Source organism: Gemmobacter caeni, from assembly GCF_003054195.1.
Lineage (GTDB): Bacteria > Pseudomonadota > Alphaproteobacteria > Rhodobacterales > Rhodobacteraceae > Gemmobacter > Gemmobacter caeni.
Map to the genome: position 1 here is coordinate 111,787 of NZ_QBKP01000007.1, position 57,671 is coordinate 169,457.

At 64.5% G+C, this 57,671-nt stretch carries 50 protein-coding genes (2 of these 50 only partly in view); 22 read left to right on the forward strand and 28 right to left on the reverse strand.

What is annotated here, in order from left to right:
• The 5 genes in view from C8N34_RS12405 to C8N34_RS12425 are tightly spaced (at most 33 nt apart) and all read left to right on the forward strand, a layout consistent with a single transcriptional unit that may run on beyond the window.
• Positions 1-636: the end of a Na+/H+ antiporter NhaC family protein gene (locus C8N34_RS12405; protein ID WP_054302983.1), read on the forward strand. 822 nt of this gene lie to the left of the window's left edge; the window shows 636 of its 1,458 coding nt (coding positions 823-1,458); its start codon lies off the left edge, out of view; it ends in the stop codon at positions 634-636.
• 33 nt (positions 637-669) lie between these two features.
• Positions 670-1,599 (forward strand): dihydrodipicolinate synthase family protein, encoded by a 930-nt coding sequence (locus tag C8N34_RS12410; RefSeq protein WP_054302984.1) that lies wholly within the window; start codon positions 670-672, stop codon positions 1,597-1,599.
• Positions 1,599-2,774 (forward strand): NAD(P)/FAD-dependent oxidoreductase, encoded by a 1,176-nt coding sequence (locus C8N34_RS12415; RefSeq protein ID WP_108129111.1) that lies wholly within the window; start codon positions 1,599-1,601, stop codon positions 2,772-2,774. Before C8N34_RS12410 ends, C8N34_RS12415 begins: the two co-directional genes overlap by 1 nt.
• Before the next feature lie 21 nt (positions 2,775-2,795).
• Positions 2,796-3,062, forward strand: coding sequence for a (2Fe-2S)-binding protein (locus C8N34_RS12420; RefSeq protein WP_199750672.1), 267 nt, complete (start codon positions 2,796-2,798; stop codon positions 3,060-3,062).
• The gene (locus C8N34_RS12425; RefSeq protein WP_199750671.1) at positions 3,059-4,534 is read left to right on the forward strand and encodes an FAD/NAD(P)-dependent oxidoreductase; all 1,476 of its coding nucleotides are present in this window, start codon (positions 3,059-3,061) and stop codon (positions 4,532-4,534) included. Before C8N34_RS12420 ends, C8N34_RS12425 begins: the two co-directional genes overlap by 4 nt.
• Here the strand turns inward: C8N34_RS12425 and C8N34_RS12430 are convergent.
• The 6 genes from C8N34_RS12430 to C8N34_RS27300 are packed head-to-tail and all read right to left on the reverse strand — an operon-like array spanning position 4,513 to position 12,328.
• Complete coding sequence (locus C8N34_RS12430) at positions 4,513-5,193, reverse strand: winged helix-turn-helix domain-containing protein (RefSeq protein ID WP_108129114.1); 681 nt, start codon at positions 5,191-5,193, stop codon at positions 4,513-4,515. The genes C8N34_RS12425 and C8N34_RS12430 overlap by 22 nt on opposite strands.
• Entirely contained in the window at positions 5,190-7,868 is a 2,679-nt protein-coding gene (locus tag C8N34_RS12435; RefSeq protein ID WP_242013791.1) for a sensor histidine kinase, read from the reverse strand. Before C8N34_RS12435 ends, C8N34_RS12430 begins: the two co-directional genes overlap by 4 nt.
• 10 nt (positions 7,869-7,878) lie before the next feature.
• Positions 7,879-8,457, reverse strand: coding sequence for a potassium-transporting ATPase subunit KdpC (gene kdpC / locus C8N34_RS12440; RefSeq protein ID WP_108129116.1), 579 nt, complete (start codon positions 8,455-8,457; stop codon positions 7,879-7,881).
• A 13-nt stretch (positions 8,458-8,470) separates the two neighbouring features.
• Positions 8,471-10,492 carry a potassium-transporting ATPase subunit KdpB gene (gene kdpB / locus C8N34_RS12445; RefSeq protein ID WP_108129117.1) on the reverse strand — a complete coding sequence of 674 codons (2,022 nt, stop codon included), beginning with the start codon at positions 10,490-10,492 and terminating at the stop codon, positions 8,471-8,473.
• A 53-nt stretch (positions 10,493-10,545) separates the two neighbouring features.
• Positions 10,546-12,231: a potassium-transporting ATPase subunit KdpA gene (gene kdpA, locus C8N34_RS12450; RefSeq protein WP_108129118.1), complete on the reverse strand. Its 1,686-nt coding sequence runs from the start codon at positions 12,229-12,231 to the stop codon at positions 10,546-10,548.
• A 10-nt stretch (positions 12,232-12,241) separates the two neighbouring features.
• Positions 12,242-12,328, reverse strand: coding sequence for a potassium-transporting ATPase subunit F (locus C8N34_RS27300; protein ID WP_082400935.1), 87 nt, complete (start codon positions 12,326-12,328; stop codon positions 12,242-12,244).
• Between the two features lie 168 nt (positions 12,329-12,496).
• Here C8N34_RS27300 and C8N34_RS25915 point away from each other — a divergent pair, with 168 nt between their 5' ends.
• Positions 12,497-12,733 carry a hypothetical protein gene (locus C8N34_RS25915; RefSeq protein WP_145693595.1) on the forward strand — a complete coding sequence of 79 codons (237 nt, stop codon included), beginning with the start codon at positions 12,497-12,499 and terminating at the stop codon, positions 12,731-12,733.
• 70 nt (positions 12,734-12,803) lie between these two features.
• On the opposite strand, the gene C8N34_RS26360 is transcribed toward C8N34_RS25915, so the two are convergent.
• The 9 genes from C8N34_RS26360 to C8N34_RS12495 form a co-directional block, all read right to left on the reverse strand.
• The gene (locus C8N34_RS26360) at positions 12,804-12,947 is read right to left on the reverse strand and encodes a hypothetical protein (RefSeq protein ID WP_158640687.1); all 144 of its coding nucleotides are present in this window, start codon (positions 12,945-12,947) and stop codon (positions 12,804-12,806) included.
• Positions 12,948-12,977: 30 nt separating this feature from the next.
• Entirely contained in the window at positions 12,978-13,217 is a 240-nt protein-coding gene (locus tag C8N34_RS12460) for a PALP domain-containing protein (protein WP_108129119.1), read from the reverse strand.
• Positions 13,214-13,417: a hypothetical protein gene (locus C8N34_RS12465; protein WP_054302994.1), complete on the reverse strand. Its 204-nt coding sequence runs from the start codon at positions 13,415-13,417 to the stop codon at positions 13,214-13,216. The genes C8N34_RS12460 and C8N34_RS12465 overlap by 4 nt, the downstream gene beginning before the upstream one ends.
• A 117-nt stretch (positions 13,418-13,534) precedes the next feature.
• Positions 13,535-14,953 (reverse strand): aldehyde dehydrogenase family protein, encoded by a 1,419-nt coding sequence (locus tag C8N34_RS12470; protein WP_199750670.1) that lies wholly within the window; start codon positions 14,951-14,953, stop codon positions 13,535-13,537.
• Positions 14,950-16,020 (reverse strand): homoserine dehydrogenase, encoded by a 1,071-nt coding sequence (locus tag C8N34_RS12475; RefSeq protein WP_108129120.1) that lies wholly within the window; start codon positions 16,018-16,020, stop codon positions 14,950-14,952. Before C8N34_RS12475 ends, C8N34_RS12470 begins: the two co-directional genes overlap by 4 nt.
• A 309-nt stretch (positions 16,021-16,329) precedes the next feature.
• Positions 16,330-17,832 carry an NCS1 family transporter gene (locus C8N34_RS12480; protein ID WP_108129215.1) on the reverse strand — a complete coding sequence of 501 codons (1,503 nt, stop codon included), beginning with the start codon at positions 17,830-17,832 and terminating at the stop codon, positions 16,330-16,332.
• Between the two features lie 113 nt (positions 17,833-17,945).
• Positions 17,946-19,733, reverse strand: a complete 1,788-nt coding sequence (locus C8N34_RS12485; RefSeq protein WP_199750676.1) for a hydantoinase B/oxoprolinase family protein — start codon at positions 19,731-19,733, stop codon at positions 17,946-17,948.
• Between the two features lie 12 nt (positions 19,734-19,745).
• Positions 19,746-21,824: a hydantoinase/oxoprolinase family protein gene (locus tag C8N34_RS12490; RefSeq protein ID WP_108129121.1), complete on the reverse strand. Its 2,079-nt coding sequence runs from the start codon at positions 21,822-21,824 to the stop codon at positions 19,746-19,748.
• A gap of 74 nt (positions 21,825-21,898) precedes the next feature.
• Positions 21,899-22,621, reverse strand: a complete 723-nt coding sequence (locus C8N34_RS12495; RefSeq protein WP_108129122.1) for an isochorismatase family protein — start codon at positions 22,619-22,621, stop codon at positions 21,899-21,901.
• Positions 22,622-22,824: 203 nt separating this feature from the next.
• On the opposite strand from C8N34_RS12495, the gene C8N34_RS12500 reads away from it, so the two are divergent.
• Positions 22,825-23,733, forward strand: a complete 909-nt coding sequence (locus C8N34_RS12500) for a LysR family transcriptional regulator (RefSeq protein WP_108129123.1) — start codon at positions 22,825-22,827, stop codon at positions 23,731-23,733.
• Positions 23,734-23,864: 131 nt separating this feature from the next.
• Here the strand turns inward: C8N34_RS12500 and C8N34_RS12505 are convergent, their stop codons facing one another.
• Positions 23,865-25,028: a dihydrolipoamide acetyltransferase family protein gene (locus C8N34_RS12505; RefSeq protein WP_108129124.1), complete on the reverse strand. Its 1,164-nt coding sequence runs from the start codon at positions 25,026-25,028 to the stop codon at positions 23,865-23,867.
• Position 25,029: 1 nt separating this feature from the next.
• Positions 25,030-27,108, reverse strand: a complete 2,079-nt coding sequence (locus C8N34_RS12510) for an alpha-ketoacid dehydrogenase subunit alpha/beta (RefSeq protein ID WP_108129125.1) — start codon at positions 27,106-27,108, stop codon at positions 25,030-25,032.
• Between the two features lie 121 nt (positions 27,109-27,229).
• Between C8N34_RS12510 and C8N34_RS12515 the strand changes: the two genes are divergently transcribed.
• Positions 27,230-27,691 (forward strand): Lrp/AsnC family transcriptional regulator, encoded by a 462-nt coding sequence (locus tag C8N34_RS12515; protein WP_108129126.1) that lies wholly within the window; start codon positions 27,230-27,232, stop codon positions 27,689-27,691.
• A 34-nt stretch (positions 27,692-27,725) separates the two neighbouring features.
• On the opposite strand, the gene C8N34_RS12520 is transcribed toward C8N34_RS12515, so the two are convergent.
• Together C8N34_RS12520 and C8N34_RS12525 are read right to left on the reverse strand one after the other, a co-directional pair.
• A complete protein-coding gene (locus tag C8N34_RS12520; RefSeq protein ID WP_108129127.1) occupies positions 27,726-29,870 on the reverse strand; it encodes a TonB-dependent siderophore receptor in 2,145 nt (714 codons plus the stop codon).
• A 159-nt stretch (positions 29,871-30,029) separates the two neighbouring features.
• On the reverse strand, positions 30,030-31,031 hold the full coding sequence (locus C8N34_RS12525) for an ABC transporter substrate-binding protein (RefSeq protein WP_108129217.1): 1,002 nt from the start codon (positions 31,029-31,031) through the stop codon (positions 30,030-30,032).
• On the opposite strand from C8N34_RS12525, the gene C8N34_RS12530 reads away from it, so the two are divergent.
• Genes C8N34_RS12530 through C8N34_RS12540 form a run of 3 tightly spaced genes read left to right on the forward strand, consistent with a single transcriptional unit; the run spans position 31,030 to position 33,953 of the window.
• On the forward strand, positions 31,030-32,217 hold the full coding sequence (locus C8N34_RS12530; RefSeq protein ID WP_158640693.1) for a FecCD family ABC transporter permease: 1,188 nt from the start codon (positions 31,030-31,032) through the stop codon (positions 32,215-32,217). The genes C8N34_RS12525 and C8N34_RS12530 overlap by 2 nt on opposite strands.
• Positions 32,217-33,173 carry a FecCD family ABC transporter permease gene (locus C8N34_RS12535; RefSeq protein ID WP_108129129.1) on the forward strand — a complete coding sequence of 319 codons (957 nt, stop codon included), beginning with the start codon at positions 32,217-32,219 and terminating at the stop codon, positions 33,171-33,173. Before C8N34_RS12530 ends, C8N34_RS12535 begins: the two co-directional genes overlap by 1 nt.
• 9 nt (positions 33,174-33,182) lie before the next feature.
• Positions 33,183-33,953, forward strand: coding sequence for an ABC transporter ATP-binding protein (locus C8N34_RS12540; RefSeq protein WP_108129130.1), 771 nt, complete (start codon positions 33,183-33,185; stop codon positions 33,951-33,953).
• 2 nt (positions 33,954-33,955) lie between these two features.
• Here C8N34_RS12540 and C8N34_RS12545 read toward each other — a convergent pair whose 3' ends face one another.
• The 6 genes from C8N34_RS12545 to C8N34_RS12570 form a co-directional block, all read right to left on the reverse strand.
• Positions 33,956-34,498, reverse strand: coding sequence for a sigma-70 family RNA polymerase sigma factor (locus C8N34_RS12545; protein WP_145693602.1), 543 nt, complete (start codon positions 34,496-34,498; stop codon positions 33,956-33,958).
• A 126-nt stretch (positions 34,499-34,624) separates the two neighbouring features.
• Positions 34,625-35,893, reverse strand: a complete 1,269-nt coding sequence (locus C8N34_RS12550; RefSeq protein ID WP_108129132.1) for a lysine N(6)-hydroxylase/L-ornithine N(5)-oxygenase family protein — start codon at positions 35,891-35,893, stop codon at positions 34,625-34,627.
• A gap of 7 nt (positions 35,894-35,900) precedes the next feature.
• The gene (locus C8N34_RS12555; protein WP_108129133.1) at positions 35,901-36,926 is read right to left on the reverse strand and encodes a GNAT family N-acetyltransferase; all 1,026 of its coding nucleotides are present in this window, start codon (positions 36,924-36,926) and stop codon (positions 35,901-35,903) included.
• Positions 36,927-37,004: 78 nt separating this feature from the next.
• On the reverse strand, positions 37,005-37,874 hold the full coding sequence (locus tag C8N34_RS12560; RefSeq protein WP_054303010.1) for an alpha/beta hydrolase: 870 nt from the start codon (positions 37,872-37,874) through the stop codon (positions 37,005-37,007).
• A complete protein-coding gene (locus C8N34_RS12565) occupies positions 37,871-39,043 on the reverse strand; it encodes a PLP-dependent transferase (protein ID WP_108129134.1) in 1,173 nt (390 codons plus the stop codon). Before C8N34_RS12565 ends, C8N34_RS12560 begins: the two co-directional genes overlap by 4 nt.
• Positions 39,040-40,374, reverse strand: coding sequence for an MATE family efflux transporter (locus tag C8N34_RS12570; protein WP_108129135.1), 1,335 nt, complete (start codon positions 40,372-40,374; stop codon positions 39,040-39,042). Before C8N34_RS12570 ends, C8N34_RS12565 begins: the two co-directional genes overlap by 4 nt.
• A gap of 139 nt (positions 40,375-40,513) precedes the next feature.
• On the opposite strand from C8N34_RS12570, the gene C8N34_RS12575 reads away from it, so the two are divergent.
• Together C8N34_RS12575 and C8N34_RS12580 are read left to right on the forward strand one after the other, a co-directional pair.
• The gene (locus tag C8N34_RS12575) at positions 40,514-40,720 is read left to right on the forward strand and encodes an MbtH family protein (RefSeq protein WP_054303013.1); all 207 of its coding nucleotides are present in this window, start codon (positions 40,514-40,516) and stop codon (positions 40,718-40,720) included.
• Positions 40,717-44,592, forward strand: coding sequence for an amino acid adenylation domain-containing protein (locus C8N34_RS12580; RefSeq protein WP_145693601.1), 3,876 nt, complete (start codon positions 40,717-40,719; stop codon positions 44,590-44,592). The genes C8N34_RS12575 and C8N34_RS12580 overlap by 4 nt, the downstream gene beginning before the upstream one ends.
• Positions 44,593-44,616: 24 nt before the next feature.
• Here C8N34_RS12580 and C8N34_RS12585 read toward each other — a convergent pair whose 3' ends face one another.
• Genes C8N34_RS12585 through C8N34_RS12595 form a run of 3 tightly spaced genes read right to left on the reverse strand, consistent with a single transcriptional unit; the run spans position 44,617 to position 47,770 of the window.
• Complete coding sequence (locus C8N34_RS12585) at positions 44,617-45,822, reverse strand: ABC transporter permease (protein ID WP_108129136.1); 1,206 nt, start codon at positions 45,820-45,822, stop codon at positions 44,617-44,619.
• The gene (locus C8N34_RS12590; RefSeq protein ID WP_054303016.1) at positions 45,822-46,526 is read right to left on the reverse strand and encodes an ABC transporter ATP-binding protein; all 705 of its coding nucleotides are present in this window, start codon (positions 46,524-46,526) and stop codon (positions 45,822-45,824) included. Before C8N34_RS12590 ends, C8N34_RS12585 begins: the two co-directional genes overlap by 1 nt.
• Positions 46,523-47,770 carry an efflux RND transporter periplasmic adaptor subunit gene (locus C8N34_RS12595; RefSeq protein WP_108129137.1) on the reverse strand — a complete coding sequence of 416 codons (1,248 nt, stop codon included), beginning with the start codon at positions 47,768-47,770 and terminating at the stop codon, positions 46,523-46,525. The genes C8N34_RS12590 and C8N34_RS12595 overlap by 4 nt, the downstream gene beginning before the upstream one ends.
• A gap of 434 nt (positions 47,771-48,204) precedes the next feature.
• On the opposite strand from C8N34_RS12595, the gene repA reads away from it, so the two are divergent.
• The 9 genes from repA to C8N34_RS12640 all read left to right on the forward strand — a co-directional run.
• Entirely contained in the window at positions 48,205-49,404 is a 1,200-nt protein-coding gene (gene repA, locus C8N34_RS12600; RefSeq protein ID WP_054303018.1) for a plasmid partitioning protein RepA, read from the forward strand.
• Positions 49,404-50,375: a plasmid partitioning protein RepB gene (gene repB, locus C8N34_RS12605; RefSeq protein WP_108129138.1), complete on the forward strand. Its 972-nt coding sequence runs from the start codon at positions 49,404-49,406 to the stop codon at positions 50,373-50,375. Before repA ends, repB begins: the two co-directional genes overlap by 1 nt.
• Positions 50,376-50,605: 230 nt before the next feature.
• The gene (gene repC / locus C8N34_RS12610) at positions 50,606-51,688 is read left to right on the forward strand and encodes a plasmid replication protein RepC (protein WP_242013798.1); all 1,083 of its coding nucleotides are present in this window, start codon (positions 50,606-50,608) and stop codon (positions 51,686-51,688) included.
• Between the two features lie 324 nt (positions 51,689-52,012).
• Positions 52,013-53,617, forward strand: coding sequence for a glycerol-3-phosphate dehydrogenase (gene glpD, locus C8N34_RS12615; protein WP_108129139.1), 1,605 nt, complete (start codon positions 52,013-52,015; stop codon positions 53,615-53,617).
• 47 nt (positions 53,618-53,664) lie between these two features.
• Complete coding sequence (locus tag C8N34_RS12620) at positions 53,665-54,753, forward strand: ABC transporter ATP-binding protein (protein ID WP_108129140.1); 1,089 nt, start codon at positions 53,665-53,667, stop codon at positions 54,751-54,753.
• A gap of 3 nt (positions 54,754-54,756) precedes the next feature.
• Positions 54,757-55,839 (forward strand): ABC transporter ATP-binding protein, encoded by a 1,083-nt coding sequence (locus C8N34_RS12625; RefSeq protein ID WP_054303023.1) that lies wholly within the window; start codon positions 54,757-54,759, stop codon positions 55,837-55,839.
• A complete protein-coding gene (locus C8N34_RS12630) occupies positions 55,839-56,711 on the forward strand; it encodes a carbohydrate ABC transporter permease (protein WP_108129141.1) in 873 nt (290 codons plus the stop codon). Before C8N34_RS12625 ends, C8N34_RS12630 begins: the two co-directional genes overlap by 1 nt.
• Complete coding sequence (locus C8N34_RS12635; RefSeq protein WP_054303025.1) at positions 56,711-57,514, forward strand: carbohydrate ABC transporter permease; 804 nt, start codon at positions 56,711-56,713, stop codon at positions 57,512-57,514. Before C8N34_RS12630 ends, C8N34_RS12635 begins: the two co-directional genes overlap by 1 nt.
• A 149-nt stretch (positions 57,515-57,663) precedes the next feature.
• Positions 57,664-57,671, forward strand: the 5' portion of a protein-coding gene (locus C8N34_RS12640) for a DUF2160 family membrane protein (protein ID WP_054303050.1). Its footprint extends 274 nt past the window's final position; the window shows 8 of its 282 coding nt (coding positions 1-8); its start codon is at positions 57,664-57,666; its stop codon lies beyond the right edge, outside the window.

Sequence of the window (57,671 nt, forward strand, 5' to 3'; positions counted from 1 at the left end):
GGTTCGGCAACCGGACTTGCCACCGGACTCCTGACGCCCGCGATGATCGTAGGAGTCAAGGACGGTGCGCTGAGCGGCTTCCTGTACGATGGCGTGAACTCGATGCTGGGCACGGTGGCGCTGGTCCTTTCGGTCTTCGGCATCATGGGCGTGCTGCGCGGCGCGGGCGTCATGGAACTGATGGTGGACAAGATCACCTCGGGCAAACTGTCGTCGACGCCGCGTGGGGTTGAAACGGCCATTGGCCTTGGCGTCACGGCCACGACCCTGCTGTTCGGCGGCGTGAACTCGGCGGCCATGCTGACCTTCGGCCCGGTTGCCGACGAACTGGGCGCCCGTGTCGGCCTGCACCCCTATCGCCGGGCCAATGTGATGGATTGCTTCGCGCTGGGGCTGGCCTCCGTCGTGCCGGTGCTGAGCGCCTATCTGTTCATCGGCGCCCTGCTGACCTCGGGCTATGAAGCCGCCCCGGCGCTGTCCACCTTCGATCTGTTCCCGGTCACGCTCTACCCGCTGGTGCTGACCGCGATCATGATTCTGTCGGTGATCACCGGCTGGGGACGAACCTATGAGGCGAAGGACGGTTCCGCCGTCACCTCGCCGCAACCAGTCGCCGCTGGCAATCCGGCGAACTGAACCTACTCTGACTGCAAGTGAAAGGACGTCGCTATGGACCGGACAAGTGTGGACTGGACAGGATATATTCCCGCCATCACCACCCCGTTCACCCGCAAGGGCCAGCTGGACCTCGAGGCCTTTGCCGGCCAGATGGACTGGCTGAGCACGGAAAGGATGCACGGGGTGATCCTGGCCGGGACCAGCGGCGAATGGTTCAGCCTGTCGGCCGGGGAACGGGCACAGCTCTTCGAGGCCGGGGCGCCCTATCGCAAGGCCGGGCTGACGGTGATCGGCGCCTGCAATGCCTTCACGGCGCAAGAGGCAATCCTGCATGCAAGGGCGGCGGAAAAGGCGGGGCTGGATGGTATCCTGCTGACGCCGCCGCCCTATGTCGTGCCGAACCGGGCAGAGATCGTGCAATTCTACCGCTCCGTCTCGGATGCCACCGACATTCCGATGACGGTATACAACTGGCCGCGCGGGTGTATCGTGGATATGGACCCCGATCTTCTGGATGAGCTTGCGGACATTGAAAACGTGGTGGCCATCAAGAATTCCACCGGAAATTTCGCAGGCTTTCTTGCCGCGATGTACAGGGTCGAAGGGCGGGTGCGCTATTTCGGCCTGCCCACGAGCGAACTTGGCGTCGATCTGGCGCTTCTGGGGCATGGCGACGGGCTTATGGGGTCCGGCGGTGTGCTGGGTGCCGATCACCCCGATTTCTGGCGTGCGATTGCGGCGGGTGACCGCGACAGGGCAATCCGGCTTGGCGCTCGGGACCGGGTCGTCATGCAGGCCTGGTTCACACCGGATTACGGGGTGCGCTTCGGAAATCAGCAGGCGATCATGAAAACCGCCCTGCGTCTGCGCGGTGTGCGCGCCGGTTTCGTACGCGAACCGCTGCTGGAACTGACACCCCCTGAAGTGCTCCGCATCGAGCAGACGTTGCGCGCGCTCGGGATTGAGACCGTGGCAATCTGATGGATGCGCCGTTTGATGCTGTTGTGATCGGCGGGGGGCTTCTGGGCTGTGCAACAGCCTGGATGATCGCCCGCGAGGGCGGTCGCGTGCTGCTGGTCGAACGCGACCAGATCAACCAGCACGCGTCGGGCAGAAATGCGGGCAGCCTGCATTTTCAGCTGGAATACCGCATGATCGACCGTGGCATCGAAGCGGCGCGGCAGGCGGCTGAGGCCATGCCCCTTCATCTTGAGGCGGCGCGGCTTTGGGCCGCGCTGCCCCAGCTCTGCGGTGAGCCGGTCGAGGTCAGACAGACTGGCGGGCTGATGATCGCCGAGGATGCAGGGCAGGTCGCGCTGCTGGAGCAGAAGACAGAGATCGAACGCTCCTGGGGTCTGGACAACCAACTGATCGACCGCGCAGAGATCGACCGCATCGCGCCCTATCTATCGGACCGGGTGATTGCGGCAGCGCATTGCCCGCTGGAGGGCAAGGCCGATGCCCGCACCGCCGCGCCGGCACTGGCCCGTGCCGCCCTGCGGCTGGGGGCGGAAATCCGGACAGGCTGCGCGATTACCGGCCTGTCGCGGCAGGGCGGGGTCTGGCAGGTGCAGTTGCAGGGCGACACAGCCCGCACGGTGAGCGCCAGTGCAGTGGTGATCGCCGCCGGCGTCTGGACAACACAGCTGGGGCAGATGATGGGCGCGCATCTGCCGACGATCCCGCTGGCCCTGACCATGACGGTTACAATGCGCATCCCCAAACTGGTTCCCCATCTGGTGCAGCATGCCGGGGGGAAACTGTCTCTGAAACAGGCGCTTGACGGCAATATCCTGATTGGCGGCGGCTGGCCCGCGCGACTGCCGCTTTTGCCCGATGGCCAGCCCGATCTCGACACCAGGCCCGAGCTTCTCGCCTCGTCGCTTGCCGGGAATGCTGCCATGGCAATCCGGGTTCTGCCCGAACTGGGGAAGGTGCCGACGCTGCGCAGCTGGGTTGGCACCACGACGATCACACCCGACCAGTTGCCGCTGGTCGGCCCGGTGCCCGGATATCCCGGTGCCTTCGTCGCAACCGGCGGATCGGCCTTCACGCTTGGGCCCTGTTTCGCACAGGTCTTGGCCGATCTGATCGCGGGACGGCAGGCCAGCATGGATCTCACGAAATTCGACGCGGCCAGATATGGCAGGGGTTAGGACATGACAGAAGCAAGGCGCATGACGGCGACCAGAGGCCCGGCTGTTACCTTCCATTTCGAAGGGCAGCCGGTGACGGGCTACTGCGGCGAAACGCTGGCAACGGCCCTTCTGGCTGCGCAGGTATCCGCTTTTGGCCTGACGCGCGAAGGAACTCCACGCCTGCCCTTCTGCAACATGGGCACCTGCTTTGACTGTGTTGTCACCGTCGATGGACAGAGGCTGGTGCGGGCCTGCCTGACAGAGGCGCGCGACGGTCTTTGTGTCACCCGACACGAGGCGACATGATGATGGATCTCGCGGTCATAGGCGCAGGCCCCGCCGGCATGGCCGCCGCCATCGCGGTGGCGGATGCCGGTTTTTCGGTACTGGTGGTCGACGAACAGGCGCGGGCAGGCGGGCAGATCTTTCGTCGCCCACCGCAGGAATGGGGCCAGCGGCACGGCAATTACCGCCCCTATTCCTGGGCCAAAGACCTGATCGAACGTTTCGAAGACCATCCGGGTATCACGACCGCCTTTCGAAGCACCGCGTTTGGGGTCTTGCGCGACCCCGACGACCACGCGCCGCTGCGGCTTGCCCTGCACACACCCGAAGGCGGGCGCCTTGTTGCGGCCCGCCGTCTGCTGATCGCAACCGGAGCGCATGACATGCCGGTCGCCTTCCCCGGCTGGACACTTCCGGGCGTGATGACGGCAGGGGCGGTACAGTCGCTTTTGAAAAGTCAGAAACTGCTGATGGGGCGCCGCCTTGTTCTCGCAGGGTCGCATCCGATCCTCCTGATCCTCGCCGAACAGTTGCTGGAGGCCCGCGCCGATATCGTCGAAATCGCCCTTGCCCGCGGCCTGCCGAATTTTGCCGAGATGATCGGCGCGGTCCCTGCCCTTCCCGGCCATGTCACCTTGTTTGCCGATGCGTTCCGGGCGATGGGCAAGATCATTGCACGGGGGATACCCGTCACGCGCCGGACCATAATCGACGGGGTCGAAGGCACGACAGAGGTGACCGGGGTCCGGCTGGCGGAGGTCGATGAAGGCTGGATGCGCACGGGGAAGCCGCGACATGTCGCCGCCGACCTTTTGGTGCTGGGCTATGGCTTCAACCCCTCGACCGAACTTGCGCGTCAGGCGGGTTGCAGGATGCAATGGGCCTCGGATCTCGGTGGCTGGGTAGTGGCCCATGACCAGACGTTCCAGACTTCGGTCGAAGGCGTCTTTGTCGCCGGAGAGCCGACCGGGATCGCCGGGGCCGAACGGTCCTGGGCCGAGGGGCAGATGGCCGGTCTGGGCATCGCCGCATCGCTTGGGGTTGCGGCAGATCCGACGCAGCGCAGGCGGGCGGGCCGCATTCTGGCACGGGCGGGCCGGTTTTCCCGCGTGATCCAGACCATGTTCGAACCGAAACGCGAGGCACTGGCACGGCTGTCAGGGGCTGAGGACGTGATCGTTTGCCGCTGCGAGCTGATCCGCAGCGGTGCGCTGGATGCAGCGCTGCGCAAGAACCCCTTCCTGTCCACCGCAAGCGCGGTGAAACTTGAATGCCGCACGGGTATGGGACCCTGTCAGGGCCGATATTGCGAAGGGACGGTGGCTGCTCGACTGGCCACCACACGCGGCGCAACCATCCCGGAGTCCGGCTTCTTCAATGCGAACTTCCCTGTGAAACCCGTTCCTCTCCAATCCCTGTGCGATCTGGAAAGATCACAAGAGGAGCACATCACGGCCACCACTCCCGCGACCTACCCCGCCGCCAGTCGATAGCCTACGCCCGGCTCGGTGAAGATCCACCGCGGATCGGCGGCATCGTCGCCCAGCTTGGCGCGCAGCTGGCGGATGTAGACCCGCAGATACTGGCTGTCCCCGGCATGGGCAGGCCCCCAGATCGCCCGGAGGATCATGTCCTGCGTGACCAGCCGCCCGGCATGGCTGGCAAGAAGCCACAGGAGGTCGAATTCCTTGCGGGTCAGCCGCAGATCCTCGCCGGAAAGGCTGGCGCGATGGTCTGCGGCGTCAATTTCCAGCGGGCCAAGCGTCAGGCACGCGCTGCCGCCCTCGACCGCGCGGTCGCGCAGCAGGCCGCGCAGCCGCGCCAGCAATTCGCCTGTTGAAAATGGTTTGGTGACGTAATCCTGCGCGCCGGCATCCAGTGCGGCGATCTTGCCCGCCTCGTCGTTGCGCACCGACAGCACCAGAACCGGCATCTGCGTCCACTCCCGCACGCCGCGCAGCACGCTGATCCCGTCAGCATCCGGCAGACCGAGGTCAAGGATCATCGCGGCCGGAGCTTCTTTCGCGGCCAGGGCCAGCCCCTCGTGCGCCGTTGCCGCTTCGGACACCAGATGCCCCTCGGCCTCCAGCGCGATGCGCAGGAAACGGCGGATCGGAGCCTCGTCCTCGACGATCAGGATGCGGGCGGTCATGCGGATACCTCGGGATTCCAGAGCGGCAGATCAAGCGTGATCCGCGTGCCATGCCCGTCAGGATGAACGGCTTCGGCCCGGATACGCCCGCCATGGGCTTCGACGATCCCCTTGCAGATGGCAAGGCCCAGCCCGGTGCCGGACTGCCCTCCATCGCCCTGATCGGCGCGCCAGAACATGTCGAACACCTGTGTTTCGGCGCCCGGAGGCAGGCCGGGTCCGTCATCCTCGATCACCAGCACGGCGCGGCCACGCTCGGTCCGGGCCGACATGCGGATCGGGCTGCGGGGCCCGGCATATTTGCGCGCATTGTCGAGAATATTGACCAGAACCTGTTCGATCAGCACCGGGTCCACCTCGGCCGGGGCCATGTCAGCGGGGATCGCCACCTCAACAGGCTGATCACGCAGCGCACCTCGCAGTCGATGGCGGGCTGCACCGGCCAGTTCACGCAAATCGACCGTGGTGGTGCGCGGCTTCAGCGCGCCGTGACCCAGCCGGGTCATGTCCAGCAGGTTCTGGATATAGCGGTCCAGCCGTTCACCCTCTTCGCGAATGGTATCGACCAACTGGGCGCGGCCATCGGGCGCCAGCCCGGCCTGATCCAGCCCCTCAGCTGCGCCGAGGATTGACACCAGCGGCGTGCGCAGATCGTGGCTGACCGAGGAAAGCAGCGCGACGCGCAGGCGCTCTGTCTCGCTCAGCACCCGGCTTTGCGCCAGATCATCGGCCAGCCGCACCCGCTCCAGCGCCAGCGCGACCTGATCGGCCAGCGCCTCGACCAGATGCCGGTCGCCCGGGGCGGGTTCACGCCCGTCGGCATAAGTCAGCCCCAGCACACCGATACGTCGCTCTGCCGCCGAAAGCGGCAGGAACAGCCAGCGCGAGGCAGGCAAGGTGCCCGATCCCCGCCCCGCCGGTTCACCCTTGTCATATGCGTAACGCGCAGCCGAAGTTTCGCGCGGCTCCATCCGGTCTTCGGGCGGGAAGGCACCGACAACGGTCAGTTGCCCCGCATCATCGGGCAGCAGCAGGATGGTGTCGCATTCCAGCACGGCAGCGACATGGCTGACCGCTGCCCAGACCACATCATCGACCGAAGCCGCCGCCGCCGCGCGGCGTGAGAAATCATAAAGCTTGCGGGTGCGGTCAGAAATCGCCCGTTGCAGGATGGCCCGGTCCCGCAGCCGGGCCGCCAGATTGCCGGTCAGGATCGAGGCCGCCAGGAACAGCAGCAGCGTCAGGAACTGGCCCTGGCTCCAGATCCTCAATGAGAAGCGCGGCTCGGTGAAAAGGACATTGTAGACCAGAAAACTGAGCACGGCCGCCGCGACAGAGGGCCAGCGCCCAAGCCGGGCTGCGACAGCGACGACCATGGTCATATACAGCAGCGACAGGCTGAAAACCGGGATAAAGCGGTCGGCCAGAACCGCAAGCAGCGTGGTTGCCGCCACCGCCCCGGCCACCAGCGCGAAGTTGCGCCCGGCATCGGGCAAAGAAGGGCTCGCCGCGCGTGGGGTCCGGCGGCCGGGGCTATCCTCGTCGGTCACCAGCGTAAGCTCGAACCGGGTCGCACCGCGCAGAAGACCCGCCACCACCTGTTCCTGCGGACGGGGCATCAGGCGGCGGGCCAGAAACCCACGGATGGGCGGACGCGGAACCACAATCCGGCGAACATTGTGGCGGCGGGCAAAATCCAGCAACTCTGCCTCTGCCGCGCCGTCGGCCTGCAGAACAGTCACCTCGGCGCCCAGCCGTTCGGCAAGCCGCAGGGCGGGGCTGGTGCTGTCTTCGGCGCGGGCCTCGGCGCGCAGGCTGGTCAGGGCGACGGCCAGCCACTCCACCCGCGCCCGATCGGCCGAACGTTTGGCGATCCGAACCGCGTCGCGCCCGATCGAACCTTCCGGCAGCACGACGAGAATGCGCTCCTGCGTGGGCCACGGCCCCTCGATGGCATGGACGGCCATATGCTCCTGCAACTGGGCATCGACCCGGTCGGCTGCCGTCCGCATCGCCAGTTCGCGCAGCGCCGTCAGATTGCCCTTGGCGAAGAAATTCGCCACAGCCCGCGCGGCCTGATCCTGAACATAGACCTTCCCCGCGCGCAGGCGGGCAATCAGTTCGTCCGGCGAAAGATCGATCAGCGCGATTTCGTCGGCGGCTTCCAGCACCGAATCCGGCACTGTCTCGCGCACGCGTACCCCGGTGATCCGGGCCACGGTGTCATTGAGTGTCTCGACATGCTGCACGTTCAGGGTGGTATAGACGTCGATCCCCGCCGCCAGCACATCCTCGACATCCTGCCAGCGCTTGTCATGCTGCCCGCCGGACAGGTTGGAATGCGCCAGCTCGTCGATCAGCGCCAGATCAGGCCGCCTTGCGATCAGCGCCTCGGTGTCCATTTCCTGAAGGATGCGGCCATTGTGATAGACCGGACGGCGGGGCAGCACGTCCAGCCCGCGCAACATCGCCTCTGTCTCGGCGCGGCCATGGGTCTCGACCACGCCGACCAGCACTTTGGTGCCCTCGGCCGCACGGCTGCGCGCGGCCTGCAGCATGGCATAGGTCTTGCCGACCCCGGGCGCCGCACCCAGAAAGACTTTGAGATGCCCCCGGCCTTCGCGGCGGGCGGCGGGCAGAAGGGCCTCTGGCGTGGGGCGGGCGGGGTCGGGCAAGGCGCGCTCCTCAGTTCGTGCCAGCAGGCGGCAGCGGCAGGGCGGCGTCAAGGGCCAGATTGAGCCGCAGCACATGCACACGCGGCTGGCCGTAAAGCCCCAGCCAGGGCGCCTCGGTCGCGGCCGTGATCAGCGCCAGCACATCGGCCACCGGCACACCCCGCGCGGCGGCGATCCGGGCCGCCTGCCCCTGCGCATTTTCCGGCGACACATGCGGATCAAGCCCCGAGCCAGAGGCTGTCACCGCATCAACCGGCGGCGATACACCGTTTTCCGCCTGCCATGCCGCGCGCCGCGCGGCAATCGCGTCGCGCAAACCGGCCGAGGCAGGACCAAGGTTCGATGCACCCGAAGGCATGGCCCCGTAATCGCTGGCCGACGGACGGGGGTGCAGGTACTCAGGCCGCGCGAAGGCCTGCCCGACCAGATCAGACCCGACAGGCAGACCATCGCGGAACACGAGACTGCCGCTTGCGGCGCCGGGTGCGACAAGCCGCGCAATCCCGGTCATGGCCAGCGGATAGGCCAGCCCGGTCAGCAGGGTCATGGCCAGCAGCAGGACGAAAGCAGGGCGAAGTTGGGTCAGCATGGCAAATCTCCGTTCAGGCCAGACCGAGGGCGGACACGGCCATGTCGATGGCCTTGATCCCCAGAAAGGGCACGATCAGACCGCCGAGGCCGTAGATCGTCAGGTTCCGGCGCAACAGCGCCGCCGCACTGCCGGGCGCATATTTCACCCCGCGCAGCGCCAGGGGGATCATCGCCACGATGATCAGCGCATTAAAGATCACCGCCGCCAGAATGGCGCTTTGCGGGCTGGACAGACCCATAACGTTCAGCACACCCAGCCCCGGATAGGCGGCGACAAAGATCGCCGGCAGGATGGCGAAATATTTGGCGACATCATTGGCGATGCTGAAGGTGGTCAGCGCGCCCCGGCTGATCAGCAGTTGCTTGCCCACCAGCACCACCTCGATCAGTTTGGTCGGATCACTGTCAAGGTCGATCAGGTTCGCCGCCTCCTTCGCGGCTGGTGTGCCCGAGTTCATCGCAACACCCACATCGGCCTGCGCAAGCGCGGGCGCATCGTTCGAACCGTCGCCACACATTGCCACCAGCCGCCCGCCCGCCTGTTCCCGGCGGATATACTCCAGCTTCATCTCGGGCGTGGCCTCGGCCAGAAAATCATCTACCCCGGCCTCGGCGGCGATGGCAGCGGCAGTCAGGGGGTTGTCGCCGGTAATCATCACCGTGCGGATCCCCATGGCACGCAGTTCGGCGAACCGTTCGCGCACGCCGGGTTTCACCACGTCCTTCAGATGGATGGCACCCAGAAGCCGGTCGCCCTCGGCCACCAGCAAGGGTGTCCCGCCGGAGCGCGCGATTTCATCGACCCGCGCCCGCAGCGCCGCATCCAGCCGGTGCCCGACAAACCGCTCGACGGCATCCACGGCACCCTTGCGCAGTGTTCGGCCAGGCAGATCAACACCAGAAAGCCGTGTCTCGGCGCTGAACAGGACCGGCTGTCCCCCGGCCTCCGCAGCGGCCAGTTCCGGCTGCATCCGGCGCGCGAGGTCTACGATGCTTTTGCCCTCGGGCGTCTCATCCGCCAGAGATGCCAGACAGGCTGCGTGCACCAGATCCCGCTCCGCCACGCCCTGTGCGGGAAGGAAGGCATCAGCCATGCGGTTGCCGAAGGTGATCGTGCCTGTCTTGTCCAGCAACAGCGTATCCACATCGCCCGCCGCCTCGACCGCGCGCCCGGATTTCGCGATGACATTGGCGCGCACCAGACGGTCCATCCCCGCGATGCCGATAGCTGACAAAAGCCCGCCGATCGTCGTCGGGATCAGGGTCACGAAAAGAGCGGCCAGCGTAACCACCGGGATCACGATGCCCGAGTAGCGTGCGAAAGGGTCCAGCGTCACGGTGACGATGAGAAAGATCAGTGTCAGCCCGCACAGCAGGATGTTCAGGGCGATCTCGTTCGGCGTCTTCTGACGTTCCGCACCCTCGACCATCGCGATCATCCGGTCCAGAAAGCTTTTGCCCGGCTCTGCCACGATGCGCAGGATCAGGCTGTCAGACACGATCCTTGTGCCGCCGGTGACCGAGGAGCGGTCGCCCCCGCTCTCACGGATCACCGGGGCGCTTTCGCCGGTGATGGCGCTTTCATCGACCGAGGCGACGCCCCGGATCACCTCGGCATCGGTGGGGATCAGGTCGCCCGCATCGACGCGAACAAGCTGTCCCGCGCGCAAAGTGGCCGATGGCACAAGGCTTGGCTCAGGGCTATCCTCGCTGGCCAGCAGTTTCACCATGGTTTCGGCCTTGGTGGCCCGCAGGCTGTCGGCGCGTGCCTTGCCGCGCCCTTCGGCCAGGGCTTCGGCAAAATTGGCGAAGATCACGCAGACCCAGAGCCAGAAGGCGATTTGCAGCGTGACACCCCAACCGGGCGCGCCGGTCATCAGGTCACGCAGCGCAAGAATTGTGGTCAGCGCCGCAGTAACAGCGGTCACGCAGATCACCGCATTGCGGATCAGGGCGCGGGGGTGAAGCTTGACAAACGCGGTCTTCAGCGCCGCCGGATACAGCCCGGACCGGGTGGTGGACGGGATGGACATGGGATTGAATCCTGTCAGGGAAAAAGGCGGCCGCGTCCCGGCCGCCCGGAATGTCAATCGCTTTGGCCAGCAGTCAGCGCGGCCTGTTCGGCGATGGGACCAAGCGCCAGAACCGGAAAGAAAGTCAGGGCGCCCAGCACCAGCACAGTCAGCACCAGCAGCAGGACAAACAGCGGCCCATGCGTCGGGAAGGTGCCTGCCGTCACCGGAGCGCGGGATTTCACGACCAGCGATCCGGCGATGGCCAGCATCGGCAGGATGATCGCATAGCGCCCCAGCAGCATGAGAAGACCAAGCGCCGTCGTTTGCCAAGGCGTTGCCGCACCAAACCCGGCGAAGGCCGAACCGTTGTTCCCCACGGCCGAGGAATAGGCGTAGAGGATCTCGCTCAGTCCATGCGGACCGGCTTCTTGCAGCGAGACCAGCGCAGCGGGGACCGTGGCCGAAAGCGCCGCCCCGCCCAGGATGCCCAGCGGCATCGACAGAAAGGCGAGCATGGCCAGCGTGACCTCGCGCCCCTCGATCTTGCGACCCAGATATTCCGGCGTACGTCCCACCATCAGGCCCGCCAGAAACACAGCCAGCACGACGTAAAGCAATATACCGTAAAGCCCTGCCCCCACGCCGCCAAAAATCACCTCGCCCACCTGCATGTTGACCAGTTGCACCAGCCCCGACAGCGGCATGAAACTGTCATGCATTGCATTGACGGACCCGTTCGAGGCGGCGGTGGTCGCGGCCGCCCAGAGGGCCGAGAGGCCCGCACCAAAGCGCAGTTCCTTGCCTTCCATGTTCGGCCCAGCGTTCAGCACGGGATTTCCTGCCGTCTCGGCCCACCAGATGATCAGAAGCCCGGCAACGAACATGAGGCCCATAGCCGCGAAGATCGCCCGGCCCTGCCGCCGATCCGCCGCCATGCGCCCGAACAGGAAGCAGAAGGCGACCGGGATCAGCAGGATCGAAAAGCATTGCAGCATGTTCGACAAGATCGTGGGATTCTCGAACGGATGGGCGGAGTTCACACCGAAGAAACCGCCGCCATTCGTGCCCAGTTGCTTGATTGCAACCTGCGCCGCCACCGGCCCTCGCGGGAGTATCTGCCCGGCGCCCTCCAGTGTGGTGACATTGGCAGCCCCCTGTAAAGTCTGCGGCACGCCTTGCAGCATCAGCGCAAATCCGAGGATCGCGGCCAGCGGCAAAAGCACATAAAGCACCGACCGCGTCATGTCGGCCCAGAAATTGCCCAGCCCCGCACCTTTCGGCCCGGTAAAGCCCCGGATGACCGCCACACCCACCGCCATGCCAGTCGCCGCAGACACGAAGTTCTGCACCGTCAGCCCGGCCATCTGCGACAGATAGCTCAGCTGTGTCTCGCCGGAATAAGCCTGCCAGTTGGTGTTGGTGACGAAGCTGATCGCGGTATTGAAGGCCAGATCCGGGGGCATGCCGGAGATGGCGGCGGGGTTCAGCGGCAGCACGCCCTGCAAGCGCAGGATCGCGTAAAGCGCAAGAAACCCGAGGCCGTTGAACGCCAGAACCGCCAGCGCATAAGCCTTCCAGCCCTGCGCATTGTCGGGCCGGATGCCCGCCAGCCGGTAGAACCTCTGTTCCACCGGCGCCAGAACCGGCGACATCAGGTTGCGGCGCCCGGCAAAGACGCCGGACATATGCGCGGCCAGCGCCCAGCCCGCCGCAGTCAGAACCGCGCAAAACAGGGCATATCCAAGAAGATCCTGCATGATGCCCCCTTCAGAACCGGCCGGGGCGGATCAGCGCCAGCACCAGAAAGCCGAAGACCCCAACAGCGGCTGCGAGGCCAAGGATGATGTCAAACATGGATACCCCCTCAGATCCGCGCGATCAGAAAGGTGAGGCCGGAGAAGGCGGCAAACCCGCCAAGCCCCAGCGCAAGATAAATCAGGTCAGCCATTGCAGCTCTCCCCCAAGGGTTTACTGGCAGAGCTTCCTGCGCTGGCCCGCAAAGGGGCTATTCGGAAGTGTCGGGTGCAGCGTAAAGAACGCGTGAATCCGGCCAGCGCAGGCAGCTCATATACAACAGGTAAACACGCGGTCCCGTCCGGCATTGCTGCCGCCTTGCCGGCCGGAGTTCTTTTGCAATTCGGCGCGTTTGGCGGCACCAGCGTCGAACCAGCCCTGATCGGCAGCTATCTGATGATGATGGCGCTCGTCGGCTCGCATGCCTTCAACGTTGCGCCCGTTATCGCATCCGTCGTTCCGTGAGGCGCGCATCTTTTCCGTTCGCGGATGGCCAGCCGGATCGAAACCTGCTTCGTCGCTTCCTCAAGCGCCATCAAAGAATGGTCGCCTCCCCACCGCTGCGCTGCATCTCCTCCGAGATGAGTTCGGCCAGCGGCATCAGGGCATAATCCTTGAAGGCCAGCGTCGGGCCATGAAACAGCTCCAGCGCATGACAACGCTCGGTCAGCGCCGTCACCGGCGGCGCCCCGGCTGTGGAAAAGCGCGCTTAGGCACGGGCAATCGCTGCCCGTGTCGCGGACCCGGCTTCAGGCCGGTCGTCAAACAGTGCGATCAGCGCCGCCACCAGATCGGCAAAGGGCAGCGCCCCCAGGGCCAGCGCGCACTGAAGGTCCGGGGCGGGAAAGTTTTGCGGCATGTAAAGCCCGCCATCCGGTGCCGTGCCCCGCGTCAACAAGGCCCGCAGCGGGACGGGTGCCGCGTGGCCGCGCGTGCTTGTAAAGATCATAGCTTCTCCTTCCCGGCGACAAGGGTCATCCCCTGCCCGCGATCGCGTAAAAACAACAGAAAGTCCGGCGATGCTTCCCCTACAGGCACGGGCGAGTGCAGATCACAGGCGCGTGCCTGAAACGGACCAGCACCATCCAGCTCACGGGCAATCCGTTCGGCCTGACCCGCCTCTCCGATGATTTCAAGCAAGACCGGCATCGGGATATCCCTTCCTTTCCGGCAGAATACCGGCCCCACCCGCCGAAAATCTGCAATCTTTTAGCCAGTTCCGGGCTTTTCCCGCGCAGATGCGACAACCTGCGCGGCGATGCGGTGTCACCCCCGATTCAGGCAGATGGCGCGCGGCTGGGTCATCTCCTCATAGGCAAACCGCACTCCTTCGCGCCCCAGACTGCCATATTTGAACCCGCCAAACGGCATGGCATCAAAACGGTAATCCGAACTGTCGTTGATCATCACACCGCCAGCCTCGATCCGTTCGGCTGCCGCCAGTGCGGTTTCAAGGCTCGCAGTGAAAATCCCCGCATGCAGGCTGAACGGGATCGCATTGGCGCGGGCAATCGCCTCCTCGAAATTATCGAACGGCTCCAGCATCACGACCGGCGCAAAGGCCTCTTCCTGCCACAGCGCCGCCGCATGCGGCACACCTTCCAGCACGGTCGGGGCATGCAGCGCGCCCTGCCGCTGGTGCCCGCACAGGACTGTCGCCCCAAGTGCCACCGCTGCCTCTGTCCGCGCGGCGATCAGACCTGCCGCCGCCTCCGAGATCATCGGCCCCATATCGCTGTCCTCTGCCATCGGATCGCCTGTCACCAGCGCCCGTGTGGCCGTGACAAAGCGATCCCGGAAGGCCTCATAGACCGGGCGGGCGATCAGCCGCCGCTGCGCGCCGATGCAATTCTGCCCTGCCGCCCAGAACGCCCCCGACACACAACCCGCCACCGCCTTGTCCAGATCGGCATCGGCCATCACGATCACAGGGGCATTGCCCCCAAGGTCCATCGCCAACTTTTTCAGCCCCGCCGCCGCTGCAATCGCCCCGCCGGTGCGGAAGCCGCCGGTAAAGCTGACCATCCGCACATCGCGGGCCGACACCAGCGCCCTGCCCAGACCGGCCTCGCCGATCATCGGCGTCACCACCACCTCCGGCAAACCGGCTGCAACCAACGCATCCACCAGCGCCAGCGCCGAGAGCGGCGCGAGTTCCGACGGTTTCAACAGAACCGCGTTACCTCCGGCAATGGCCGGGCCAAGCTTATGCGCCACAAGGTTGAGCGGATCGTTGAAGGGCGTGATGGCCGCAATCATTCCCAGGGGCTCACGCGTGAACCAGCCCTGACGGCTTTCCGACCCCGGAAAGGCATCAAAGGGGAACACCTCGCCGCCCCCGCGACGCGCCTCATCCGCCGACAGGCGCAACGTGTTCACACAGCGCGCCACTTCCTTGCGAGCCTGCCGGATGGTCTTGCCCGCCTCCAGCACGATGCGCCGGGCAAAGATTTCGGTGTCAGCGGCGATCTGCGCCGCCGCCCTGTCCAGAATGGCGGCGCGGGCATGGCGGGGCAAGGCCCGCGCCACCCCGGCCCCGATCCGCGCCCGCGCCAGCAAGGCCGGCAGATCGGCGACCTGGGTTTCAGGAACATCCGCCAGCCAGGCTCCATCAAAGGGAGAGCGGACTGCAATGGTCGGGGTGAGAGTCATCTCGCGCGGGGTGAGCGGGGCTTGCAACGTCATTCTGCGGCCTCGCAGCATTTGGCGGCAACCCCGTCGCGATGCAGCGCGATGATATCCGAGAGGATCGCATAGGCGGTTTCCACCCGTCCGGCGCCCGGACCCGAGATCGTCACATCCCCCAGAAGATCGGTGGCAAAGGTCACCGCATTCACTGCGCCGCTGATCCCCGCCAGTGGATGCGACAGCGGCAGGCATTTCGCCTGCACCTGCGCCGTTACCTGACCATCCGCCTGCCGCATGGCAGAGCCGATAAGTTTCCAGCGCCGCCCCTGCGCCGCCGCCTCGGCCAGATGCGCAGGCGTAATGGCAGTGATCCCAGAACACTCTACCTGAGCAGGCAGAAGATCAGCCCCCAGCAGCTCATTTGCCAGGATCACGACCTTAAGCCGCACATCATGGCCCTCCACATCCGCCGTCGGGTCGGCCTCGGCATAGCCTGCGGCCTGTGCCTCGTGCAGCGCTGCCGCGAAATTCAGCCCCGCCTCCATCCGGCCCAGAATGAAATTGGAGGTGCCATTCAGCACGCCCTTGAATCCGGTGATCTGTGATCCCGCCAAAGCCTCACGCGCAAGGCGCAGCACCGGCGTGCCGCTCATCACGCTGCCTTCGCATTCGAACCGCAGGCCAAGACGATTGGCCTGTTCCGTCAGCGCGCGGGCTGCCAGCGCCACCGGCCCCTTGTTGTTGGTGACGACATGGCGCCCTGCCGCCACCGCCGCGCGGCAATGCGAGATGGCAGGCTCCCCCGTCTGCGCATCGGTGAAAGTGGCCTCGACCACGATATCGGCCGGGGCGTTGCGCACCACGATCAGACTGCGCGGATCGGCGCTGCCCCCCGAAAGAGCCGCAAAGCCACCCGGCTCGAACCGGCTCCGGGTCAGAACCCGCGGGTCAATGCCACCCGGCGCAATGATCGAGCCCAGTGTCAGATCGCTGACCCCGACGATCATCAGCCGAAAGCCAAGCTCGCGCTGCCAGACATCGTTCCGGGTGACGATCAGTTCGGCCAAAGCGCGGTTCACGCCGCCAAACCCGATCAGAGAAATGCTGTAGGTGGTGGCTGTCACGGTGTCGCTCCCTGCTGTGCATGCCTGAACCAAGGCTGGCCTGCTGCCACCGCTTCCACCACCTGGCAGTCACACCAAACTGCGGCGCATTTTGCGCAGCCGATGCGCAGAAAGCGCAGCGGTGACGGATCGCCCTGCCAATTCATCCACTTCCATAGCCTTTTCACGCCAGCTCTGTCCGGCCCTTCGCATGCCAGATGTCTCCGGGGTTTTCGACAGGACTGCCCTGAATTGTCTGCCAAAAAAACCGGCTCGCGCGCGGCGAGCCGGAGTTTGGGCGCCCTCCGGGGAGGGAGGCAGCGCCGATAATCAGAGATCTTCCCGCGCCGGCAGTTCATGCCCGGCATCGCAGTCCACACGGGCAAAGGCCCCAAAGCCGGTATGGACCCAGTCTTTACCCACAGATGCTGCAAGGAACTCATCGCCGTTGCCGCGACCCAATTCGGCCTGCGGATGATTCGGCAATACCAGCGCCTTCATCAGCAAGAGGTAGGCTATAAAGCCTGCCGGAAAGCCGATGACGAAGGCGTATTGTGACCACCAGGCCGCAAGGCCGCCAGCAATGAACCACGCCAGCAAGCCCGCAATGTTGAAGCCCCCCGTGTAACGGTACTGTCCGTTTGAGTTGAACAGATCCGGCACGTTCAGCTTGCGACCCCGAAGCGCGTAATAGTCCGCCACCATGATGCCGCCAATGGCCGACAGGAAGGCGCCATAGTAGCCGAGGAAGACAAAGAGATTGCCCAGAATTTCCCACGGAAAGCAAAGTGTACCGACAACACCTGCCAGCGCCACGCCAGTCTTGTAGGTGATGGCACGCGGCGCAAGGTTGATGAAGGTCAGCGCAGCGGGGATCAGGTTGGCAGAGTTGTTGGTAGACCACTGCGCCAGAACGACCAGAGCCAGCAGGATCACCAGCGCCATGCCCTGCGCATCGCCCTGAATCACCTCGACGGGGTTCCAGTTGCCGGTTGCGATGAACGACACCGCCCCGATCCCCGCAATCATCGCCTGCGTTACCGGCAGCGCCAGAAGCTGCGCCGCAAAGATGTTGCGGTTGCGGGCGAAGAAGCCGCGCTGGCGTGTCCCGGTTTTCACAAAGCGCGTCAGGTTGGGAATATCAATGGCCAGAGTAGACCAGAAGCCCATGTTCGCAATGAACAATACCAGCAGCGACATCTGCCCTTCGGCGCGGAAGGTCCAGATATTCAGCCCGTTGGTCCGGGCAAGCCCTTCCAGCGAGAAATACATCCACACCGAAATCGCGATGATCGCAGGCGCCGCCAGGGCGGCGAGGCGCTCCACCGACTTCATTCCCAGCATGGTGTTGCCGATCTGGACAAGGCCGAACACCAGATACCAGACGAACCAGTTGGAAAAGCCCAGGAAATATTCTCCGATCCCGTTCAGCGCCAGCGCCCCCAGATAGGTCTGGATACCGAACCACATCGCGGCAACCAGCCCGCGTGACACCGCCGGAAGATGTGTGCCATGGATACCGAAGGGCGCGCGCAGATACACGGCGAAGGACAGGCCGTGTTCGGTGCCGATATCCGCGGTCAGGATCATGAAAGCGCCTATGGCAAGGTTCGCGGCAAAGATAGTCAGGATCACCGTGGTCAGCGAAAATCCCCCGGCAACGCCGCTCGCGCCCAGCGAATAGGTGGCGATGATCACAGCGATGCCGACCCAGATCCACGCATAGCCCAGCATCCCGATGGGCCTCTGACAGGCCCTTGTGGGCAGGATACTTTCCTCGATAAGCGCGGTTCGGTCAGATGACTGCGCGCCCGTGTTGTCTGTCGTTGTCATAGTCACGTTTTCCCTGTTGTCGGGATGAGTGTTTTCTTCGTGCGCCACCTTCACGCGGGCCCGTGTCATCCCTGGATGAGAGAAGGGGCCGCATGCGGCGGCCCCTTTCGCTGTCAGCTGGCTTTCTGCATGGCGGCACGGCGCTTTTCAGTCGCGGCCATGTCCACCGTTTCGGCGCCAATGTCGAGGATGACCCCATATACCTCGCGTGCATCGGCGACGGTGCAGAACCCGTCCAGCACGTCTTCCAGCACCTTTACGGGCGGACGGTTCAGCGGATCGCCGTACCCGCCGCCGTTCGGGCTGTAGTAGGTCATCACATCATTGGCCTCGACAGCCAGACCCGAGAACTTCGACGGCATGTCGCGCAGGTCTCCGGGGCGGTTCGGGTTGGTGATGGTGCAGCGGCCCACCGTCCCGTCCCGCCCGCCAAAGATGCCCCAGGGCGCATCCGTGTGCCGTTCGGATTCGTGGGTGATGAAGGCGGTCGTCAGCACCCGCTGAGCCTTGACCACCCCGATACCGCCACGGAACTCGCCGGCGCCGGGCGGCTGGTCGTCGCGCAATTCATAGCGGTCGCAGATCATGGGAATATGCATCGCAAGATCTTCAAGCGGGTTGTTGCGCGTATTGGCCATCAGGTTGTCAATGCTGTCAGGACCATCCGAACGGGGACGCCCGCCATAGGCGCCTTCGTTGACCTCAAGAAACACCCAGTATTCACCGGACGGCCGCACGCCCGAATAGGCCGCGAAGCTGATCGAGGCCGAAGACCCTGCAATCACTTTTTCCGGCATCACAGGGGCCAGCGCGCGGATAATCAGGTCGATCATGCGGTTGCACTGGGTAAAGCGTGCCTCCGCGCTGGCGGGGGCACGGGGGTTGAAGATCGACCCCAGAGGCGCTGTCACCCTGATCGGGCGGAAAGACCCTTCATTCGACGGGACACGCACATCCGAGGTGGCGGCATCCAGCAGGAGCTTGCGAAACCCTGCATAAGCCGCGACCTTGGTCGACCCCTCGAAGGGCACGTTATAGGCGGTCGGCGTCTGATCGGCGGAACCCGTCAGATCCACCTCCACCTCATCCCCCCGCACGCGGACAGTGACCTTGACCTTCAGCTGCCTGTCGCGGTTGCGCCCGTCATCGTCCAGCCAGCCTTCGGCGGTATAGTCGCCATCGGGAATTTCGCTGATGCGCTGTCGCGTCATGCGTTCGGCATAATCCATCAACTGGTTCGCCGCACCGAAGACCGTTGCCTCACCATATTTGTCGAGCAGCTCGACAAACCGCTTCGCCCCCAGCCGGGCCGAAGCAATCTGCGCTTCGATATCCGCCACGAGCTGCTGTGCGGCGCGGCTGTTGCGGCGGATGTAGTTCCACATCGCGTTGTTGGGTTCACCCTTGCGGTAGAGCTTGGTCCCCGCGAAAAGCATACCTTCGGCATAGACGTCGGGCACATCGATGATCAGGCCCGGCGTCGCGGCGCCGATATCGACATGGTGCGCCGTGTTGCCCGCGAAGCCCACCAGCCGTCCCTGATAGAAAACAGGCACCACGATGGCGAGGTCGGGCGTATGACTGGACCCGAAATAGGGGTGGTTATGAACGACCACATCCCCCTCGTACCATGTGTCATCCTCCAGCGTTTCGGCGATGCCCCGCAGATAGCCGGGGATCGACCCGATATGCATGGGCGTCGATTCCGACTCGCACAGCGTGTTGAAGTTCACATCAAACAGACCCGCACCAAGATCCTGGCTTTCTCGGATGATCGAGGAAAAGGACATGCGATAGAGGACGTGCCCCATCTCTTCCGCAATGGTTTCAAAGCTGCCGCGGATCACCTGCAGCGTGATCGGATCGACGGTGATGGCATCAGGATTGGTCATGACATTCATGGGCGTGTCTCCTTACGCGCCGATCAGGCGGATGCGCGTGTTCCCGTAATCCAGCGTCTCGGCCACATAGCCGGGCGGGACGAGGGTCGTCGCGTTGTGCTGGTGCAAGAGCGCCGGCCCCGGAACGCGGTCCCCCGCCAGAAGCCTCGTGCGGTCATAACGCGGGGTTTCCAGCGTCCGGCCATCATCAAAGGTCGTCGGGCGCACGAACATCAGCGCACGGTCGATTCCGGAGCCGTCGGTCCGAGGGATTGCCGGGATCTCGATCCTGCGGACCGCAGCGGACCCGATGGCCCGAAGCGTGATCAGTTCCACTTCGGCCTTGCGGTAGCTGTAGCCGTAATCCTGCTGATGCTGGTCGTGGAAGCTGTCGGTGATGACATGCACATTCTGCCGGACAACCGGCCCTTCGGGCATCACCGCGCGCAATTCGAAACCCTGCCCATGATAGCGGCATTCCGCAATCACGGTGATGGTCTGCTGGTCGCGCGGAATGCCGTCATTGTCCAGTTCTGCCTGAACCCGGTCCCGCAGGGAGGCGACGGCGGCATTGATGCGCGCAAACTCCGCCTCTCCCGCCTTCAGCAATTCGACGATCACCGCTTCGGTGTGTTCATATTGCAGATCGGTCTTCAACAGCCCGACTGCGGCGGTGATGCCAGGCGCGACAGGCACGATCACGTCCTTGCAGGACATCGCCTCGGCCAGCGCGACACCATGCAGCGGACCCGCCCCGCCAAACGGCATGATCGAGAATTCACGCGGGTCGATGCCCCGGGCAACCGAGTTTGACCGGATCGCCAGCGCCATGTTGTTGTTGATGATACGGATGATTCCCAGCGCCGCGTCCTTGACCGTCATGCCCAGCGGAACGGCAATCTTTTCCTCTATCGCTTTGTGAGACAGGCTTGCATCCAGCTTCAGATCGCCCCCCAGCGCCATATCTGGGTCCAGCCGTCCCAGCACGATCTGCGCATCGGTTACAGTGGGTTCGGTGCCGCCACGGCCATAGCAGGCAGGCCCCGGTTCCGATCCGGCCGAACGCGGGCCGACATGGAAAGCCCCCGCCTCGTCGATATAGGCAACCGATCCGCCGCCCGCACCGATGGTGACAAGGTCAATCATCGGCGTCAGCACGGGATGGCCTGACACATAGGTGTCGCGCGGGTTCATGATCTTCACCGCGCCCGCAGGAATGGTGGAAATATCTGCCGAGGTTCCGCCGATATCGACGGTAATGATGTTGGCTTCACCCGCCATCGCGCCTTCGGAAGCGCCGCCGATAACCCCGCCCGCCGGGCCGGACATCAGGATGCGAATGGGCCGCCTCGCGCAGGATTCGACCGTGGAAACACCTCCATTCGACTGCATGATCCGAAGCTTGGATTTCACCCCCGCCTCGCGCAGCCGCGAGTCGAGGTCACGCAGGTAGAAGGCGGTCTTGGGTCCGACATAGGAATTCATCGCGGCGGTCGAGAAACGTTCATACTCCCGCATCACCTTGGCAACCTCGGACGACAGGGTGACATAGGCGTCGGGCATCTCTTCCAGCACGATTTCCTTGGCCCGTACCTCATGCGCGTCGTTCAGGAAGGCGAACATGAAGCCGATGACGACCGAATTGATCCCGCGCTTCCTGAACACCGCGCAGGCATCGCGCACGGCCCGTTCGTCAAGAGGGGTCGCGATCTCGCCCGTGGGGGGCAGGATACGCTCGGCCACCGGAATCCGGTTGCGCCGCTTGACCAGAGGCTGACTTTGCCACGGCACATCGAAATGGAGAGAGAAGTTATAGGGCCGTTTGTGCCGCCCGATGTGCAGGATGTCGCGAAACCCTTCGGTCGTGATCATCCCGCATTCGGCACCGTTATGTTCGATCGTGATATTCGTCGCAGTGGTGGTGCCATGGACGATGATTTCCACCTCGGCCGGATCAATACCCGCTTTGCGGCAGATGCCCTGCACGCCTTCGACCACGCCTATGGACTGGTTCTTCAGGGTCGTGGGAATCTTGTGGTAGAATACGCCCTTCGCGCATTCCAGCACGAGGTCGGTGTTCGTTCCGCCGACGTCGACGCCAATTCTGGCCATTTCAGCTCTCCTGTCGTTCGCTCGCCTCTTTCGGGCGAATGGCAAATGCCGGGCCTTCCGGCCCGGCATGACGATCACTCGGCAGCGACCTTCTGCGCAGCGAGGCTGTCGATATAGGCCACGCATTCATCGACGGTGTGGACGTCACCGAACTTGGCGTCGATATCGAACAGATTCCACGCCACCGCGCCCGGTACGCGGTCACCGATGGCTTCCTTGACCGCGATGGTGCGGAAGCCGTCCGCAATGCCGTCGCAGATGGTCTGACGCACACAGGCGCAGGCCGTCACGCCGGTCACGAGGATCGTATCCACATTGTTCGCCCGAAGGATACCCGCCAGTTCTGTGCCATGGAAGGACGAGGCGCGTTTCTTCAGCAGGGTATATTCGCCATCGACCGGCGCAATGCGGCTGTCGATCGCCCACAGATCCTTGTTCTTCAGATCCACCACATCGACAGGGATCTTGTTGTGCCACAGGCCCATGTCGGTGAAATCGGCTTTGCGGTCGGTGATTTCGTAGGCCGTGGTCACATGCACGACCGGCAGCTGCGCGGCGCGGAAGGCCTTGAGCAGTTTCTGCATGCCGGGGATGATCTCGTTATCCATCTTCTCCTGATCGCAGGTGAAGGGATTGCCGGGACGGGTCCAGGCGTTGGCGAGGTCGACGCTCACCAGTGCAGGACGCCTGCCAAAGCCCACGCGGCGCTGGAAGCCACGCTGCTGATACAGCTTGCTGGCCGTGTCGAAAGCCTGCTGCAACAGCCGGTCCAGTTCCTTCGCGTCAACATCGCTCATTCTAGTCTCCTGTCATCCTCTGATGCCGATCACGCACAAGCGCAATCGAATGTTCCGAGCTGCCGACGACCTTGGGGAGCTTGGGTTCGGCGGCCCTGAAACAGAATTTGGCAGGCAGATTGACGGCTGTGAAATGACGCTTCATCCTTTATTGATGCATCATTTGCATCACTCAAATCACCGCGACGAACGGGACCAATCGCATGAAGACACTGCCTGGCCTTGAAAACATCCAGACATTTCTTGCCCTTGCACAGGACCTGAATTTCCGGCGTACGGCAGAGCGGCTGAACCTTGACCAATCGGCCCTCAGCCGCCGCATTCAGAAGCTGGAACAAAGCCTCGGCTTCCGCCTGCTGGACCGGACGACACGGGAAGTCTCGCTGACGCAGGCGGGCCAGAGATTCTTCACCGACAACTCCGAATTGCTGCGCGGCTATGATGAAGCCATTCAGGCTGCCCGGCGCCTCGCAGAAGGCAAGTCCGGGCTTTTGCGTATCGCCTACATGGCATTCGCCGCGACCGAGTTGATGCCCTCGGCCGTCCTGCGCTTCAGGCGGGCGCATCCCTATATTGATGTCCGGCTGGAATATATCCGCACGCAGGGCCAGAAGATCGCCCTTGCAAACGGAGAGGTGGATGTCGGCTATATGATCGGTCCCTTCGATCACCCGGATTTCCACGCGCTTCAGCTGACCTCCGAACCGCTCTATGTCGTGACCCCCCGCAACCATCCGCTTCTGTTACGCCCCAAAATCGTCCCTTCAGATTTTGCAGACCAGCCGGTCATCCTGGGCAACATGCGAGAATGGGAGGAATATCGCTGGCGCCTGAACGATCTGTTTTCGGCCGAGGGCATTGCTTTGAACGTGGCGCTTGAAGCGTCAAATACCCTGGCTCTCAACGGCCTGGTGGCTGCCGGGCTTGGTATAACAATCTATCCCGAAAGCCTGATCGGGTTTCTCGGCCGCGCCGTAGAAGTCCGGCAAATCATGCATCCGTCGTTCCGCAGCCGGACGGTGCTGGTCTGGAAACGTGCAAACAAGTCGCCTCAGGTACAAACCTTCGTTCAGGTGGCAAGGCAGATCGGGATACAATCTGCTTCGCCGTAAAGCCGCAGTCACCCGACACAGATCGTCGGGCATCGCATCCCGCGATATGACGGGACTGTCATCCAGGGTACTTTGGCCGGGAAAATCGGCACCGCGCCTGTCGTCGACCCTCTTACGCACCGCTCTTCCGCTCAGCCGCGCCAGTTTTCCAGCGCGTCCACAAAACGTGTCAGCCAAGCATTCGTCTGATGCCCGTCGAGCACACGATGGTCGATGGTCAGCGAGACATAGGCCATCGGGCGGATCTGGATGGTGTCGATCCCACCAACTTCGCGTACGACAACACGCTTTTCCAGCTTGCCAATCCCAAGGATGGCGGACTGTTGCTGGTGAATGAGGATTGGCGCGGCGAGCAGCGAACCTGAGACCCCGTGGTTCGAGATGGTGAATGTTCCGCCCCGCATATCCTCGGGGGGCAGCCTGCCCTCACGCGCGCGGCCGGTCAGATCCTGAAGCTGTGCGGCCACCCCCTGAAGCGACAGATCCTGTACCCGGCGCAGCACCGGCACCACCAGTCCGCGGTCGCCCAGGGCTGTGCCGACACCGATATTGATGTCGCTGAACAGCTCCAGATGGCTGTCATGCCAGCGGCTGTTGACCTGAGGTGCGGATTGCATCGCCTGTGCCGCCGCCAGAACGATATAGGCAGTGTAAGACAGCGCGATACCCTGCGCCTCGAACGCTTTCCGGTGGGCGGTGCGATGGGCCATGATCGCGCTGAAATCCGCCTCGAACACCGCTGTCACCTGCGGCGCCTCGCTGACCGATTTCTGCATGTTGCGGGCAATGGCCAGCCGCATGGTATCATGCGGCACGCTTTGGCCATGCAATCCCGGCGCGCGTTTCGGCCGGGGTGCCGGTGAGGCGACAACGGGTGCGCTGGCTGCCGCCCGGTCCACATCGGCCCGCGTCAGCCTGCCGCCCCGGCCCGAGCCGGTGATCGCCGCCGGGTCCAGCCCGGTTTCGGCCAGCGCTTTGCGCACCGCAGGCGAATGCCAGCCCGACATATCCGGCTGATCCGGCGCCGCCTGCGGTTGCGGCGACGCCACTTCGACCCGAGCGTCAGCGGTATCTATCCGCGCCAGCACCATGCCCGGAGTCGCCTGACTGCCTGCCGCGACCAGAATTTCCGCCAGCCGCCCGGCCACGGGCGCAGGCACCTCGACCGAAACCTTGTCGGTTTCGAGCTCAACCAGCGGATCGTTCAGCGCGACCTGATCGCCCACCGCCTTCAGCCAGTTGGAAATCACCGCCTCAGTGCCTTCCTGCTCCAGCGGGACAAGAACATCGATCATGTCAGAACCCCATCAGATCTTCGAGCTTCGCCCGGATCGCCGCCACCGAGGGCACGGCCCAATTCAGGAAAGCCGGGTTATGCGGGCTGGGAATATCGGGCATGGTCAGACGCTCCACCGGCGCATCCAGCGCAGTGAAGGCTTCCGAGGCGACCACCGCCGCAATTTCTGCGCCAAAGCCGGCGGTTTGCAGGTCTTCATGCACGATCAGGCAGCGATGGGTCCGCGCAACCGAGGCCAGAACCGCCGCGCGGTCCCATGGCATCAGCGTGCGCAGGTCGATCACATCGACCGACAGGCCATTCGCGGCCTCAAGACAGCGATCCACCATGCCGCCCCATGTGACCAGCGTGGCCCCCCGCCCTTCCGCCACCAGCCGCGCTTTGCCGAAGGGCAGACCGTAATCGTCACCCGGCCAGGGGCGCCGCGCCCAAGGGTGATCCAGCATGGCGCGATGTTCCAGAAAGATCACCGGATCATTGCCACGCAAGGCGCTGCGCAACAGACCCACCGCATCCTCGGCATTCGAGGGCGCCGCCACTTTCCAGCCCGGGCTGTGGATGAAGGCGACCTCGTTGGTCTGGCTGTGCCAGGGGTCGCCACATTTGAAGAACCCGACCGGCATCCGTACCACCATGGGCGCAGCAAAGCGGTTGTTGGTGCGCCAGCGCATCGAGCCGCAGTCGTTCAGCTGTTCTGTGGCCGGTTCGGAATATTTGCGGAACTGGATTTCCGGCACCGGCAACAGACCCGCCAGCGCCATGCCGACCGCCCGACCGATGATACCTTCTTCGGACAGCGAGGTGTCGAACACCCGCTCGCCCCCGAACTTGTCCTGCAAGCCCAGCGTCACGGCATGAACTCCGCCCTTCGGCCCGACATCCTCGCCAAACACCACCATGCGGGGATTGGAGGCAAGCTCCTGCTCCAGTACGCGGCGGATGGCAGTGACCATGTTCAGCCGCTGGCCTTCGGGCCGGGGCGTGTCGGACATCGGCGGCGGCTCCCAGCCAGCGGGGCGCAAGCCGCCCATCTGCTGCATTTCGCCATCATCAAAAACATGCCGCAACACGGTGGTCGGCTCGGCCACCGGCCGCGCCTCGGCGGCAAATCGCGCGGCTTCGGCGGTTTCGGCGGCAGTCTGCACCATCTCGTCCCATTCTGCCGCAGTCATCCGCGAAGGGACGAGGAAGGCCTTCAGCTTGTCCCAGGGGTCGCGGGCGCGTTCCGCCTGCACCAGCTTTTCGGATTTGTAGGCCTGCGTATCCTGAAAGCTGTGGCCTTGCAGGCGCGGCACTGTGAGGCGAAGCATGGCGGGCGCACGTTCCTCGCGCACATAGGCCACCGCATCGGCAGTCAGTTGCACGGCTTCCGCCGGATCGGTGCCATCGCCCGCAAAGATCTTCAGCCCCCGCCATGACGCAAGATTGGCTGCGATATTGCCGCCCGGCGTCTGCATGGTCGAAGCGACGGAAATGCCGAAACCGTTGTCCTCGATATAGAACAGCATCGGAAGGCGCTGCGTGGTGGCCATGGTCAGCGCCGACCAGAACCCGTTGGAGGCAACCGAGCCATCGCCGCCCAGAACGACGGCAATCGACTTGCCATGTTCGGCGGAACCCAGCACGCGGGCATGAAACTCCAGCGCCTGCGCCCAGCCTGCGGTCGGCGTGTATTGCGCGCCGACCCCGCCGCACATCGGCAGGGCGGTTGCACCATTCGGGTTCGGATGGTTGAACACCACGCCAATATCGCGCCCGTCGGAATAGCCCCCTGCCCGGCCCATCGCCGACCCCAGCGCATCTTCCGGGTCCACCCCCAGCGACAACAGAAGCGGACGCGAGCGGTAGTAGCCGCAGACCGCGTCATGCCTGCCGTCCAGCCGCAGCCCGAGAAGGATCTGCGCCATGTCGTGCCCCCGCGCCGAAAACTGGTAAAGCACCTTCTTTTCCGGGACGAGGCGGGTTTCCTCCATCGCGTCCAGCGCGCGGCTGAGCGCCATGTGTCGCAACACCGCCTGCCAGTCCACCGCAACCTCGGGCGCATTGCGCCGCATGATCCTTGCCGTGTTTCCTGCCATCGCGCCCTCCTTCATCCTTGAAGGATTCTACAGCAGGAAACGCGAAATTTTCTTTCATATCTTCCAAGATTCAGGATAAATTCGATACAGACAGTTCACTCATGCCACGAATGCGAACCATATGACCCAGATAGATGCGATGGATCGCAAAATCCTTGAAACCTTGCAGCGCGAGGCCGGCCTGTCCAATCAGGACCTGGCCGAACGGATCGGATCTTCTGCCGCATCCTGCTGGCGGCGTGTGAAGGCGCTTGAGGAAGCGGGGGTTCTTGGCCCCGAAATCCGACTGGTCGATCCGGCCCGGCTGGGCCGCGGGCTGGATATCTTCTGCCAGATCCGGCTGAACGCTCAGACCCGCAAGATGCGCGCCGCCTTCGAGGCGTTCATTGACCGGCAGGAGGCTGTGATCGAATGCTATTCGATCAGCGGCGACTGGGATTATCTGCTGCATATCGTGGCGCAGGACGTGGCAGATTATGAACGGGTGCTGATGCACGGGATTCTGGATCACGAGGCGATCGCCAGTTCCTCGTCGATCTTCGTATTGCGGCGAGTGAAGCACACCACCGCCATCCCGGTCTGACCGGGCGGGTCGCTCCGCCCGGTCATGCCTTGTGTCAGAACCGTTTCGACAGGGTCAGTGTCACTTCACGCCCCTCGCCCCGGATGCAACCGACCGATGCATCGCATGTCGCCGCGTAATCCTTGTCGAAAAGGTTGGTCACACCAAGCGCGGCGGAATAACCCTCCCAGTCATAGCGCAGCGCCATATCGGCCAGAACATATGAATCCACTGACCGGGTATTCGCCGTATCGCCCCAGGTTTCACCGACATAGCGCAGACCAGCCCCGAGGCTCAGCCCCTCGGCCTTGCCCGTGAAGGCGTAATCCGCCCAGATCGAGGCCTGATGCCTGGGCGCCAGCGGAGTGCGGTTGCCCGCATCGCCGTCATTCGATTTGGTGATCCTGGCATCAAGATAGGTGTAGCCTGCCACCACCGACAATTGTTCGGTGACCTGTCCGCGCGCCTCAAGCTCCACGCCCCGATGCCGGACTTCGCCGGTCTGTACCGAGAAGCCGGGGTTGCCGGGGTCCGAGGTCAGCACATTGGTCTTGGTGATGTCGAACAGCGCCGCCGCGAATTGCAGGTTGCTGCCTTCGGGGCGATAGCGCAGACCGACCTCGACCTGCTTGCCCTCGGTCGGCCGGAACTGCTCACCGCTGAAGCTGCTGCCGATATTCACCGTAAAGCTTTCGGCATAGCTCGCATAGGGCACGAAGCCGTTGCCCAGATCCCAGGTTGCACCGATCATGCCGGTGGTGGCAGTATCGTCCTGCCGGCTGGTGGAGCCCGACAGATGGTTGTCGGTGGTATTTTCCACCCACGACCGCCGCAATCCGCCGGTCACCGTCACCCCGTTGGAAAACCGGAGATGGTCCTGCAGGTAGAGGCCCTTCTCGATCACCTTGGTGGTGTTGTCCTGATAGATGCCGGGCGCGGTCACCACGAAATCATAGGACGGATCGCTGACCGGCACGGAATAGCTGTTGTCCCAGCCCATCCTGCCCGAAACCTCGCGCCGCGACAGGTCGATACCGAAGGTCAGGATGTTCTCACCCCCCGCGAGGGTCGAGCGATACTCAAGCTGCGTATCCAGCGCGGCGGTCTTCGCCGTCTCGTCCACCGAGAAGGCCGCGAAGTTCATCGTGTCGTCCGAAGGCGTGTAATCCGGCAGGATCATCCCGTTGAAATAGATGTGCCGGTAGTCGGTGGTCTGCCGGGCATAGCGAAAATTCTGCCGCAGCTTCAGCGCATCGTTGAAGGCATGTTCCGCCTGCCAGCCAATCGAGGCCTGTTCGGTGTCGAAACGGTTCCACGGATGCTGGGCATTGGTGAAGGAAGCGGCCAGCTCTCCCTTTTCCGCCGGATAATCCTCGCCCGCGACCGGTATGAAGCTGTTGGGCGCCAGCCGGTCGCGCTGGATGTGCCCAAGGAAGGTGACCGATGTGCGGTCGGTCGGCGCCCAGGTCAGGCCAAGCGCCAGAAGATCGCGGTCGTCGCGGGTGTTCTTCTCGGCATTGGCCCCCTCGCGGGTCAGCGCGGTCAGACGCCAGGCGAGTGTCTGATCCGCGTTGCTGCCGCCGGTGTCCAGACCCGCCTCGACCGTATTATGCGAGCCATAGGACAGACGCGCCTCGGTAAAGGGGGCAAAGACCGGCCGTTTGGTAATGATGTTCACCATGCCTGCCGCATCATTCGACCCGTACAGCACCGAGGACGGCCCCTTCAGCACGTCGATGCGCTGCACCATGAACGGATCGACCTTGAAGCCCGAAAAGTTCATCGCCTTGTTCAGCAGGCCATCCCGGTAGATGCCCGAAGTGCCCAGATCAAATCCCCGCAGGGCAAACTGGTCATAGCGGTCATCCACCCCCCAGACAGAGGCGGTCACACCCGGCACATAGGCCAGCGCATCCTCGATCTGGACCGGGTCACGGTCTTTCAGTTCCTGCTCGGTCACCACGCCAACGGCCTGCGGCACTTCGGTCACCGGCACGCCAGCCTTTATGCCGGTCGCGGTTTCGCTGACAGTATAGCCCGTTCCGCCCGAGATCGCGCCGCCGTCCCCGCCTTCAAGGTAGATCGTGCCCAGCCTGACGGCCTCTTCAGCATGAAGCGATGCGGGGGTGAAAGCCGCGCCGCAAAGGGCAAGCGCGAGAAGCGGGCGTCGGCAGCGGGAAAAGATCATAGGTCCTGACATGACGGGTCCATCCGGGCAGGGCCGCGAGCATCAGGGGCGGGGAAAGTCCCGGCAGGTCACGGCGCGAGGTCTGAAAGCGTGCGGGCACGCGGGTTCCTGCCGTGGTTGCGCCGGGGCGCTGCCTTGGTGGGGCGGTTGTGGTCACCCCTCACGCAAATGTCAAGGCGCGCCGGGCATCTCTGCCGGAACCGCCGGGATGGCCGTTGCCGCATCGCCATCCACCGCTGCGGTCAGCATCGGCACCAGACGCTCCAGCGCCCAGTCGATCGACAGCGGAGACTGGAAGCTCATCGCCCCCGTCATCATTTGGTCGGCCCAGATCGCCCGCCCTTCCCGTGCCACCCGCAGATTGCGCCAGGTCGGCAGCGCTTCGATCTCGGACTGCATCGGACCATCCACAAGCCACAGCAGGACATCCAGATCAAACAGATCAAACCGTTCGGAGCTGACCATGAAATTGCCGCCCGCACTCGCCATGTCATCAAAGGCAGGCGGCGTCAGGATACCGAACTGGCCCAGCAGACGGTTCGCCCCGTCACTGGGGCGATAGCCGATGATCTGTCCGTCGTTGAAAAAAGCGGCCGTGCCGCTCAGCCCGCGAAACTCAGGGTGGCTCGCGACCGCATCAGCAATCCGCGCGCCGGTACGGGCGATGACGGTTTCGGCTGCCGCCTCCCGGCCTGTCGCGCGGCCGATCAGGCGCAACTCCTCTTCCCAGGGCGCGCCCCAGGCCGGATAGCCCTCGGGCCGCCCAACCACCGGGGCAATCTCCGACAACAGGGCGTAGGTCTGGGCATCCATCGGGGCGAAGGTCGCCACGATCAGGTCAGGTTCCATCATCCAGACCCATTCGACGTCGATTTCGAAACCAGTCTGCACCTCGGGCCGTGCCCCGAGCGCGATGCGCGCGGGTTCCGCCCAGGGCCAGGTCGCATAGGGGTGGCCGCCGAACCATTCATGCACCCCTACCGGGGCCAGCCCCAGCGCATAGAGGAAATCCTGTTCGTGGTAGCCGACCGATACGATGCGTCGCACTTTGGCCGGATCGACCGTGATTTCGCCGAAGGCATGGCGCAATTGCACCGGATCGGCCTGCGCGCGCGGCGCGGAAAACAGGCAAAGCAGAAACAGGAGGCAGAGGGCAGGCAGCAGCCGGGGCATGGTCGACCTTTCAGTTGACGGAATGCCTGGCGACGGGCTGGGGACAGGACCGGGCTACCGTGATCTCCGGCGCGGGTCAAGCGAAGGGGTTGACCCGCGCCGTCCGGGCGGGCATGGATCATTCCGCAGTCAGCACGAAGCCAGCCGCCCCTCCTTCCCCGCGCAGGTTTTCATCGTGCTCTCTTCCGTACTTCCGCAACGCTCCGTCCCCCCTGCCCTGCCGTTGCTGTGCGCCGGGGTTGCCGTGGTGTTCGTGGCGGCGCTGTGCCTGGGCGCACAGGATTATGGCCCCGGCCTGCTGTGGCAGGCGCTGGTCGCGCGCGACCCGAAGGATCTTGCGCAGGCCGTGGTGGTGGAAATGCGGCTGCCCCGCGCGCTGGCCGCGCTGATGATCGGGGCGGCGCTGGCAGTTTCCGGCCTTATGATGCAGGCGCTGACGCGCAATCCGCTGGCCGATCCCGGCCTGACCGGCGTCAACGCGGGGGCAGCACTGGCCGTCGTCGCAGGGCTGTGGTTTCTGGGTCCGATGGGATCGGCCGCGACCGCGGCCTTCGCGCTGAGCGGGGCGGCCGCTGCCGCCGTGCTGGTGCGGTTGCTGGCCGGTTCCGGCGGTGGCACGCTGCGGCTGCCACTGGCGGGCGCCGCTTTCGCAAGTCTCTGCCTGTCGGTCGTGTCTTTCGTCGTGCTGATGAACCCCGAGGCCCGCAACCTCTATCGCTTCTGGATGGTAGGCTCGCTTGCGCTGGCCGATACCGGGCGGCTGGCCGCCCTCGCGCCGCTGGGCCTTGCGGGCATCTGCCTCGGCCTTGCCGTTTCACGTCAGGTGGAATCGCTGATGCTGGGCGAGGATCTGGGGGCCGCCCTTGGTCTGCATCCGGGCCGGGTGCTGAGCCTCGCGCTGGCCGCCATCGCGATGACATCAGGGGCGGCGGTCGCCATCGCTGGGCCGGTTGGCTTCATCGGCCTGATTGCGCCGCACCTGGCGCGGCGGCTGGCATCGGGCGCGGGGCTGGGGGTCACAATGCTTCTGGCCTGCCCGCTGGGCGCCGGTTTGACCCTGCTTGCCGATATTGCCGGGCGCTGGTTGATGCGCCCCGCAGAACTGCCGCTGGGCATCGTTCTGGCGATGATCGGGGCGCCGGTGTTCATGCTGCTCATCCGGTCGATCCTGCGAAAGGAAGACTGATGCGGCTTGTTCTGATGCTTCTGGCACTGGTCGCCCTCGCGGGTCTGGCATTGGCCGCCGGGCGAAGCTGGCTTGGGCCGGTCGAGGTTATGCAGGCGCTTTTCTCCGGTCCCGAGGGGGTGGGACGGATGCTGTGGTCGCTGCGGCTGCCGCGCCTGATCACCGGGCTGGTTGCGGGCATGTGCCTTGGCGCGGCGGGTCTGGTGTTCCAGACACTGCTGCGCAATCCGCTGGCCTCGCCCGATGTCATCGGGCTGACGCAATGCGCCGCCTTTGGCGCCGTGGCGGCGCTTATGGCGGGATTACCCCCGATGGCAGGCGCATGGGTGGGGGCGGTTTCGGCCATCATCCTGCTGGGCTGGCTGGCCGCACATCCGCGCGAAGGGCTGGCCCCGCGCGCGGTCGTGCTTCAGGGGCTGGGCCTTGCCCTGCTGGCCGGAGCGGGAACCGAGGCACTGATCCTGCGGGCGGGCGACGGCAATGCCTCGATGGCGATGGCCTGGCTGACCGGCACGCTGAATGGCGCAGGCTGGCCCGAGGTGGGCCACGCGCTCTGGCTGGTGCCGCTGCTGGCGCCGCTGTTTACCGCGCGGCGCATCCTTGACCGGCTGGAACTGGGTGATGATCTGGCCCGGTCGCTGGGCCTGCGGGTCGGGGTGTTGCGCGCCGCGCTGGGTCTGCTTGCCGCATTGATCGCGGCGGGCGCGGTGTCACTCTGCGGGCCGCTTGGCTTTGTCGCGCTGGCGGCGGGGCCGGTATCGCGCTGGCTCGCACGCGGGCGCCCCGACCCGTTTCTGGCCGCGCTGGTGGGCGCCGGGTTCGTGACGCTGGCCGATGTGCTGGCACGCGGTCTGGCCCCCGCAGCGCTGTTGCCGACCGGGCTTTACACCGCGCTGATCGGCGCACCGATCCTGCTGGTCGTATTGCGCCGCCAGATGTCTGACAAGTCGAGCTAGGAGACCGCCATGCCTTTCGCCGTGCAGGATCTGACCCTGCGGCTTGGCCGCACCGAAGTGCTGCACGGGCTGAGCTTTGCCCTGCCACAAGGGGGGATCACCGGCATCATCGGCCCGAACGGTTGTGGCAAGACCACCCTTCTGCGCTGCCTCGCCGGATTGTTGCCACCGGAAAGCGGCAGCCTGCACCACGCGGGCCAGCCCGTCGCCAGCCTGACCCACCGCGACCGCGCGCGACGCATCGCGCTGATGCCGCAAAGCGCCATCGCACCGCCGGGCCTGACTGTCCGTCAGCTGGTCGCGCGCGGTCGTACACCGTGGTTGCGGCCCTTTCGGCCAATGACCCGCGCGGACGAGGCCGCGGTGGCGGGGGCGCTGGACGAGGTTGGGCTGACCCCGCTTGCGGATCGCGCGGTCGAAAGCCTGTCGGGTGGGCAGCGGCAAAGGGCCTGGATTGCGCTGGTACTGGCGCAGGCCTCCGGCACCCTGCTGCTGGACGAGCCGCTGAACTTTCTGGATCTGCCGCATCAGGCCGGGCTAGTGCAGATGCTGCGGCGTCTGGGAGAAAGCCGCAGCGTTGTGATGATCCTGCATGACCTGACGATTGCCGCGCGGCTGTGCGACCATGTGCTTGCACTGCGTGACGGGCGGCTGGTGGCCAGCGGGCCACCGTCCGATGTGCTGGCCGATGGCCCGCTGCGCGAGACCTTCGGCATCGGCTTTGACTGCCTGCACCTGCCGGGCAGCGGCGGTCCGGTGGTGCTGCCTGCGGGGCTGTGAGCCTATTCCGGCACAGGCTCCGGGCGCAAAGGTGCAAGCTGGCTGTGCAGCCGCGCGATGATCGCATTGACCCGCGCCGTCGACAGGCCGAATTCGGCCGCGAGACGGTTCTGCGGCTCGCCCAGCAGCCGATGCCGCAGGAACAGTTCACGGTCGCGGGGCGGGCAGTCCCTGAGCCGGGCGTCAAGCTGGCGCAGGGCTTGCCGGCCAGCCAGTCGCGCCTCGGGATTGTCGATGCTGGTCGCGGGTTCTTCCTGCGTTCCCGTCACCAGATGACGTTCGCGCCGCAGCCGGTCAATGGCAAGATTGCGCACCATCCGTCGGGCGAATTGTGTGGGCCGGTCGATCCGGGGCGGGTCGCTGCGGTCAAGGCAGCGCAACATCGCCTCTTGCAGCACATCCTCGGCGCGGTCGGTCGCGCCAAGGATGCGGATGGCGTCGCACAGCAGCATTTGCCGCTTGTCGATCATTTCCTGCAAGAGATGGGCAAAGGACGAAGGCAGGGCCGGTGCAGAACGCACGGGCAGCGGGGCGACAGAGGTCACAGCCAGACTCCACGGGCAGGGCCGTCCGGGGAACGGACGGCGAGGCGGTTGCTGTCTGCCGACGCTCTGCGTGGGTGGATACCGCCAGATTGCACAACCTCAGGCTGCGCTCAAGCCCTTATCCAGCTATTCCGCTGCCAGAAGCTGCCCCCGGTGCGCCGCTTCGACCGAAGCGGCGATTTCCTGCGCACGCACGGCCAGAACGGATAGCAGCGTATCCGACAGACCATGGGTCTGTTCGCTATAGCCCTGCACATGGATCGCCGGAAGGAACCCCGGCCGCATCGGCAGGCGATACTGCCGGTCGGGCTGCCCGCACTGAATCCACGAGGCAATACCAGTCAGGCCAAGTGTTTCAGCCTCGCGCCGGTAGCCGGTGCACAGGATCACATGGTCATAATGCCGGTCCTGCCGCCCCTGCGGGGTCTTCAGTGTCAGAGCCAGCCCCGCCGGGCCAGGCCGGAGGCCCGCCACCGCCGTATCACGCCGCAGTGCAAGCCGTTCTTCGCCGATGACCGACTGTTCGTAGAGCAGGCCATGGATCTGCTGAAGCAGGTCGGTATCCGTCACCGCATAGTTGGTCGCCGCGAAATCCTGCCGGAACGCCTGCTGCTGCCGGGGCGGCATTCCGAACAGAAGATCAGTATGCGCAATGTCAAAGATCTCATTGACGAAGGGGCTGTCATCCGCCGGTTTCAGCGCATGCCCCCGCAGGATCAGATCGACCGAAAGGCCCGCCGGATGCGCGGCCAGCGCGGCAAAGATTTCAGAGGCGCTTTGCCCGCCGCCGATCACCGCGACGCTTTGGCCCGGCCTCACACGGGGCAGCACGGCATGGGTGAAATCACTGGAATGGCTCAGCCCCGGCACGCCCTGATGATCGGCGAAAGGGGCGGGCCAATGCGGTGCCCCACCGGGCGCCAGCACGATCTGCCGCGCCAGGCGGGTGGTGACGCAGCCACATTCGTCTTCGGCCCGAATGCGCAACAGCGTGATCTGCCCCTGCCGTTCCACCGGCTCGATGGCTGTCACCCGCTGGTCATAGGCGCAGATGGTTCCCAGCTTTGCCGCCGCCCAGCCGAGATAATCGTTGAACTCCACCCGGCTGGGGAAAAAGCTCTTGCGGTTGACGAAGCGTTCCAGCCGCCCCCTTTCGTGCAGGTAGCTGAGGAAGGAAAACCCCGAGGCGGGATTGTGCAGCGTGACAAGATCCTTGAGAAACGACACCTGCATGTCGGCACCGGGGATCATCATGCCCGGATGCCAGGCAAAGCCGGGCCGCGCCTCAAGAAACAGCGCGTCAACCGGGCTTTGACGTTCGTGCAGCGCAATGGCCAGCGCAAGGTTCGAAGGGCCGAAGCCCACGCCGATCAGATCGTGAATGGTCTCGGTCATATCTGCCTCAAAGTAACGTGGCGGGGGACAGGCGCAGCGGCATGCCGTCGGTTTCCGGCGGCCTGGCCCAGAGCCTGCTTTCAAAGAAGTGCTGGCGATCAAGCTGCACCAGCGCGGCGCGCTTGTGTGAAAAGTCGAAATCGCGCAGCCGGGCGAAACCGCCGCGCATCAGATTTCGCAATTGCTGCGCATGGCTGGCCTTCGGCTCGCCCAGAAGGCTGCGCGTGCGCGGTTCGGCAAGGAACATGTAATGCATCAGCGAGGGCAGCCAGGCGGTGACATAATCGGCGCCGCGCACATCTTCCTCGCCGATCAGCACATGCCAGCCCCGATCCCATGCGCCACAGTCGTGCACAGCCCCGAGCCGGTTCTCGCGCGCCCAATAAAGCTCGAAATAGGCAAAGTCCCGGCCGTCCAGTGCCCCGATGACCGGCAGCATATGTGAATCGGCAGCGAGGCGCGCAATGTAGGCGCGATGATCCTCAAGCGTGCCCGCCTCTTCAAAGAAGGCCGCAACGCGGGGATCGTTCTGCCAGCGATGGAAGGCTGGCAGGTCGCCCATATGCAGGGCCCGCAGCGTGAACCACTGGTCCAGCCACGGAATATGGCGGCGATACAGCAGCCCCTGCGGCTTGGGCGGACGCAAGGGGTGACGGCCGTGCGGGCCACGGCAGAAAAGTTCGGGCCATGCCGGGGCCGGGTACATCAGCCAGCGGTCAGGCACCTGCCAGAACAGCGCCGGAAACACCGCCAGCGTGCCGTCGAAGGGTACAGCGATCCCGCGTTCGGTCAGGTCGGGTGCCAGCCGCTCCCATCCCGGCCCCTCCAGCAGGACCACCGTTTCATCGCCCGTCGCGGTCAGAGCCTCGAAGGCCGCGAGTGCGGTGGTCAGGCCGCCTGCGGGGGCCGCCAGCCGCAGGCGACCCGCCCCGTCATCGGCCAGTGAAAGCACCTCTTCCACCGGGTCGCCGATCAGGATGCGGTCTCCGTCGCGCCGCGCGAGGAGAGGAACAGGAATAGCGTCGAAGCTCATGAATGATCCTTCGGATTTGCAGGGGTCATACCCCTGTGACGCGCGACGCCGGGGGATATTCACCCCGCGAGCCGATTTTCATTGCGGTGCCCCCAGCGCAAAGACGCAGTGCAGCGCCCGGTTCACCGCCACCGGCAGAACAGACATATGGGTTTCACCTGCATAAGTTTCATAGCGGACAGCCAGACCCAAAGCGGCAAGATGAGCGGCCATCTCCTGCGCGGCCGCGATGGTGCGGGTTGTCGCCTTTTCCGCCAGCCGCCTTTCGGCATCCGGTGCCGCACGCTGGAACGGCGCCAGATCATCGCCTTCCCATTCGCCCGCTGACAGAAGCACCACCAACCGTCGTCCGGCGGGATCGAACCCGTCGCGGTGCGTCAGCAGGAAGCTGTTTTCCCAGGTGATGGCCGGGCTGGCCGCGATCCAGTGGGTGAAGGCATCCGGTCGGGTGAACAGCAGCCAAAGCGCGAAAAGCCCGCCGAAGGAATGGCCGAACAGCCCGGCGTGCGCCGGATCAAGTGCCACGCGGGTTGAAAGGAAATCGCGCAGATCCTCCAGGAGAAAGCGCGCCATCTCGGCCCCGCCGCCGGTTCTGACCTCCGGCGTATCGGGCCAGAAGGGCGGATAGCTGGCGCCGGGCGGCGGCCCCAGATCCCAGCTGCGGCGAAACGGGTCATAGGCGTCATCGGTGGGATAGCCGACCGCGATCAGCACGCCCCAGCCCAGATTGGTGCCGGTCGGATAGAAGGCTTGCGCCCGCATCGCATCGACCGCCGTGCCGATCACCGCATTGCCATCCGTCATCAAAAGCGAAGGCCAACCCTCCGCCGGAGCCTCGCCCGGAGGCACCCAAAGGAACACCCGCCGTACGACGCCGGTCACGCGGTCGGCCAGATCGAACCAGCGGGCGCCGCCGCATTGCGCCAGGCCCTCGGCCACCGGGATCACAGCCGCGCCTCGTCGATGGCTGCCAGCACATCGGCGACAAGCGCCCCGGTCTCCTCCAACCCTGCCGCAAAACGGATCGACCGCCCGCTGACCCCGAAGCGCCGGAAGGAATTGGCGCTGCCCGCCAGCTCCAGCGCGGCCTTAGCCGGGATGATCAGGCTTTCCGGCCCGCCCCAGCTGACGCCGATCTTCGTCAGTCGCAGCGCATTGGCAAAACGGGGGATGTCGATAGTTTCGGCCAGATCGAAGGCGAACAGCGCGCCGAACCCCGACAACCCGGCCCGCCCCGGATGGGGATGGAAAGCCGGGTGCCGCAGGGCAGTCACCTCGGGGTGGTCAGACAGCGCCCGCCCCAGCGCAAGGCCGTTTTCCATATGCCGGGCCATGCGCAGATGCAGGCTGCGCATCCCGCGCAGGACGAGCCAGGCATCGAAAGGCGACATCTTGCCGCCAAGGTAGTGGTAGGCTTCGTGATTGATGCGCGCGATCAGATGCTTCGGCCCGGCCACCAGCCCGGCAATCGTGTCACTGTGCCCGGCAAGGTATTTGGAGGCGGCATGGATCACGAGGTCGATCCCCGCCTCGGCCGGGCGCTGGTACAGCGGCGTGGCCCAGGAATTGTCGATGACCGAGATCACACCTTCCGCCCGCGCGGCACGGGCGATCACGGGCAGGTCTTGCAGGGTAAAGGTCCAGCTTGTCGGGCTTTCAAGGTAGAGCAGTTTCGCGCCCGGCAGGGCGGCGATCACCGCCGCGCTGTCGCTGCCATCCACATAGGTGGTGGTGACACCGAATTTCTTCAGCACCACCTCGAACAGCCGGAACGCATCGGAATAAAGGTTTTCCACCGCGACAACCCGGTCGCCCGACTGTACGAAAGGCATCACCGCCGCCGCAATCGCGGCCATGCCCGAGGCGAAGCCTCGTGCGGCTTCGGTGCCCTCCAGCCCGGCGATCAGGCGCTCCAGCTCTGCCACGGTCGGGTTGTTGCCGCGAGTGTAGATGAACCTGTCAGAACTGCCGTCGAAAACCGCCGCCATCTCCTCGTAGCGGTCGAAAAGAAAAGAGGAGGTCTGGAAGATCGGCACCGATGTGGCGTGATGCGGCTGGGCGGCGGCGGCAAGCAGGGCTTGGGTCAGGTCGGGTGATAGGGGCGGCAGATGGGTCATGCGGGGGCTCCGGTCAGGGGCACGCGGGTCGCGCGCCAAAGAAGAACAAGCGCCGCCAGACCGGCAAGCCCGGCAGCTAAGGAAAGCGACAATGGCAGGGCAAGGAAGCCGTGCTGCGGGACCAGCACGGCGAGCAGCGGAAGCAGAAGCCAGCCCCAGGTGGCGAGACCAAGCGCCAGCGCGGTTCCGGCGCGTTCGGTCGCTTGCAGCAAGACCTGCGCCACCGCCCGCAGCGCCATCAGCGGCAGGGCCGGCAGAAGCAGCAGCAAGGCAGGCCGCGCCAGCGCCGCCGTTTCCGGCGTGGCGGCGAAAGCCCGCAGCGCCAGATCGGGCACCAGCACCAGCAGAACCGCCGCAACGGCGGTGGCCCCCGCCGTCACCGCAGCCAGACGCCAGACCGCCCGTGCCAGCCGCCCGGTATCGCCCCGCCCGGCGGCATGGGCCAGCACGGCCTGCGCCCCCAGACAAAACCCCTCGACCGGCAGAACCGCCAGTGTCAGCAACCGCAGCACCATACCCAACGCGGCAAGCCCCTCCACCCCGGCCTCCATCGCGGCGAGGCGATAGAGCAGCAAGGTCGCGCCGGTGGTGGCAAGCAGTGCCAGTGCCTCGGGCGCGCCGACCCGAAGGACGGGGCCGATCCGGCGCCATGCGGAAGAAGGCAGATGCAGGCGCACCGACCCGCGCCACGTGTGGAAATACCAAAGGTATACACCCAGCGTCACAAGCTGCGCGATGATCGTGGCAAGGGCCGCGCCTGCCACCCCCCAGCCCGCGCCGAAGATCAGCAACGGATCAAGCCCGAGGTTCAGGCCGAAACACAGGATCAGGCTCTGCAGGCTGAAGCGCGCGTTGCCCTCGCCAATCGCAATGAAATCACACAGGATCTGCACTGTGCCCAGCCCGGCGGAAACCGCCATCAGCCGCAGATAGATGTCTGCCTGCGGCCTAAGGTCGGCCTCTGTCCCCAGCAGGGTCAGCAATGGCCCCCGCGCCAGAAACAGCACAACCGCCGCCAGCAGCGCCAATCCCAGACAGAGGCCCATGGCGGCAGAGGCAATTTGCCCGGCCTCCTCCTGCCGCCCTGCACCAAGGCGCCGCGCGATGGCGGTCGCGGTGCCCGCCCCCAGCCCGACACCAAGTGCCGCCGTCACCCCGGTGAGCGGCAGCACAAGGCTCACCGCGGCCAGTGCCCCGGTGCCCAAATGGCCCAGATAGGCACCATCCACACTCTGATGAACCGCATTGATTGCAAGTCCCGCCATCGCGGGCAGGCCGCAACGCCAGAGCGTTCGGGTCAGGTCAGGGGCGCCAAGGTCTGTCGCGGTCATCGGTCATTCACAGCTGTTTCATCGTCAGGACGGAAGAGCCGCGCGAAAATTCACCTCGCGCCGAAAATATTTGCCGCAGATGTGAATTATCCTCCCGGCCCCACGTCATTGAGGCGACCGAGATGCACGAGGGAGTAGCATGACCCGTTCTCTGACTGCCGGTGGCGACTGGCATATCGTCCGCAATGGCGAGGGCCGCCATTCCGTCTGGCCCGCCCTGCTTCCGCTGCCCGAAGGGTGGATCGCGGAGGGTGCCAAAGGGACGCGCGATGCCTGCCTCGCGCAGATCGAAACCCTCTGGGCCGATCCGCGCCCGGTTGCGCTGCGGAAGGTGATGGACGCATGAACGACCTGCATCCCACACCCGCACAGAACGGATTTGCGCTGACAGCAAAAGAGCGCCAGATCCTTGCCCATGATCAGGTGGGTGAGCTTGGCCCCTTCGCGCGGCCCGATCTGGTATTGCACTTTCCTGCCCGTTTCGGCGGAGCGACCCTGACGATGGCGGCCGAAGCGATGATTGCCGCGCATCCGGCCTTCAGCGCAGAGTTGCTGCGCCGGCCGGGCGGCGAGGTGTTGCGTCTGCAAGCCGCCCGTCCCCGCACCGAGCTGCGGCGGCACGGCCCCGCCACCGACCCGGCAGCCCGTGCCGTTGCATTGCTGGCCAACCGGCACCTTGCGCTGGACGCGGGGCCGCTGGCCACGGTCGATCTTGTTCCGGGCTTTGGCGGGACACATGCGCTGGCCATCGCCCTGCATCCGATCCTTGGCGATGCGGCGACGCTGGCCGCGATGGAGCGGACGCTGTTTGCAGCCCTTGCCGGACAAAGCCCGACACCGCTGTTGCTGGGCGCGCAGATGCCGGAAAGCGCACCCCGGGCAAAGATGCAGCGCTGGCGGGACCGGCTGGGCCAGGGCCATGCCCTCGCCCGGCTGCCGCAGCGCCATGGCGGGTCGGAAGGCAGAGTGCGGTTGCTGACCACGCACCCCCTTTCGATCCCTCTGCCCCCGGCAGAGGCAGAACATATCCTGGCCACCGGGTTTGCAGCCCTGCTGGCCCGCTACTGCGGACAGGACAGGCTACGGTTCGCACTCGGGCAGCCCTCGCCCGATCCTGCGCGGCGGGGGGAGGATCTGTTGCCACTGCTGGTCAGCTACGATCCGGGCGAAGGCTTTGCCGCTTTCAGTGACCGGATCGCGGCGGCTATCGACGAGGCGCGGGCCGACGCCCTGCCCTCGGAGCTTCTGGTACAGGACATGCTGCGCCATGCCGGGGCAGACCGGCATCCGCTGGGTGCGCTGACGCTGCATATATGGCCGGCCAATCCGCTGCCGGACGGTGTGACCCGGATCACCCGCCCCCGGCCCGCCTCACAGGGTGAATGCGTGGTTCTGGCCGAAGTGGCGGCAGACGGGCAGGTAACGCTCAGCGCAGATCATTCAGAAGGGCTGCATGAACCGGCGCTGATCGCGCGGTTGCTTGAACACCACGACCGCCTGCTGGCTGCGGTGCTGACCGATCCGCAGCGCCCGCTGGCTCTTTTTCCCCTGCTCAGCGATACGGAACTGGCCGGTCTGTCGGCCCCTTATCCTGATGACACCCCGGCCGATCCGCGCGCCACGCATGAAATCATCGCGGCCCATGCCGCACAGACGCCCGACAAGCTGGCCATCATCTGCGGGCCGGACCGGCTGAGCCACGATGCCATGAACCGGGGGGCGAACCGGCTGGCACATCGGCTGATCACGCTGGGCGTGGGCGCCGAGGTGCCGGTGGCCATTCTCGTCGAGCGCGGCGCCGAAGCGGTGATCGCGATCCTTGCCACGCTGAAGGCTGGCGGCGCCTATATTCCGGTCGAGCCGGATCACCCCGCCAGCCGCAACCATCACATTCTGACCGATGCGGGGGTTCGCGTCGTCCTGACCCGCCGCCGTTACCGGGATCGGCTGCCTGCCGGGCTTGCGGCGCATGTGCTGTGCCTTGATGACCTGCCGCACGGGGATTTCCCTGACACCGATCCGGCAGTCACGATCCATCCCGACCAGCTTGCCTATGTGATGTACACCTCCGGCTCGACAGGCAAGCCAAAGGGGGTGGCGGTCGAACACGGGCCGCTGAGCCTGCACAACCAGACCACCGCCCGCGTCTATGAGATGAGCGCGGAGAGCCGCGAACTGCCCTTCCTGCCGTTTTCGTCCGATGGCGGGCATGAACGCTGGATGGTGCCGCTTATGATGGGCGGTTCCGTCGTGATCCCCGACGGGCCACTGTGGACGCCGGAGCAGACCCTGGCGGCGATGCGGGAACACGGCTGCAACAATGCCTCTATCCCGACCACCTATCTGCAACAGCTTGCCGAATGGGCCGAAACGACGGGAGAGGTACCACCGATGCGGCTTTATTCCTTTGGCGGCGAGGGGCTGGCCCAAAGCACCTTCGACCTGCTGAGCCGCGCGCTGAAGGCCCGGACGCTCATCAACGGCTATGGCCCGACCGAAACCATCATGACGCCGATGGTTTGGAAGGTTGCGGCGGGCACGCGGTTCGACGGGGCCTATGCCCCGCTGGGTCGGGCGGTAGGCGACCGCCGGGCCTATGTGCTGGACCCAGACATGATGCCCTGCCCCATCGGCGTGGTGGGCGAGATCCATCTGGGCGGCTCGGGCGTGGCGCGGGGCTATGTCGGGCGGCCCGGAACCACCGCAGACCGGTTTGTTCCCGATCCTTTCGGGCCGCGACTTGGCGGGCCTGCGGGCGCGCGGCTTTACCGTTCCGGCGATCTGGGGCGCTGGCGTGAGGATGGCACCATCGAATTCCTTGGCCGGGTCGATCTTCAGGTAAAGCTGAATGGCTACCGGATCGAACCCGGCGAGATCGAGGCCGCGCTTCTGGCCGAGCCAGGCGTCAGCGAGGCCCTTGTGCTGCTGCGCGAGGAGGAGGGCGGGAAGCGGCTGATCGGCTATGTCGTCGCGCCCGCAACCGTAGCAGGCGAGGATCTGCTGGCCGCGCTGGAGAGCCGGTTGCCGCGCCACATGCTGCCGCAGGCGGTGGTGGTACTGGACAGGATGCCAACCAATCCGAATGCCAAGCTGGATCGGGCCGCCCTGCCTCTGCCGGGCCGGGTGCAGCGGAAAGCGGAAGGCGTGACCCCGGCGACAGACACCGAAGCCCGGATGCTGTCCGTCTGGCGGGCCGAGATCGGGCATGACGGGATCGGAGTGACCGATGATTTCTTTGCTATGGGCGGGCGGTCTCTGGTGGCGCTGAAGGTTCTGGCCCGGCTGCGCGGGCTGTGGCCCGGTGTGGCGCTGACGGTGGCCGACCTGTTCGACGCCCCGACGGTCCGCGCACTTTCTGGCCGGATAGACGCGGGAAATGCCACAGGGCGCAGCGCCATTGCCCTGCGCGCCACCGGCACCCTGCCCCGGCTGTATTGCTTCCCCGGATTGCTGGTCTCGACCCGCGAATATCAACGGCTGACCGATTACCTTGGGCCGGACCAGCCCGTCACCGGCTTCCTGTGCCATTCGCTGAACGAGCAGAAGGCGCTGAATGTTTCGGTCGAGGCGGTGGTGGCAGATTACGTTGCCCATATCCGGGCCGAGGCGCGCGGCGGCCCTTGCGCCTTTCTGGGCTGGTCGTGGGGCGGGCTTCTGGCCTGGGAGGCAGCGCGGCAGTTGCAGGACGAGATCGACCTGAGGCTGGTCGCACAGGTCGATGTCTGCGATCTGGGCACCGACTTCGCGCCCGGCGCCGCCCCGCAGTTCGCCCCCGGCGAACGCGCGCGGCTGAAAGCCGAGCTTGACGCCTGGCTGGCCCGCACCCGGATGCGGCCGGAATGGGACCGGCTGATCGGGCTTATGGATGCCGAATGCTTTGACCAGTTTCTGCGCTTCATCGGCAACGAGGCGGACCCCCTGCCCTTCGACGGGCCGGAAGTGTCCAGCCGCGAACATACGTTCTGGGTGCTGATCGACAATGCGCTGGTGTTTCGCAGGCACCAGCTGGCCGCGCTGGACGTGCCTGTCGCCTCGTTCAGCGCGGGGGACAGCCTCAGCCGCGGGCTCAATCTCGTGGACTGGCGGCGCCTGTCGCCGCGCGCCACAGCCTCCGAGATCGTGTCCGGCACCAATCACCTGCACATCATCGGAGACCGGCTGTTCCATGCCCGGCTGAAAGACCGACTGGCCCAGGCCTGGCAGCAGAGCGGCGGGTAAGCCGAACCCGGAGCGGCCCTGCGGCTATTGGTGTCGCAGGGCCTCGATCGGGTCGAGCCGCGCCGCGGCGCGGGCCGGAAAATAGCCGAACACCATCCCGACCACCGCCGAAAACCCGAAGGCAAGGGCCACAACTCCGGGGCTGGGAGAAAACGGGATCGCCATGATCTGCGCCGCTACGAAGGCCAGCCCCAGACCGGCCAGAATACCAACAATCCCGCCCAGCACCGAAAGCACGACCGCCTCCACCAGAAACTGCATCAGCACCTGGCTGGCCTGCGCACCAACCGAAAGACGGATGCCGATTTCGCGAGTCCGTTCGGTGACGGAGACGAGCATGATGTTCATGATTCCTATTCCGCCGACCAGCAGGCTGACCGCCGCGACCGAGGACAGAAGCCCCGTCAGCACGGAATTGACGGAATTGAGCATCGAGGCCAGTTCCTTCATATCATTGACCGCGAAATTATCCTCCTGCCCCGGCGCGATATGCCGCCGGTCGCGCATCAGGGTCTGGATATCCGACATCGCACGTTCGCTGGACCGGCCCGGCGCAACCTGTACCATGACGGAGGCCACATCCTGACTGCCCAGCAAACGGCGCTGCACCGTCCGCACAGGCATGATGACCATATCGTCCTGATCCTGCCCGAAGGAACCCGCGCCCTTGGCCACCAGCAGCCCGATCACCTCGCAGGAAATCGCCTTGATGCGGATTTTCTCGCCCGTCGGATCTGTCGCGCCGAACAGTGCGGTGCGTACCGTCTCGCCAATGATACACACATTGGCCCCGCTGCGGTCCTCGGCCGGCGTGAAGCCCCGCCCGCGCGCGATCTGCCAGCCGCCGATGTCAAGATAGGCCGAGGTCGTTCCCGTCACGCTGGTGGTACGGTTGGTATTGCCGAAAACGGCGGTCTCCGAGGTCGAGACGACGGGCGCCACTGACGACAGACTGTCGAGATCCTGAAGCGCCTGAATATCGGCCAGCCGGAAAGCGGGCGCGGTATTGCGGGCGCCCGGCCCCATCATGCGGGTGCCGGGGCGGAGGATCAGCATGTTGGTGCCAAGCGCCTCGACATTGGCCGAAACCTGCTCTGACGATCCCTGCCCCACCGTGACCATGGCGATGACCGCCGCAACGCCGATCACGACACCCAGCACGGTCAGGAAGGACCGCAGCGCATTGCGGATGATGGCGGTCAGCGCGAGACGAATGGTTTCAAGCAGCATTACGTCCCCTTTGCGCGGGTCGGCACATCGCGCACTACCTTGCCATCTGTAAAAACCACCAGCCGCCCGGCATAGGCGGCCATGTCTTCCTCGTGTGTCACCATGACAATGGTCAGCCCGGCATCGCGGTTGAGCTGTTGCAGCAGCTCCATGATCTCGACGCTGCGGCGGGTATCGAGGTTGCCGGTCGGTTCATCCGCCAGCATCACCATCGGCTCGCCCGCCAGCGCACGCGCGATGGCCACGCGCTGTTGCTGGCCCCCGGACAGCTGCGCGGGGGTGTGATCTTCTCGCCCGTCCAGCCCGACACGGGCCAGTGCCTGCCGCGCGCGCGCCACCCGCTCTGCCTTGGGCTGGCCCTTGTAGATCAGCGGCAGTTCCACATTTTCCAGCGCCGTGGTGCGCGGCAGCAGATTGAAGCCCTGAAACACGAAGCCGAGGTAGTGACGGCGCAGAAGCGCGCGCTGATCCTGATCCAGCGTCGCGACCTCGACACCGTTGAACAGGTAGTTGCCGGAACTCGGCCGGTCGAGGCAACCGATGATGTTCATCGCGGTCGACTTGCCGGACCCGGACGGCCCCATGATGGCGACGAACTCGCCGCGGCTGATGGTCAGGTCCACCCCGTCCAGCGCCCGCACCAGCGCCTCGCCGCTCCCATAGAGACGGGTAATGCCGCGCAATTCGATCAGCGGCGCGGTCATTTGGGCGCTTCGTGCTGATCGGTGATGACCTGATCACCCTCGGCAAGCTCGCCCGAGGTGATGACGGTGCGCCTGCCGTCGGAAGCGCCGGGGATCACCTGTACCTCGACCGGCACACCCGCCCGCAACACCCAGACCGTCTTGCCACTGGCAACCCCGCTTTGAGTGCCCGAAGGCGCGGGCATGATCAAACCGATCAGCCCCCCTGCCCCGCCGCCGCCCGTATCTTCCGCTATCTGCGGCGGCGCATAACGCAGCGCGGCGTTCGGCACCTGGATTACACCCTTTGCCTCGGTCACCACGATGGTCGCAGTCGCCGTCATGCCGGGGCGCAGGGTCAGATCGGCGTTGTCCACCGCCAGCACGCCCTTGTAGGTCACCACATCATCCGTGGTTTCGGGCGCATAGCGAACCTGGGTGATCGTCGCGGGGAAACTGCGGCCCGAATAGGCATCGACAGTGAAGCTGGCCGCGTTGCCCACCGCGATTTCACCAATATCGGCCTCGTCGATATCCACCAGCACCTGCATGCGGCGCAGATCCTCTGCCAGAGTGAACAGCGTCGGCGCCGACAGCGAGGCGGCAACGATCTGCCCGGCCGAAACATCGCGCTTCAGCACCACCCCGGCAATTGGCGAGCGGATGGCGGTCTTGTCCAGATCGGTGCGTTGCAGTGACAGATTGGCCTCGGCCAGTGTCAGGGATGCCCGCGCCGCCTCCGTCGCCGCGCGAGCACGGTCACGGTTCGCCTCATAGGTGATGAAGTCGCTGTGCTTCACCACCCCGCGCTTCTGCAACTCGGCCTGGGTTTCATAAAGCTCTTCCGTTTCGCGCTGTGTCGCTTCGGCCTGCACGAGCTGGGCCCGCGCCGCAGCCAGCGCCGCCTCGGCATTGGCAACCTGCGCCCGCAACTTGGTATCATCCAGCCGCGCCAGCACCTGTCCCACCGAAACCTCATCGTTGTAATCGACATCGACGGACAGCAGCGTTCCCGACAGTTCGGACGATACCTCGACCTCGGTGGTCGGCTGCACCGTGCCGGTCGCCGTGACCGTGGCGGTCAGGTCGCCACGCAGGACAGGCTCGGTCACATAGACTGTTCCACCTGAATCGGGACTGCGCCAGAGCCATAGCACCCCCGCCAAAAGGATGATCAGCAAGGGGAGCAGCAGCCAGCGCCCGCGATTGCGCCGCCCTGCCCCCGCGATCATCCGCTGGATTTCCTCTGTGCCCTGATCCGGCATGCTGTCCCGCCTTCCGATGCGCCGCCCGTCGACGGCCCTTGCATGATACGGATATCCGCGCCGAATCCGTCGGTTGCCGTTCTTGTCCCGCCGCGACAAAATATCCCCGCAGGATTCGCCACAGGACCGGCCCGCTCACCTGTGGATAACTCTTGTGGATATCTTTCAGCAACACCCGCACGTCTGGCAGCAGATGGCCCTGAGGCCGCGCGTGGGGCGAGATGTTTGACTTTTTCAAGTTATATCAGCTATTTACCCGCATGATTTCGACCACAGGATGAACTTCCTGACACGACTGCGCGCCATAGCGACGAAAAATTCTGTTGCCGCGTGACAAGTTGCGTGCCATCACTCCAGTTGTCGCATGGTTTCGTTTTTGACGCCCTTCTGCGACGAAAGAGAAAGTGGTCCGCAAAGAGACCATCGAGGATAGGATGACGAGCGACAGACTCCCCGAACCCGGCAGCATTGCCGGCATGATCAGCGCCAACGCCACCCGGCTTTCCGAGGCGCTGAACAACCATATGCGGAACAGCTTCCACCCCGGAAGCCGCAAAACGCTGCGCAAGTTTCATCCCGCCGAAGTATCGGAACTGACGGGCATCTCGATGTCCAATCTGAGAACGCGCCACCAAGAGGGCGATTTCCCGGATGTAGAGACGGATTCCCGCGGTCGCAGGCTCTATTCCGCGGAAGAGATCGACCAGATCCGCGATGTCATGGCCCGCACGGGGCGCAATGGCGAGACCTATCGCCCAGGTCGGCGCGAAGGCGATGGTTTGCAGGTCATTTCCATCGTCAATTTCAAGGGCGGGTCCAGCAAGACCACGACCGCGATCCATCTGGCGCAGCGCTATGCCCTGCGCGGCTATCGGGTTCTGGCCATCGACATGGACCCGCAGGCCAGTTTGACCACCATGTTCGGCTACCGCCCCGAGATCGAATTCGCGGAAGCAGGGACTGTTTATGATGCCTTGCGCTATGAAGACCCGGTGCCGCTGAGCCAGATCATCCGCAAGACCTATTTCCACAATCTCGACCTTGCGCCGGCCGGGCTGCTGCTTTCGGAATACGAGACCGAAACCGCCTATGCCTTGCAACACCGGATCGAGCCGCCGTTCACGCAGCGGCTGGCCATCGCGCTCAGCGAGGTCGAGAACGCCTATGATCTGGTGATCATCGACTGCCCGCCGCAACTTGGCTTTACCACCATGTCTTCGCTGCTGGCCTCTACCGGCCTGCTGATTACAGTGGTGCCCAGCATGCTGGATGTCGCCTCTATGGCGCAATTCCTTGAAATGGCAGGTGAAACTGTCAGAACGCTGGAGGAATCCATGGGACCGACCGATTGGAAGTTTCTCAAATTCCTCATCGCCCGGTACGAGCCGACCGATGTGCCACAGGCGCAGATGGCGGGCTTTCTGCGTTCGATCCTGCTGGAGCAGGTGCTGAATACGCCGATGCTCAAATCCACCGCGATTTCCGATGCGGGGATGACGCAACAGACGATTTACGAGCTGGACCCCAATCAGGTCGTCCGCAAGACGCTGGATCGCATTCTGGAAAGCGTGAATGGGGTCGCAGACGAGTTTGAGGCGGTGATCCAGCAGGCCTGGGGTCGGAGGAACAGCTGATGGCGCGCCGCAACATCTTTCAACCTCCCCCGCCGCCCGCCCCGCAAACAGAGACTGTTCCTGCGGAATCGCGCCCACGTTTCCCGAATACCGGGCCGATGTCCGGGGTGAAATCGACCCTGCGCGACCTGTCCTCCAATGCGATCCGGGAGCTTGATCCCGCATTGATCGAGGATGATGGCCCCCGCGACCGCCTTGCGATCACGGATTCGGATGTCGCTGAGCTGGCTGAAAGCATCCGGCTGCACGGACAACAGGTGCCGATCATGGTGCGCCCGCTGGCCGAGGCGCCCGGACGCTATCGCATCGTCTATGGCCGTCGCCGGTTGCAAGCGCTGAAACTGGCCGGACTGCCTGCGAAGGCCCTGATCCGGTCATTGACCGATGAACAGGCCATTCTTGCGCAAGGTCAGGAAAACAGCCTTCGGGTCGATCCGAGCTTCATCGAAAAGGCGGTTTTCGTCTCTGAACTGGCCGAAAACGGCTATGAGCCTGCGGTGATTCTGGACGCACTTGCCATCGACAAACCTATGCTGTCACGCATGACGAAAGTGGCGCGCACCATTCCGGGCGAGGTCATCCGTTTCGTTGGCCCCGCCCACGGGATCGGTCGCCGCCGCTGGGAAGAGCTGGCCGATGCCGCGCGGGATCACGGGCTGGATCTTGTGGATCTGGTGCAGGCCCTTCCACCTGCGGCCGCCGCCCTGCCCTCTGACGACCGCTTTGCGCAGCTTCAGTCCGCAGCGACCAGAGCAACCACACCAGCGGCGCAACCAGCTCCTGCCTCGCCCGGCCTCACGGTAAAAGACGCCACCGGCGCGACAATTGCAGAGGTGAAGGCCACTCCGCGCTCGGTCACGATCCGCCTTGGTCAGGGCGACGCCGCATTCACAAGCTGGATGCGTGCAAACGCCGAACACGAGATCCTGCGCCTGTACCGGACTTGGAAAGCCGGACAGCGCAGCGACTGACGATATCGAGCAACACAACAACAAGGAGCACATCGCAGCCACAGGAAAAGAAAGAGCCCCCCAAGGTCACCCTCGGAGAGCCCAATCTGTTGCTTAGCACCCACAGATTTACCAGCTTCTCCGCTCCAGTCAAGACAGCCGATTCGGCTGATTGATGGAATTTTGCCTGTTTCTGGCAAAATGCTCGGCCATTGATCAGGGCACTCACCCTGGGTTTGCCGTGAAATGCCATGGCTTTCAGACATGCCTCTGCACCGATCCGGTCGCAGGCCGATTCTTCATTGTCCGCGGACAATCCTATCCCCGACCGCTTTGCCATGATCGAGGCGCTGCGGCGCGCAGCGCCGGCTCTTGGCCTGCGCCCCCCTGTCATTGCGACGCTGGATACGCTGTTGTCCTGCTTGCCGCCCAAGCGCAATCACAACCGGGTCTTCGCCTCAAATGCCACCTTGGCACTGCGCCGCAACGGCGTGTCTGATCGCACGTTGCGACGGCACTTCGCTGAACTGATCGAAGCGGGCTTCCTCCTGCGGATCGACAGTCCGAACGGCAAGCGATACTGCAAGCACGACCCCGAGATGGGCACGGTCCTGCGCTTCGGCCTGGACCTCTCGCCTCTTTTCAATGCCTATGAGCGGCTTTGCAGCCTCGCAAGGCAGGTAGCCGATCAACAGGCCCATCTGGATTACCTTCGCACGAAGCTTCGGTCGACCATCGCCTCATGCCTCGCCAAGCAAGGTGAGACCCCTCTGCTGGAAGACGCCAGGCGCGTCCTGCGCCGCAAACCGTCTGCCGAAGAACTGGGGCATTGGCTGTCACTTCTGTCTGCTGAAACTTTGCAGGCAGAAAGCGAAGAACCGGCAGAAGAACTGTCCGCCAGCAACGGCCAAAATGTCCGCCACCATCATAGTTCAAAAAAAGAACTTATTGATAAGAAGGCAGCGGAAACTGAGCCTGACACCTCCGTACTGTCAGAAATCACTCAGATCTGCCCACAAGCGGCCTCCTTCCTTCAGACCTCAATTCGTAACGCAGCGGACATCACCTCACATGCAAGACAGATGGCTCCAATGATGGGCATTGAACGTCAATGCTACGAACGTGCCGAAGACAAGCGAGGAGCCATGGAAGTAGCCCTGACGATCTGGCTTTTACTGGAAATGCAGGATCGCATTCATCAGCTCGGTGCATATTTCAGGTCGGTAATGCTGGGCGCCCGGAGCGAAACGTTCTGTCCCTGGCAATTACTGGAGAAACTTCGCAAGCGCGGAGAGCATCAGAGAATTGTCCGCGGACAACAATATGCCTGCTGAGGAAACCTGTCCTCCGCTGCAACACGCGCCAATGGCGGTGATCAGATCGAAGTGCCCCTGCCTGCCTCAACGTCCATGTGGAACCCTTCGATCATTCAATGCCAGCTCATGCACGTTCATTCCCTTTCGAAATTCCGCATCAATGTTCGTATTGAGTCAAAATTTCTGCGCCACAGCATGAATCAGGCTCAATTTAGCCCTGAATCGAACGTTTCCAGCGGTGTTTCCTCTGAAAAAGATGAAAACCGAAAATAATCGCTTGACCGATAGCGCAAACTGGCTACTCCTTGAACACATCAAGATGACCTGCCAACGGAGGGCGACGTGCCTGTAACCGGCTCGCCAGCGATAACCGATCTGTTCGTCATTGGCGGCGGCATCAACGGCTGTGGCATTGCCCGCGACGCCGCCGGGCGGGGTCTGTCTGTCACGCTTGCTGAACAGGGCGATCTGGCGCAGGCAACGTCATCCGCCTCCACCAAGATGTTTCACGGCGGGTTGCGGTATCTGGAATATTTCGAGTTTCGTCTGGTGCGCGAGGCTCTGGAGGAACGTGAGACGCTGCTGGTTGCGATGCCGCATATCAGCTGGCCGATGCGGTTCGTGCTGCCAATCTCACCCGAGATGCGGTTTGAGGGAAGCACTCCGACCTCCCGTCTGTTGTCCGTGGTCATGCCCTGGCTGAAGGGGCGCCGTCCGGCCTGGCTGATCCGGCTGGGGCTGTTCCTCTATGACACGTTGGGGGGGCGGCAGATTTTGCCGGGCACGCGCCGCCTGAATCTGACGCAGGACGAGGCGGGCAAGCCGCTGCGGCCGGGGTTCCGGTTGGCCTATGAATATTCTGATTGCTGGGTGCAGGACTCCCGTCTGGTCTCGCTGAATGCGCGTGATGCGGCAGATCGGGGCGCCCGGATCATGGTGGGCACGCGGGTCGTTTCTGCCTTACGCGTGGGTGACCTGTGGCGGGTTGAAACCGACGGGGTGCATGGCCCGCAAATCCATCAGGCGCGCGCGCTGGTCAATGCGGGCGGGCCGTGGGTTGAGGATGTGATCCGCAATGTTGCCCGCGTGCCTTCGACCGAAGGCGTCCGACTGGTGCGTGGCAGCCATATCGTGACGAGGCGGCTGTATGACCATGATCGCTGCTATTTCTTTCAGGGCGGTGACGGGCGGATCATCTTCGCCATTCCTTATGAGCAGGACTTCACCCTGATCGGAACCACCGACCAGGATCATCACGGCGCGCCGGGGGAGGCGCGTTGTTCCGAGGCAGAGCGGGATTATCTGTGCGCCTTCGCGAGCCAGTATTTCGCCCGGCCGGTGACGCCCGATGATGTGGTCTGGACCTATTCGGGGGTGCGACCGCTTTACAATGACGGGGCGAAATCCGCGACAGCCGCGACGCGCGACTATGTGCTGAGCCTGCATGCCGACGGGGCACCATTGCTCAATGTGTTCGGGGGCAAGATCACGACCTACCGGCGGCTTGCGGAAAGTGCGCTTGCGAAACTCTCGCCTTATTTCCCCAAGGCGAAAGGGCCGTGGACAGCCCGCATTCCGCTGCCGGGCGGGGATTTCCCGCATGACGGCGTCGGTGCCCTGCAAAACCGTCTGATCGCGGAATATCCGTTTCTCGACGCCCGAGACAGCCTTCGTCTTGTACGCACCTATGGAACAGATGTGTTCGATGTTCTGGGCGGGGCAAAAAGCCTCGCTGAACTGGGGCAGCCGTTTGGGGCCGGGCTGACCGCGGCAGAAGTGAACTGGCTGGTCGAAAAGGAATTTGCCCGCAGCGCCGAGGATATCCTGTGGCGGCGTACCAAGCTCGGGCTGCACATGACCCCGGAACAGATTGCCGCGCTGGAGGGCTTCATGGCTGAGCGCGGTGCAACATCGACCGGCCGGATGGCCAGTCCCGCAGCGGAATAGGCGGCGCGTCAGCCAGAGGAGGGCAGGCGCATCGTGGAGGAGATCGAATGACGTTGGAACTGCAAGGCGTGTCGCGCGTGGTCGGCGGGCGGGATCACATCCACCCGACCAGCATGACATTGCGAAACGGCACGATGAACGTGCTGCTGGGGCCGACGCTGTCGGGCAAGACCAGCCTGATGCGGTTGATGGCCGGGCTGGATAAGCCAAGTGCCGGACGCATCCTGTGGGAAGGCCGCGACGTGACCGGCTTGCGGGTGCAGGACCGGGGCGTTGCCATGGTCTATCAGCAGTTCATCAATTACCCCGGTCTGACGGTGTATGAAAACATCGCCTCGCCGCTGCGTATCCTGCGCCGCAGCACGGCCGAGATTGATCGTGCCGTGCGACATACAGCCGAGATGCTGCGCCTGACCCCGATGCTGGAGCGCAAGCCACTGGAGCTGTCGGGCGGGCAGCAACAACGCTGTGCGCTGGCGCGGGCGTTGGTGAAAGGGGCAGGGCTGGTGCTGCTGGACGAGCCGCTGGCGAACCTCGATTACAAACTGCGCGAGGAGTTGCGGGTCGAAATCCCGAAGATCTTCGAGGCTTCGGGCGCGATCTTCGTTTATGCGACCACTGAACCGGAAGAGGCGCTGCTGCTGGGTGGCCATACCGCGACGCTTTGGGAAGGCCGGGTAACGCAGTTCGGACCTACCGCAAAGGTGTATAGAAATCCTCATGATGCAACTACCGCAAGAGTCTTCTCGGACCCGCCAATGAACTTCGTGCCGGCGGTCAAGACGGGCGGGCAGGTCCGCTTTGGCGAAAGTGCCTCCGTTGCGGCGGACGGAGCGATGTCCGCTTTGCCTGATGGTCGCTATCTGGCCGGGTTCAGGGCCAATCATCTGGCGCTGCATCGCCCGTCCGGGGCTGCTGTGGAATTTGCCTGCAAACTCGCGGTGACGGAAATCACCGGATCGGAAACCTTCATCCACGTCAGCCATGGCACGGATCGCTGGGTCGGTCTGGTCGGCGGGGTGCATGACCTGACACCGGGGCAGGGGGTGCAGGTCTGGCTGGACCCGGCGCACGTCTATCTGTTTGACGCGGACGGGCGGCTTGCCGCGCCTGCCGCCTATGCAAAGGCGGCCTGAGCCATGGCACAGATCACGCTGAAGAACCTCGCGCACAGCTACCTGCCCAATCCGAAGGGCGAACAGGATTACGCGCTGAAGGAAATGGATCATGTCTGGCAGGATGGTGGCGCCTATGCCCTGCTGGGCTCGTCCGGCTGCGGCAAGACTACGCTGCTGAACATCATCTCGGGCCTGCTGCGGCCAAGCCATGGGAGGGTGTTGTTCGGCGACCGCGATGTGACCGATGCCGCCACGGCCGAGCGCAATATCGCGCAGGTGTTCCAGTTCCCGGTCGTATACGACACGATGACCGTCCGCGACAATCTGGCCTTCCCGCTGCGCAATCGCGGGCAGGACGCAGCCTATATCAAGCGTCGCGTCGATCAGATTGCGAAGATGATCGGGATGGAGGCGATGCTGTCGCGAAAGGCGCAGGGCCTGACCGCCGATGCCAAGCAGAAGATCAGCCTTGGCCGTGGCATGGTGCGCGAGGATGTCAACGCGATCCTGTTCGACGAGCCACTGACCGTCATTGACCCACACATGAAGTGGGAGCTGCGCACACAGCTCAAGCAGCTGCACCGCGAGTTCGGCCATACGATGATTTATGTCACGCATGACCAGACCGAAGCGCTGACCTTCGCCGACAAGGTGGTGGTGATGTATGACGGTCGCGTAGTGCAGCTCGGCACGCCTGAGGAACTTTTCGAAACCCCGGCACATACATTCGTGGGGTATTTCATCGGCTCCCCCGGCATGAACTTTCTGGAAGCGCGAGTATCGGGCACCCGTGCCATGCTGGTCAGCGGGGCAGGGGTGGATCTGGGCGACGATCACGGGACCCCCTCGGGTCGTGTGCAGATCGGCATTCGTCCTGAACATGCCGTTCTGACGGAAGGGCAGGGGCTGCCGGTCACCATTCGCCGGGTCGAGGATGTCGGGCGCCATCGCATCCTGCGGGCCGAACTGGAGGGGCAGCCTTTCAACATTGTTCAGCCGGAAGGGCAGCCCGTTCCGGCGCTGCCGCGCGTGGCCTTCGTGCCTGGCAAGATCAACGTCTATGCCGACGACTGGCGCGTCGCACCGCAGGGGAGGGCGGCCTGATGGAAAAGACACAGAACAACCGCGCCTGGTTTCTGGTGCTGCCGGTGCTGGTGCTGGTCGCCTTTTCGGCGGTGATCCCGCTGATGACCGTGGTGAACTATTCGGTCAACGATACTTTCGGGAACAACGAATTTTTCTGGGCCGGGCTCGACTGGTTCGATGAGGCCGTGCATTCCGACCGTATTCATGGCGCGCTGCTGCGGCAGGCGATGTTCTCGGCCATCATTCTGGCCATAGAGGTCCCGCTCGGCATCTTCGTCGCGCTGAACATGCCGAAGAAGGGCTTCTGGTCCTCGTTCTGCCTTGTGGTCATGGCGCTGCCGCTGCTGATCCCGTTCAACGTCGTCGGCACCATCTGGCAGATCTTTGGTCGCGGTGACATTGGCCTGCTGGGGCATACGCTGGCCGCCATCGGGATCGACTACAACTATACCTCCGACCCGTTCGATGCATGGGCCACGGTGGTGGTGATGGATGTCTGGCACTGGACCTCGCTGGTGGCGCTGCTGGCCTATGCCGGTCTGCAATCCATTCCGCAGGCCTATTATCAGGCCGCGCGCATCGACCAGGCGAGCCGCTGGGCCGTGTTCCGCTACATCGAGCTGCCGAAGATGAAGGGCGTCCTGCTGATCGCGGTTCTGCTGCGCTTCATGGACAGCTTCATGATCTATACAGAACCTTTCGTCGTCACCGGCGGCGGCCCCGGCAATTCGACCACCTTCCTGTCAATCGACCTTGTGAAGATGGCCGTGGGTCAGTTCGATCTTGGCCCCGCCGCCGCCTTCTCGATCATGTATTTCCTCGTGATCCTGCTGGTGAGCTGGGTGTTCTACACCGTGATGACCAATCTCGACCGTCAGGAGGCCAAGTGATGCGCAGCCGCTCCTCCGCCCTTGTGATGACATTTTATCTTCTGTTCCTCATGGTGCCGATCTACTGGCTTGTGAACATGAGCCTGAAGACCAATGCCGAGATCACCGGAACCTTCTCGATCTTTCCGCGCGAGCTGACCTTCCGCAACTACATGGTGATCCTGACCGACCCGAGCTGGTACATGGGCTACGTCAATTCGATCATCTATGTGGTGCTGAACACGGTCATTTCCATCGCCGTGGCGCTGCCCGCCGCCTATGCCTTCAGCCGTTACAGCTTCATGGGTGACAAGCACCTGTTCTTCTGGCTGCTGACCAACCGCATGTCGCCGCCCGCCGTCTTCGCACTGCCGTTCTTCCAGCTTTATTCCTCCATCGGGCTGTTCGACACGCACATCGCGGTGGCGCTGGCGCATTGCCTGTTCAACGTGCCGCTGGCGGTGTGGATTCTGGAAGGCTTCATGCGCGGCGTGCCGAAAGAGATTGACGAGACCGCCTACATCGACGGCTATTCCTTCCCGCGCTTCTTCATCCGCATCTTCATGCCGCTGGTGGCCAGCGGGATCGGTGTCGCGGCCTTCTTCTGCTTCATGTTCTCATGGGTGGAACTGTTGCTGAGCCGCACACTGACCAGCGTGAACGCCAAGCCCATCGCAGCCACCATGACGCGCACGGTATCGGCCAGCGGAATGGACTGGGGTGTTCTGGCCGCCGCCGGGGTGCTGACCATCATTCCGGGCGCGTTGGTGATCTGGTTCGTCCGTAACTACATCGCCAAGGGCTTTGCCCTGGGTCGCGTGTGAAGGAGGGCTGGATCATGTCTGCAACCACGGCAAACCGCGTCAACTGGCCCGCGATCTACGTTACCGCCGCCGCAGTCCTTGGCGCCGCACTGATCTTCCTGATCTGGGCTACCCCGGTAAAAGACGGCGCGAAGGATTGGTTCGCGCCGATGATCAA

Bases quoted from the DNA above. Each gene is read 5' to 3' on its own strand.
- C8N34_RS12565 (WP_108129134.1), bottom strand. From the start codon at position 39,043: ATGACCCATCTGCCGCCCCTATCACCCGACCTGACCCAAGCCCTGCTT.
- C8N34_RS12520 (WP_108129127.1), bottom strand. From the start codon at position 29,870: ATGTCAGGACCTATGATCTTTTCCCGCTGCCGACGCCCGCTTCTCGCG.
- C8N34_RS12480 (WP_108129215.1), bottom strand. From the start codon at position 17,832: ATGACAACGACAGACAACACGGGCGCGCAGTCATCTGACCGAACCGCG.
- C8N34_RS12575 (WP_054303013.1), top strand. From the start codon at position 40,514: ATGACCCGTTCTCTGACTGCCGGTGGCGACTGGCATATCGTCCGCAAT.
- C8N34_RS12620 (WP_108129140.1), top strand. From the start codon at position 53,665: ATGACGTTGGAACTGCAAGGCGTGTCGCGCGTGGTCGGCGGGCGGGAT.
- kdpC (WP_108129116.1), bottom strand. From the start codon at position 8,457: ATGCTGACCCAACTTCGCCCTGCTTTCGTCCTGCTGCTGGCCATGACC.
- C8N34_RS12530 (WP_158640693.1), top strand. From the start codon at position 31,030: ATGGTCGACCTTTCAGTTGACGGAATGCCTGGCGACGGGCTGGGGACA.
- C8N34_RS12410 (WP_054302984.1), top strand. From the start codon at position 670: ATGGACCGGACAAGTGTGGACTGGACAGGATATATTCCCGCCATCACC.
- C8N34_RS12550 (WP_108129132.1), bottom strand. From the start codon at position 35,893: ATGACCGAGACCATTCACGATCTGATCGGCGTGGGCTTCGGCCCTTCG.
- C8N34_RS12630 (WP_108129141.1), top strand. From the start codon at position 55,839: ATGGAAAAGACACAGAACAACCGCGCCTGGTTTCTGGTGCTGCCGGTG.
- C8N34_RS12555 (WP_108129133.1), bottom strand. From the start codon at position 36,926: ATGAGCTTCGACGCTATTCCTGTTCCTCTCCTCGCGCGGCGCGACGGA.
- C8N34_RS12535 (WP_108129129.1), top strand. From the start codon at position 32,217: ATGCGGCTTGTTCTGATGCTTCTGGCACTGGTCGCCCTCGCGGGTCTG.
- C8N34_RS12635 (WP_054303025.1), top strand. From the start codon at position 56,711: ATGCGCAGCCGCTCCTCCGCCCTTGTGATGACATTTTATCTTCTGTTC.
- C8N34_RS12510 (WP_108129125.1), bottom strand. From the start codon at position 27,108: ATGGCAGGAAACACGGCAAGGATCATGCGGCGCAATGCGCCCGAGGTT.
- C8N34_RS12585 (WP_108129136.1), bottom strand. From the start codon at position 45,822: ATGCTGCTTGAAACCATTCGTCTCGCGCTGACCGCCATCATCCGCAAT.
- repA (WP_054303018.1), top strand. From the start codon at position 48,205: ATGACGAGCGACAGACTCCCCGAACCCGGCAGCATTGCCGGCATGATC.
- C8N34_RS12490 (WP_108129121.1), bottom strand. From the start codon at position 21,824: ATGGCCAGAATTGGCGTCGACGTCGGCGGAACGAACACCGACCTCGTG.
- C8N34_RS12430 (WP_108129114.1), bottom strand. From the start codon at position 5,193: ATGACCGCCCGCATCCTGATCGTCGAGGACGAGGCTCCGATCCGCCGT.
- C8N34_RS12590 (WP_054303016.1), bottom strand. From the start codon at position 46,526: ATGACCGCGCCGCTGATCGAATTGCGCGGCATTACCCGTCTCTATGGG.
- C8N34_RS12570 (WP_108129135.1), bottom strand. From the start codon at position 40,374: ATGACCGCGACAGACCTTGGCGCCCCTGACCTGACCCGAACGCTCTGG.
- C8N34_RS12465 (WP_054302994.1), bottom strand. From the start codon at position 13,417: ATGCCGGTCTTGCTTGAAATCATCGGAGAGGCGGGTCAGGCCGAACGG.
- C8N34_RS12485 (WP_199750676.1), bottom strand. From the start codon at position 19,733: ATGAATGTCATGACCAATCCTGATGCCATCACCGTCGATCCGATCACG.
- C8N34_RS12540 (WP_108129130.1), top strand. From the start codon at position 33,183: ATGCCTTTCGCCGTGCAGGATCTGACCCTGCGGCTTGGCCGCACCGAA.
- C8N34_RS12415 (WP_108129111.1), top strand. From the start codon at position 1,599: ATGGATGCGCCGTTTGATGCTGTTGTGATCGGCGGGGGGCTTCTGGGC.
- C8N34_RS27300 (WP_082400935.1), bottom strand. From the start codon at position 12,328: ATGTTTGACATCATCCTTGGCCTCGCAGCCGCTGTTGGGGTCTTCGGC.
- C8N34_RS12505 (WP_108129124.1), bottom strand. From the start codon at position 25,028: ATGATCGATGTTCTTGTCCCGCTGGAGCAGGAAGGCACTGAGGCGGTG.
- kdpA (WP_108129118.1), bottom strand. From the start codon at position 12,231: ATGCAGGATCTTCTTGGATATGCCCTGTTTTGCGCGGTTCTGACTGCG.
- C8N34_RS12495 (WP_108129122.1), bottom strand. From the start codon at position 22,621: ATGAGCGATGTTGACGCGAAGGAACTGGACCGGCTGTTGCAGCAGGCT.
- C8N34_RS12460 (WP_108129119.1), bottom strand. From the start codon at position 13,217: ATGATCTTTACAAGCACGCGCGGCCACGCGGCACCCGTCCCGCTGCGG.
- repB (WP_108129138.1), top strand. From the start codon at position 49,404: ATGGCGCGCCGCAACATCTTTCAACCTCCCCCGCCGCCCGCCCCGCAA.
- C8N34_RS12595 (WP_108129137.1), bottom strand. From the start codon at position 47,770: ATGCCGGATCAGGGCACAGAGGAAATCCAGCGGATGATCGCGGGGGCA.
- C8N34_RS12525 (WP_108129217.1), bottom strand. From the start codon at position 31,031: ATGCCCCGGCTGCTGCCTGCCCTCTGCCTCCTGTTTCTGCTTTGCCTG.
- C8N34_RS12500 (WP_108129123.1), top strand. From the start codon at position 22,825: ATGAAGACACTGCCTGGCCTTGAAAACATCCAGACATTTCTTGCCCTT.
- kdpB (WP_108129117.1), bottom strand. From the start codon at position 10,492: ATGTCCATCCCGTCCACCACCCGGTCCGGGCTGTATCCGGCGGCGCTG.
- C8N34_RS12420 (WP_199750672.1), top strand. From the start codon at position 2,796: ATGACGGCGACCAGAGGCCCGGCTGTTACCTTCCATTTCGAAGGGCAG.
- C8N34_RS12625 (WP_054303023.1), top strand. From the start codon at position 54,757: ATGGCACAGATCACGCTGAAGAACCTCGCGCACAGCTACCTGCCCAAT.
- C8N34_RS12580 (WP_145693601.1), top strand. From the start codon at position 40,717: ATGAACGACCTGCATCCCACACCCGCACAGAACGGATTTGCGCTGACA.
- C8N34_RS12425 (WP_199750671.1), top strand. From the start codon at position 3,059: ATGATGATGGATCTCGCGGTCATAGGCGCAGGCCCCGCCGGCATGGCC.
- C8N34_RS12515 (WP_108129126.1), top strand. From the start codon at position 27,230: ATGACCCAGATAGATGCGATGGATCGCAAAATCCTTGAAACCTTGCAG.
- C8N34_RS12470 (WP_199750670.1), bottom strand. From the start codon at position 14,953: ATGACGTTGCAAGCCCCGCTCACCCCGCGCGAGATGACTCTCACCCCG.
- repC (WP_242013798.1), top strand. From the start codon at position 50,606: ATGGCTTTCAGACATGCCTCTGCACCGATCCGGTCGCAGGCCGATTCT.